This is a genomic window from Winogradskyella sp. (assembly GCF_013213975.1).
Lineage (GTDB): Bacteria > Bacteroidota > Bacteroidia > Flavobacteriales > Flavobacteriaceae > Winogradskyella.
This window is the reverse complement of record NZ_JABSST010000002.1, coordinates 1-57,671: the sequence shown is the minus strand read 5'-3', so window position 1 is coordinate 57,671 and position 57,671 is coordinate 1. Positions and strand designations below refer to the sequence as shown.

42 protein-coding genes (1 of these 42 running past the window's edge) are annotated in these 57,671 nt (G+C 34.9%); 25 read left to right on the top strand and 17 right to left on the bottom strand.

Annotated elements, in window-relative coordinates:
• The 4 genes in view from HRU49_RS00305 to HRU49_RS00290 are tightly spaced (at most 6 nt apart) and all read left to right on the top strand, a layout consistent with a single transcriptional unit that may run on beyond the window.
• A protein-coding gene (locus tag HRU49_RS00305) for a nucleoside permease (protein ID WP_296352954.1) crosses the window boundary here: on the top strand, positions 1-887 show its 3' portion. Its footprint begins 343 nt before the window's first position; only the last 887 of its 1,230 coding nucleotides appear in the window; its start codon lies beyond the left edge, outside the window; its stop codon occupies positions 885-887.
• 5 nt (positions 888-892) lie between these two features.
• Entirely contained in the window at positions 893-2,035 is a 1,143-nt protein-coding gene (locus tag HRU49_RS00300) for a Gfo/Idh/MocA family oxidoreductase (protein ID WP_296352952.1), read from the top strand.
• 6 nt (positions 2,036-2,041) lie between these two features.
• Complete coding sequence (locus tag HRU49_RS00295) at positions 2,042-3,094, top strand: sugar phosphate isomerase/epimerase (protein ID WP_296352950.1); 1,053 nt, start codon at positions 2,042-2,044, stop codon at positions 3,092-3,094.
• A 5-nt stretch (positions 3,095-3,099) separates the two neighbouring features.
• Positions 3,100-3,849 (top strand): DUF1080 domain-containing protein, encoded by a 750-nt coding sequence (locus HRU49_RS00290; protein WP_296352948.1) that lies wholly within the window; start codon positions 3,100-3,102, stop codon positions 3,847-3,849.
• On the opposite strand, the gene HRU49_RS00285 is transcribed toward HRU49_RS00290, so the two are convergent.
• Together HRU49_RS00285 and HRU49_RS00280 are read right to left on the bottom strand one after the other, a co-directional pair.
• Positions 3,841-5,505 carry an alpha-glucosidase gene (locus HRU49_RS00285; RefSeq protein ID WP_296352946.1) on the bottom strand — a complete coding sequence of 555 codons (1,665 nt, stop codon included), beginning with the start codon at positions 5,503-5,505 and terminating at the stop codon, positions 3,841-3,843. The genes HRU49_RS00290 and HRU49_RS00285 overlap by 9 nt on opposite strands.
• Before the next feature lie 23 nt (positions 5,506-5,528).
• A complete protein-coding gene (locus tag HRU49_RS00280) occupies positions 5,529-7,178 on the bottom strand; it encodes a solute:sodium symporter family transporter (protein WP_296352944.1) in 1,650 nt (549 codons plus the stop codon).
• Positions 7,179-7,374: 196 nt separating this feature from the next.
• Between HRU49_RS00280 and gtfA the strand changes: the two genes are divergently transcribed.
• On the top strand, positions 7,375-8,955 hold the full coding sequence (gene gtfA / locus HRU49_RS00275) for a sucrose phosphorylase (RefSeq protein WP_296352941.1): 1,581 nt from the start codon (positions 7,375-7,377) through the stop codon (positions 8,953-8,955).
• A 51-nt stretch (positions 8,956-9,006) separates the two neighbouring features.
• Here the strand turns inward: gtfA and HRU49_RS00270 are convergent, their stop codons facing one another.
• From HRU49_RS00270 to HRU49_RS00255, 4 genes are all read right to left on the bottom strand, one after another.
• Positions 9,007-11,874 carry an alpha-amylase family glycosyl hydrolase gene (locus HRU49_RS00270; RefSeq protein WP_296352936.1) on the bottom strand — a complete coding sequence of 956 codons (2,868 nt, stop codon included), beginning with the start codon at positions 11,872-11,874 and terminating at the stop codon, positions 9,007-9,009.
• A gap of 88 nt (positions 11,875-11,962) precedes the next feature.
• Complete coding sequence (locus tag HRU49_RS00265) at positions 11,963-13,303, bottom strand: SusF/SusE family outer membrane protein (protein ID WP_296352934.1); 1,341 nt, start codon at positions 13,301-13,303, stop codon at positions 11,963-11,965.
• 23 nt (positions 13,304-13,326) lie between these two features.
• Positions 13,327-14,925 carry a RagB/SusD family nutrient uptake outer membrane protein gene (locus tag HRU49_RS00260; protein WP_296352982.1) on the bottom strand — a complete coding sequence of 533 codons (1,599 nt, stop codon included), beginning with the start codon at positions 14,923-14,925 and terminating at the stop codon, positions 13,327-13,329.
• A gap of 38 nt (positions 14,926-14,963) precedes the next feature.
• Positions 14,964-17,879 carry a SusC/RagA family TonB-linked outer membrane protein gene (locus HRU49_RS00255; RefSeq protein WP_296352932.1) on the bottom strand — a complete coding sequence of 972 codons (2,916 nt, stop codon included), beginning with the start codon at positions 17,877-17,879 and terminating at the stop codon, positions 14,964-14,966.
• A gap of 280 nt (positions 17,880-18,159) precedes the next feature.
• Between HRU49_RS00255 and HRU49_RS00250 the strand changes: the two genes are divergently transcribed.
• The 10 genes from HRU49_RS00250 to HRU49_RS00205 all read left to right on the top strand — a co-directional run bounded on the left by HRU49_RS00250 (position 18,160) and on the right by HRU49_RS00205 (position 34,688).
• Positions 18,160-19,209, top strand: a complete 1,050-nt coding sequence (locus HRU49_RS00250) for a LacI family DNA-binding transcriptional regulator (protein WP_296352929.1) — start codon at positions 18,160-18,162, stop codon at positions 19,207-19,209.
• Between the two features lie 286 nt (positions 19,210-19,495).
• A complete protein-coding gene (gene pgmB / locus HRU49_RS00245; RefSeq protein ID WP_296352927.1) occupies positions 19,496-20,152 on the top strand; it encodes a beta-phosphoglucomutase in 657 nt (218 codons plus the stop codon).
• 38 nt (positions 20,153-20,190) lie between these two features.
• Positions 20,191-22,497 (top strand): glycoside hydrolase family 65 protein, encoded by a 2,307-nt coding sequence (locus HRU49_RS00240; protein ID WP_296352926.1) that lies wholly within the window; start codon positions 20,191-20,193, stop codon positions 22,495-22,497.
• A gap of 44 nt (positions 22,498-22,541) precedes the next feature.
• Complete coding sequence (locus tag HRU49_RS00235; RefSeq protein WP_296352924.1) at positions 22,542-24,509, top strand: glycoside hydrolase family 13 protein; 1,968 nt, start codon at positions 22,542-22,544, stop codon at positions 24,507-24,509.
• 2 nt (positions 24,510-24,511) lie between these two features.
• Positions 24,512-25,504, top strand: coding sequence for an alpha/beta hydrolase-fold protein (locus tag HRU49_RS00230; protein WP_296352921.1), 993 nt, complete (start codon positions 24,512-24,514; stop codon positions 25,502-25,504).
• Positions 25,505-25,562: 58 nt separating this feature from the next.
• Positions 25,563-27,995 carry a TIM-barrel domain-containing protein gene (locus HRU49_RS00225; RefSeq protein WP_296352919.1) on the top strand — a complete coding sequence of 811 codons (2,433 nt, stop codon included), beginning with the start codon at positions 25,563-25,565 and terminating at the stop codon, positions 27,993-27,995.
• A gap of 31 nt (positions 27,996-28,026) precedes the next feature.
• Entirely contained in the window at positions 28,027-28,608 is a 582-nt protein-coding gene (locus HRU49_RS00220; protein WP_296352917.1) for a hypothetical protein, read from the top strand.
• Positions 28,609-28,632: 24 nt separating this feature from the next.
• Positions 28,633-30,525: an alpha-amylase family glycosyl hydrolase gene (locus HRU49_RS00215; protein WP_296352915.1), complete on the top strand. Its 1,893-nt coding sequence runs from the start codon at positions 28,633-28,635 to the stop codon at positions 30,523-30,525.
• Positions 30,526-30,529: 4 nt separating this feature from the next.
• Positions 30,530-32,200: an alpha-amylase family glycosyl hydrolase gene (locus HRU49_RS00210; RefSeq protein WP_296352913.1), complete on the top strand. Its 1,671-nt coding sequence runs from the start codon at positions 30,530-30,532 to the stop codon at positions 32,198-32,200.
• 112 nt (positions 32,201-32,312) lie between these two features.
• A complete protein-coding gene (locus HRU49_RS00205; protein ID WP_296352911.1) occupies positions 32,313-34,688 on the top strand; it encodes a GAF domain-containing protein in 2,376 nt (791 codons plus the stop codon).
• Positions 34,689-34,716: 28 nt separating this feature from the next.
• On the opposite strand, the gene HRU49_RS00200 is transcribed toward HRU49_RS00205, so the two are convergent.
• Positions 34,717-35,907 carry a Pycsar system effector family protein gene (locus HRU49_RS00200; protein ID WP_296352909.1) on the bottom strand — a complete coding sequence of 397 codons (1,191 nt, stop codon included), beginning with the start codon at positions 35,905-35,907 and terminating at the stop codon, positions 34,717-34,719.
• Between the two features lie 158 nt (positions 35,908-36,065).
• On the opposite strand from HRU49_RS00200, the gene HRU49_RS00195 reads away from it, so the two are divergent.
• Both HRU49_RS00195 and HRU49_RS00190 read left to right on the top strand, forming a co-directional pair.
• On the top strand, positions 36,066-37,628 hold the full coding sequence (locus HRU49_RS00195) for a protein adenylyltransferase SelO (RefSeq protein WP_296352907.1): 1,563 nt from the start codon (positions 36,066-36,068) through the stop codon (positions 37,626-37,628).
• 226 nt (positions 37,629-37,854) lie between these two features.
• Positions 37,855-41,535, top strand: a complete 3,681-nt coding sequence (locus tag HRU49_RS00190; RefSeq protein ID WP_296352905.1) for a metallophosphoesterase — start codon at positions 37,855-37,857, stop codon at positions 41,533-41,535.
• A 3-nt stretch (positions 41,536-41,538) separates the two neighbouring features.
• Here the strand turns inward: HRU49_RS00190 and HRU49_RS00185 are convergent, their stop codons facing one another.
• Complete coding sequence (locus HRU49_RS00185; protein WP_296352902.1) at positions 41,539-42,291, bottom strand: SdiA-regulated domain-containing protein; 753 nt, start codon at positions 42,289-42,291, stop codon at positions 41,539-41,541.
• Positions 42,292-42,376: 85 nt separating this feature from the next.
• Here HRU49_RS00185 and HRU49_RS00180 point away from each other — a divergent pair, with 85 nt between their 5' ends.
• From HRU49_RS00180 to HRU49_RS00150, 7 genes are all read left to right on the top strand, one after another.
• Complete coding sequence (locus HRU49_RS00180) at positions 42,377-43,585, top strand: NAD(P)/FAD-dependent oxidoreductase (protein ID WP_296352900.1); 1,209 nt, start codon at positions 42,377-42,379, stop codon at positions 43,583-43,585.
• Between the two features lie 4 nt (positions 43,586-43,589).
• Positions 43,590-44,126, top strand: a complete 537-nt coding sequence (locus tag HRU49_RS00175; protein WP_296352897.1) for a DUF1697 domain-containing protein — start codon at positions 43,590-43,592, stop codon at positions 44,124-44,126.
• 46 nt (positions 44,127-44,172) lie between these two features.
• Entirely contained in the window at positions 44,173-45,252 is a 1,080-nt protein-coding gene (locus HRU49_RS00170; protein ID WP_296352895.1) for a diphosphomevalonate decarboxylase, read from the top strand.
• A gap of 76 nt (positions 45,253-45,328) precedes the next feature.
• Complete coding sequence (locus HRU49_RS00165) at positions 45,329-46,258, top strand: mevalonate kinase (RefSeq protein ID WP_296352893.1); 930 nt, start codon at positions 45,329-45,331, stop codon at positions 46,256-46,258.
• Between the two features lie 66 nt (positions 46,259-46,324).
• Entirely contained in the window at positions 46,325-47,227 is a 903-nt protein-coding gene (locus HRU49_RS00160) for a geranylgeranylglycerol-phosphate geranylgeranyltransferase (protein ID WP_296352891.1), read from the top strand.
• On the top strand, positions 47,228-48,175 hold the full coding sequence (locus HRU49_RS00155; RefSeq protein WP_296352889.1) for a carbon-nitrogen hydrolase family protein: 948 nt from the start codon (positions 47,228-47,230) through the stop codon (positions 48,173-48,175). It begins immediately after the preceding gene.
• Between the two features lie 40 nt (positions 48,176-48,215).
• Positions 48,216-49,055, top strand: coding sequence for a pseudouridine synthase (locus HRU49_RS00150; protein ID WP_296352887.1), 840 nt, complete (start codon positions 48,216-48,218; stop codon positions 49,053-49,055).
• Here HRU49_RS00150 and HRU49_RS00145 read toward each other — a convergent pair.
• The 4 genes from HRU49_RS00145 to HRU49_RS00130 form a co-directional block, all read right to left on the bottom strand.
• A complete protein-coding gene (locus tag HRU49_RS00145; RefSeq protein ID WP_296352884.1) occupies positions 49,052-50,041 on the bottom strand; it encodes a transglutaminase domain-containing protein in 990 nt (329 codons plus the stop codon). The genes HRU49_RS00150 and HRU49_RS00145 overlap by 4 nt on opposite strands.
• A gap of 47 nt (positions 50,042-50,088) precedes the next feature.
• Entirely contained in the window at positions 50,089-50,508 is a 420-nt protein-coding gene (locus HRU49_RS00140; RefSeq protein WP_296352882.1) for a carboxypeptidase-like regulatory domain-containing protein, read from the bottom strand.
• A 141-nt stretch (positions 50,509-50,649) separates the two neighbouring features.
• Positions 50,650-51,525 (bottom strand): hypothetical protein, encoded by an 876-nt coding sequence (locus HRU49_RS00135; protein ID WP_296352881.1) that lies wholly within the window; start codon positions 51,523-51,525, stop codon positions 50,650-50,652.
• A gap of 44 nt (positions 51,526-51,569) precedes the next feature.
• Positions 51,570-52,133, bottom strand: coding sequence for an outer membrane beta-barrel protein (locus tag HRU49_RS00130; RefSeq protein WP_296352879.1), 564 nt, complete (start codon positions 52,131-52,133; stop codon positions 51,570-51,572).
• Between the two features lie 432 nt (positions 52,134-52,565).
• Here HRU49_RS00130 and HRU49_RS00125 point away from each other — a divergent pair, with 432 nt between their 5' ends.
• Positions 52,566-52,871 (top strand): hypothetical protein, encoded by a 306-nt coding sequence (locus HRU49_RS00125; protein ID WP_296352876.1) that lies wholly within the window; start codon positions 52,566-52,568, stop codon positions 52,869-52,871.
• Here HRU49_RS00125 and HRU49_RS00120 read toward each other — a convergent pair.
• From HRU49_RS00120 to HRU49_RS00100, 5 genes are all read right to left on the bottom strand, one after another.
• Positions 52,868-54,235 (bottom strand): mannosyltransferase, encoded by a 1,368-nt coding sequence (locus tag HRU49_RS00120; protein WP_296352873.1) that lies wholly within the window; start codon positions 54,233-54,235, stop codon positions 52,868-52,870. The genes HRU49_RS00125 and HRU49_RS00120 overlap by 4 nt on opposite strands.
• A 268-nt stretch (positions 54,236-54,503) precedes the next feature.
• Complete coding sequence (locus tag HRU49_RS00115; RefSeq protein WP_296352980.1) at positions 54,504-55,994, bottom strand: cellulose synthase family protein; 1,491 nt, start codon at positions 55,992-55,994, stop codon at positions 54,504-54,506.
• On the bottom strand, positions 55,994-56,683 hold the full coding sequence (locus HRU49_RS00110; RefSeq protein ID WP_296352872.1) for a glycosyltransferase family 2 protein: 690 nt from the start codon (positions 56,681-56,683) through the stop codon (positions 55,994-55,996). The genes HRU49_RS00115 and HRU49_RS00110 overlap by 1 nt, the downstream gene beginning before the upstream one ends.
• Before the next feature lie 198 nt (positions 56,684-56,881).
• The gene (locus HRU49_RS00105) at positions 56,882-57,013 is read right to left on the bottom strand and encodes a hypothetical protein (protein ID WP_296352978.1); all 132 of its coding nucleotides are present in this window, start codon (positions 57,011-57,013) and stop codon (positions 56,882-56,884) included.
• Positions 57,014-57,149: 136 nt separating this feature from the next.
• On the bottom strand, positions 57,150-57,671 hold a 522-nt coding region (locus HRU49_RS00100; protein ID WP_296352869.1), incomplete at its 5' end, for a 4Fe-4S dicluster domain-containing protein.

Here is a 57,671-nt window from a genome sequence, read left to right as displayed (position 1 = left end):
TAAATTCGGTTGCCTTTAATCAAATGACTGATCCAACTAAGCAATTTTCATTAATTAGAGTTTGGGGTACTATAGGCTGGATAGTTGCAGGATTAGGCATATCCTATGTTTTTGCTTGGGATTCTGAGGCTGGTATTGCTGACGGAATGCTGAGGAATACCTTCTTAATGACAGCTGTAGCCTCGGCTGTTTTAGGGATATTTAGTTTTTCATTGCCGAAAACTCCTCCAAAGGGTAAGGGTGATAAGGTCACGGTAAGTGATATTTTAGGATTAGATGCACTTAAACTTCTAAAAAACAGAAATTTCCTGATGTTCTTTGTGTCCTCTATCTTAATATGTATTCCATTGGCTTTTTATTATCAACATGCTAATCAGTTTTTAACAGAAATAAATGTAGAAAATGCCACAGGAAAAATGACTATTGGACAGGTTTCTGAGGTGCTATTTATGTTGTTATTACCTTGGTTTTTTACAAAATTTGGATTCAAAAAAACGTTAATGGTTGGTATGATTGCCTGGGCACTGCGTTATTCGCTATTTGCTTTTGGTAATGCAGATGAAGGTGCCTTTATGTTAATTGTTGGTATTGCATTACATGGTATCTGCTATGATTTCTTTTTTGTGTCAGGACAAATTTATACAGATTCGAAGGCAGGTGAAAAAGTAAAAAGTGCAGCTCAAGGGCTAATAACATTAGCTACTTATGGATTAGGAATGTTAATAGGGTTTTGGATTGCAGGTCAAATAGTAGATAAAAACTTAATAAGTGAAGGAGTACATAGCTGGAAGGATATTTGGATTTTCCCAGCAATTTTTGCGGTGGTAGTTTTAGCACTATTTGCATTTTTATTTAAAAACGAAAAAGTAGAATATAAAGATTCATAATTTTTATGAGTAGTAAAATAAGACTTGGGATTTTAGGGGGTGGAGGAGACTCCCTAATTGGAGTATTACATCGTGTAGCCTCCTCAATGTTTGATAGATTTCAACTCGTAGGAGGATCTTTTAATCCTTCTATAGAGGAAAGTATAAAATTTGCAAACCAGATCGGAATTCCGACGGATCAAGTTTATAAGGATTTAGACACTCTAATAGAAAGAGAATTAGCGCTTCCTGAGGATAAGCGTATGGAAGTAGTATCTATCTTAACACCTAATTTTCTTCATTTTCCAATGGCCAAAAAGCTATTAGAAAATGGGTTTAATGTCATCTGTGAAAAGCCTATGACAACCACCTACGAAGAGGCGAAAATTCTTCACGAAATTCTTAAAAAAACAAATACGGTATTTGCTGTTACCTATACGTACACCGGTTATCCTATGGTAAGGCAAATGCGCCATATGATTGCCAATGGTGATATAGGCAACGTACAGAAGATTGATGCACAATATTATCAAGGATGGATAAATCCGATCATTCATGATAAAGACAAACGTAAAAATACATGGAGATTAGACCCTGAAAAATCTGGTATCAGTTGTTGCATTGGTGATATTGGCACGCATGCCTTTGACATGGTAGAATATATGTCTGGACTAAGAGTAAACTCAATTTTAGCAGATTTAAATTATCTCTATGAAGATAATCAGATGGATATTGACGGAACAGTTTTAATTCATTGTGATAATGATGTTAAAGGAGTGATAAGAGCAAGTCAAATTGCAACAGGTGAAGAAAATAATTTCACAGTTCAAATTTATGGTGATAAAGCTGGATTAAAGTGGGAACAGGAAAACCCTAATTACCTTTATTTATTAGAAGATGGTCATCCATTGAGAGTACTAAAACCAGGTCATGGTTATAATAGTGACTTATCTCTAGAAGGGACTAAATTACCACCAGGTCATCCTGAAGGAATCTTTGATTCAATGGGTAATATTTATAAAGGTGTTGCAAGAGCCATAAGAAATGAAAACTACGATCATGGAGAATTCCCAACGGTTATTGATGGTCTTAGAGGTATGGATTTTATTGAAAAGGCGGTGGAATCTCATAAAAAAGGAAATGTTTGGGTTGAAATTGATAAACAATAAATGACTATGAAGACGATAAAAGGACCTGCTATATTTTTAGCACAATTTATGGATGATAAGGCACCATTTAATTCTCTAGATGGTCTATGTCAATGGGCGAGTGATTTAGGATATAAAGGCATACAAATACCAACTGATATTAGTCTAATTGATTTAGAAAAGGCAGCTGAGAGTCAAACCTATTGTGATGAGTTTAAAGGAAAGATAAATGATTATGGTTTAGAAATAACTGAGTTATCAACCCACCTTCAAGGGCAATTGGTGGCAGTGCATCCAGCCTATGATGTAATGTTCGACAATTTTGCACCAGACAATTGCAAGGGTAATCCAAAAGCAAGAACAGAATGGGCAATTCAGCAGGTTAAATATGCCGCAACAGCGAGTCGAAGGTTAGGGCTAAAGGCGCATGCAACATTTTCGGGGTCATTACTTTGGCATACGATGCATCCTTGGCCTCAACGTCCAGATGGATTGGTTGAGATGGGTTTCGAAGAACTTGCTAAACGTTGGACACCAATTCTTAATCATTTCGATGAAGAAGGCGTAGATGTCTGTTACGAAGTGCATCCAGGCGAAGACATTCACGATGGTGTAACTTTTGAGCGATTTTTAGAGGCTACAAACAACCACAAGCGTGTAAATATACTTTATGACCCATCACATTTTGTATTACAACAATTAGACTATATAGAATATATAGACCATTACCATGAATTTATTAAAGCCTTTCATGTCAAGGATTCTGAATTCAATCCGACTGGTAAGAAAGGTGCCTTTGGTGGCTATGGTGACTGGAAAGATCGCGCAGGACGTTATCGCTCTCCTGGTGACGGTCAGGTTGACTTTAAAACCATTTTTACAAAGTTGACAGAATATGGTTGCGATGTTTGGGCAGTTATGGAGTGGGAATGTTGTATTAAGAGTCCAGAACAAGGTGCTCGAGAAGGTGCAAAGTTTATTTCAGATCATATCATTGAGGCCACTGAAAAACGTTTTGATGATTTTGCTGGAAGGGAAGTTGATCAGGCCCATTTAAGAAAAATATTAGGATTAAATTAAAGACTATGAAAATTAAAACAAATATGCTCCTGTTATCATTTGCATTAGTACTTATGAATTGTAAAAGTGAAAAAGAGACAGAGATGAAAGAAGAGAATAAAACAGAACAAGAATCTCCTGAAGTGAATGAAACGCAATGGAAAGTACTTTTTGATGGTACCTCGACTGATGCATTTAGAGGGTATAGGCAGGATAGTATTTATCCGCAATGGTCGATTGAGGATGGTAACTTAGCTTTTACACCTGGAGGTGAGGGTAATAAAGATATTATCTCGAAAGATCAGTTTACCAACTTCATTCTATCCTTAGAGTGGAAGGTTTCAGAAGGTGGGAATAGTGGTATTTTTTGGGGAGTTCATGAAGACGATAGCTATCCTGAAGCTTATATGACAGGTCCTGAAATACAAGTTCTCGATAATGAAAAACACCCAGACTCATTTGTAGCTGAAGGTACTCATAAAGCGGGATCATTATATGACATGATAGGATGTCCGCCAGAACATATTAATCCTGCTGGTGAATGGAATCTTTGTGTTATAGAAATTAATCAAGATGCCAATGAAGCTAAAGTATCAATGAATGGTACACAAGTGATGACTTTTCCACTACATGGTGAAGAATGGGATGAAATGATAGCCAATTCAAAGTTTACAGCATGGGAAGGATTTGGTAAATATCGGACGGGTCATATTGCCTTACAAGATCATGGAGACAAAGTTTGGTATAGAAATATTAAAGTAAAAGAACTAGATTAAATAGCGCCTTAGTTGTGCCTCCCATGGCAACAACTTTGAATTACATTTCCCGTCCTCTAAATTTGAAATCAATAATTCACTTTGGTTTAGATTTAGAGGATTGTTTTTTAATAGCTGTGTCTCATTACTGAAATTTAAAAGAATAATGTAACTACTTTGATCATCCCAGCGTTTGTAAATAAATAGACTATTGTCTTCTGGATACAGACATTCATAATCTCCATAGACCATAACTGGGTTTGCTTTTCTAAAGCGAATCATGTTCTTATAAAAACTTAAGATGGAATTAGGATCATGGGATTGCGCTTCAACATTAATCAATGTATGGTTAGGATTTACTTTGAGCCAAGGATTACCCGATGAAAATCCAGCATTTTTGGAATTATCCCATTGCACAGGAGTTCTAGCATTATCTCTACTTTGTCTATGTACTAATTTTAAATAGGCAGTCATATTTTCTCCTCGAGCTTTGGCTTCATTCCAACTGCCAAGTGTTTCAACATCGTTATAATCTTCAATTGAAGGATATGCAACATTAGTCATACCAATTTCATCACCTTGATAAATGTATGTTGTACCTCTCATGGTCAATAAGAGCATGGCAAGCAGTTTTGCAGATTCCTGATGATAATCTTTATCATTTCCAAATCGCGAAACCATTCGCGAAAAATCGTGATTACCTAAAAAAATACTTCCCCAGCCTCTGCCTTTTAGTTTTTCATCCCAATCTGTAAAAACCTGTTTAAACTTTGGCAATGCAACCTCTACAGGATCATACTTCCCACCAGGACCGTTGTCTATAAACATATGATCGAAATGGAAAATCATATTAAGTTCTTCTCTGCTTTCGTCAACATAATCTAAACCATTGCTAAGATCAATTCCAGGGCCTTCACCAACAGTCATAATATTATACTTAGAGAGGACCTTTTTATTTAGCTCATTAAGATATTCATGAATACGAGGACCGTTGGCATAATAATTTTTAATGGTTTTGCCATAATCGTCAGGAAAAGGACTGTCTGGGAAATCTAATTGCTTTGAGATTAAAGAAATGACATCCATTCTAAAGCCATCAACTCCTTTCTTGCACCAAAATTCAACAATGTCATGGATTTCTCGGCGAACCTTAGGGTTTTCCCAATTAAGATCTGGTTGCTTTTTGGTGAACAGGTGTAAGAAGTATTCGTTGGTTAATTCATCCTTTTTCCATGCTGATCCAGAAAAAAAAGACACCCAGTTATTTGGTGGATTATCATCTTCTGATGCTTTCCAGAAGTAATAGTCGCGGTATGGATTATCTTTAGATTTTCTAGATTCTTTAAACCATAAATGTTCGTCCGAACTGTGGTTAAGCACTAGGTCCATAACCAGTTTTAGTCCTCTGTCATGCATGCCTTTTAATAATGTATCAAAGGCTTCCGATCCGCCAAAATCCTCAGAAATAGCTCTATAATCTGAAATGTCATACCCATTATCATCATTGGGAGATTCGTAAACAGGACAAAGCCAAATAATATCTACACCAAGAGATTTAATGTAATCTAATTTTTCGACGATACCGTAAATATCACCAATACCATTTCCTGTGGTATCCTTATAAGATCGTGGATATATTTGATAAACAATACCTTCTTTCCACCAAGAGCGCTTCATAGATTAAAAACTATCAATTCAGATTAAAAAACAAAGTATGTTGCCAGAACTAAAACAGCTATGATTATACTTATTGTAATGGCATGTTTCCAAGGTGTGGTATCTATAATATCTGTTTCCTTAGGAATATATTCATCTACCTTAGGTCTCAGTTTACCAGCAACCAGCATAACGATAATATTAAACACAAAAAGAATACCCATAACGTGCAGATAATGTGGGTAAGCATTAGCTTTGATAACACTCAATTCCTTTATATTAGTTACACCATCAGCAATGGCTTGAGCTTCAGCAACTCCTCTAAAATGCGGTTCTAGCCCAATTAAACTAACTAAGTAAAGCAGTACACCAACAGTTAACACAAATTTTGCGCCAATAGCGGGTACCTTTTTAGTGTATACACCTATAAGAACAACCGCTAGAATTGGAACAGAAAGACTTCCTAAGGATTGTTGTATGTAACTAAACAAACCATCAGGAGCATTAGCAATAAATGGTGCAATAAGCATAGAAATAGCAGCCACAATTAGCCCAAAACGTTTACCTGCCTTTACTGTTTCTTTCTCCGTGGCTTCTTTATTGAAATATTGTTTGTAAAGATCAAACCCAAATAAAGTAGCACTACTGTTTAGAAGACTATTAAATGAGCTTAATACAGCACCAAATAGTACTGCGGCAAAGAATCCAATGAATGCTGTAGGTAGTACTTCTTTAACTAATGCTGGATAGGCTTGGTCTGCATTTTCGAGATTCCCATCAAAAATATGCCAAGCAATAATACCAGGTAACACAACAACAACTGGAATTACAAATTTGACAAACGCAGCCAATAACATTCCCTTTTGGCCTTCCTTTAAACTTTTAGCCGCAAATACACGTTGTAATATAGATTGATTAGTTCCCCAGTAATATATTTGGGCAAGCATCATTCCAGTAAAAAGTGTTCCAAATGGTATAGAAGAGTCAACTTCCCCTCGCATATCAAACTTATCAGGATTAGATTCCCAAAGAACGCTCAAACCCTCACCAATATTTCCGTCTCCAATCAATATTAATCCAAAAATTGGGATTAATAAACCTCCAATAAGTAAACCAATAGCATTAATTAAATCTGAAACTGCAACTGCTTTCAAGCCACCGAAAATAGCATATATGACACCTATAATTCCAATACTCCACACACAAATCCATATTACGGCATTCTGTGAAACCCCTAAAAGTTGAGGCAAATCAAACATGGTGCTAAATGCTAATGACCCTGAGTATAATATTGTTGGTAATAGCACTATAGCATAGGCTATTAAAAAGAGCAGTGATAAAAGGGCTTTGGTATTTTTATCAAAACGGGTTTCAATAAATTCAGGAATAGTTGTTATTCCAGACCCCAAGTATTTAGGTAGCAAAAACAGTGCGCCAAAAATTATAGCTATTGCAGCCAGCGTTTCCCATGCCATTACCATTAGACCTTCTTTAAAAGCAGATCCATTAAGACCAACAATTTGTTCGGCTGAAAGATTTGTAAGTAAAAGCGATCCTGCAATGGTTAAGGCACCAAGACTTCGGCCTGCTAAATAAAAACCATCCGCTGAGGTTTCATCTGTTTTTCTAGTGGCATACCAAGCAATAATTGCTACTAAAGCGGTAAAACCGATAAAGCTAATAATTGATAACATAAATTAGAAGTTAGTTAGTTTTACCAATATATGAAAATCCTATCAAGGGAAGCTTAATTTCTGATGATTGAATTGTATAATAGTGTTCGAAAACGTTTTCGAATAATTTGGCAATATGATTTAAATGTGTATAATCATAAATTAAAACTGGCATTGTACATTTATCTAAAGAAAATAGCTCAAAGTAAAACGTCCTATGCAAAATATAAAAAATGTAAATCACGAATTATTTAACGGTGTAATGCTAAATGCTTACCCAGATAGTATTGGCGATAACTTAGGGGATATAATAAAAATGCTCAGCTTACCAGAGTTTAAAAATGCATTTTCACTCTTTTATATTCTACCAACGTGTTTTAATAGTGATTTGGATAGAGGATTTTCAATCATAGACTATAATCTTAATGAAGATTTAGTATCTGAATCTGATTTAGTGGCCTTGGATGCGCTCAATATTAAATTAAAATTCGACATTGTTCTTAACCATTTGTCAGTTGCTTCACCTCAATTTAAAGATCTATTAGCAAAAGGGCAGAACTCTAAGTATAAAGATTTCTTTATTAATTGGAATACATTCTGGGATGGTCATGGATCAAAGAATGAGGAAGGTATTGTGATTCCAAAGAAATATTTTTTGGAAAAATTATTTATGAGAAAAGCAGGTCTTCCAATTCTCAATGTGAGATTTCCAGATGGTGAAGAACAACCCTATTGGAATACCTTTTATCAAGAAGTAGATTTAGAAAAAGGGAGTTATTTAGGTCAGATGGATGTTAATGCTAATTCTCCATTGGTTTGGGAATTCTATGAAGATACCCTATCCAAATTAAAATCCTATGGTTGTAAGATATTAAGGTTAGATGCGTTTGCATATTTACATAAAGAAATAGGGCAATCTAATTTTTTCAATGAACCTGGAACTTGGGATTATTTAGAAAGAATAAAAGCTATTGCGGACGAGAAAGGGCTTCAGTTGTTACCAGAAATTCATGCAGAATATGGTTCAGCACTTCATGAAAAGGTCGCAGATAGAGGATTTAAAATTTACGATTTCTTTTTACCTGGCTTAGTAATTCATACCCTTGAAAGTAAATCGAGTACTGCTTTGTTACAATGGGCTCAAGAGATTATTGCTAAAGATCATAAGGTGGTTAATATGTTAGGATGCCATGATGGTATACCAGTTTTAGATTTAAAAGGGAAAAATTTTAATGGTAATTATAATCCTGGATTGCTTTCAGACAAGGAGATAGAGCATGTCATGGATGTTGTATTACAACGTGGTGGCCGAGTAAAGAACCTTTATGGTCCAGATGGTAAAAAGATTTCTTACTATCAGGTAAATGCCACGTTTTATAGTGCCTTGGGCGAAAACGATCAGAAGTTTTTATTGGCAAGAGCCATTCAGTTATTTATGCCAGGTATTCCTCAGGTTTGGTATCTAGATATTTTTGCAGGCAAAAATGATTATAAGGCAGCAGATGCAGCAGGAAAGGCTGGCCATAAGGAAATAAACCGAACTAATTTATCATATAAAACTGTTGAGGATCGTCTTAAGAATCCTGTGGTATTAAAACAACTGGACCTTATAAAGGTCAGAAACACATCGTCAGCTTTTTATGGTAATTTAAAGTTTAATAATCATTCAGAATCGGAGATTGACATGGTTTGGATTAACGGAAAAGAATCTCTTCAGTTACAGGCCAACTTAAAAACTTTTGGTTTTACTATTACTCATGATATAGGTGGTGATATAAATACCTTAAGTTTTAACTAAAAAAAGCGCTTCTTATTTAAGAAGCGCTTTTGCTCAAATAACACTCAATGATTAAAGCTTGATTAATTTAGTTGTCATTGTTTGTTTACTATTATTTTCTGCCTTGACAATATACATACCCGTATTTAGGCTAGAAATATCGAAATTATCAGTTTGGCTAAACTCTCCTTTAAAAGACTTGACAAGCTTTCCAGAGAGGTCAAATATTTCTACATTAGAGACTATAGCGTTAATGTTAAAAGTTGTACGTGAAGGATTTGGATAAATAGTAAATCCATTCAAAGCTTCATCGTTAATACTTAAAACGTTCGAAGGTTGATTACCTAAGATTCTAAATTGACCTGCAGGAATTGAAATTGTACTGGTCGCATTTGAAACCGTTGTATTTCCTGTTGGATCCATTAGATCGTACCATGTTGTGGTTACACCAACTGGGAAATTTGTATTTACAGTTCGTGAGACAACGTCAAAATTTGCCAGAATAATAACATTCTTTAATGCTGTATCTGGAATAGAATTATTAAAAACATCAATTCTTGGAGTAAAATCACCTGATGTAATCGCGTAATCTCCTTCAAATACAGGCTCATCAGTTTTTAACTTATGAAGTTTAGACCAATCATTATAAATTTCACTTCTAATCGCATTACTTAACCAGTTATTTACCCATTGCGGTTGCGGTTTTGTGTCTAGCTTACAATCTCCATCTGTACCACCTGGTAAGTTTACAGTACCATTACTACAAGTGAAAATGGAATTTTCCATTCCTAAATCTCCAAAGTGCCAAATCATTTTTGGACCTGGAACCATTACCGATACTGCAGCTAAAGCAGACATTCTAGATAAAGCAACATTTAGATTTCGAACATTGTGAGATGAATTACTTGTATTACCAAATGCTAGATTTTTATACATTAAGCGTTCTTCGTCATGACTCTCAGGATACCCCATTAATCTTGGTGCATTAAATCCACGGCTAATATGACCCATACGATCAATATTTCTGTTTCCGCTTTGTCCCATGGTTAGCTCATTATACTGATCTGTCATTTTACCCCAAAGCATAATACCTTTTCCTTCATCAATTCTATGGTTTGCCCATTGTTGTTCTTCATTATCAGTTCCTAAGTGCTCAAAAATCACGTAGTGATCGTCATCTAATGACCAAGAGTAATCAGCATATTCTTTTAATACATCAACTCTATCTTGCTGATATGAATTTGTACACCCTTCGTCATTAGACGTACAATTTTGAGTAAATCCTTTAGTTAAATCCCAACGGAAACCATCGATTTTATACTCTTCAATCCATTGTCTAATGACGCGCTTAACATAATTTCGTACCCTTGGTGCTTGGTGGTTGTAATCATACCCAACATTATAACTATGTCTTGGAGCCGTATTAAAATATGGGTTTTGGGAGGTTGGGTCACCAAACCCATTTCCGTCTGCATCACTCATCCACATGCGTACCATTGGTGAACGCCCAAAAGCATGATTTAATACTAAATCTAAAATTACAGCAATGTCGTTTTGATGACATAAATCAATAAATTCTTTCAACTTATCCTTAGTTCCATAGAACTTATCTAATGCCATATGGTAGGATGTGTTGTAACCCCAGCTTTCATTACCCTCAAATTCCATAATCGGCATCAAATGAATAGCATTGATATTTAGATTTTTGAAATAGTCAATTTTATCGATTAAATCTTGGTAGTTTCTGTCAGTATCAAAATCTCTTACCAATACTTCATAGACAATTAGATCTTCTTTTTTAGGTTTAGTGAAGTTGTCTACTTGCCAATCATAAGGGGTCTGTCCGGTTTGAAGTACAGACACTTCCATTCCAGCTTTTTCTGGAAAATCAGGGAGATTTGGATAGGTTGCATCAATAATCCAAGGATCATCAAATGATGATAATATTAGCGTAGAGTATGGGTCAGCCACTTTAACTATCTTGGGTGAATTGGCAGGAGGTGTTTTGTCACCTACCCAATATTCATATGTTTCGATTTCCCCAGGTGTTAGACCTGTTAACTCTAACCAAAAGAGATTTCTAGAAAAATCTCTTTTCATTGCATAACTTAGATCAGGTTGGTAATTATTGAAGCTTCCGGCAACATAAACAAAGTCTTTTCCAGTTGCATAAAGTACTAAAATAACTGTATTATCATCGATGTAGTTAATACCTTCATCATAGTCTTGTGTCATAAATTCAACAATACTTCCTGGATCAACGATTACGCTAAACGTTTTCGTTATTATTGTTCCAGCTAATTCGGCAGTCAACTCATAAGTTGTATTATTGGTAATATTGGTATCTGTATAAGAATAGCTGCTTGTACTTGGATCCGTATCTATTATGGTACCATTTGCAGATAAGGAATAACTCGCATTTCCTCCAATATTAGTGGCATTAATATCAAAATTAGATCCAGAAGTTATAATAGTAGTATCCTCTGTTGGTGTTGAAAGACTAATTTGAAATGAGCCAACGTCAAAAAAGAAATCTGAACAACCACTAGCTTTATATTCCTGAGAGCCATCTTCATTTCTGAAAACCATACCCATTCTTACTATATTTGATGCTTGAGTAGGAGTTAGATTGTAGTGAGTTAATGGTGTAAGGGTTATAGACCAAATACCTCCACCTTGATTCGTCATTTCTCCAATACCATCATCTTGTCCCCAATTTCCTGTGACATAAGTCCAAGGGTTAGTAGAAGTGCCAACACCAGAATGGATATAGATTTTTGTTGGATTGCTAAAACCATTACAGTCTGTCGCACCGCTGTTGGTATCTAAAGTTATTGTAATACTCTCATCAACTTCAAATGGGTCTGGGGAAATAGTTACTTGCGCATTAGAGAAAATAAAAAAACCAATGGTTAATAATGTTAAGTAATACTTTTTCATATAAATATTTTTTAAAACAAAGGCATGCCAATACCAAAATTAAACATGCCTTTTTAATTAGTTATCTCATTAGGACTATGAGTCAATTTTAAAACTGTAATACTGAATATTCTCCGGTATTTGTGTTTAGCCAAACTCTTGCAGGTCCAGCAGCAGATGGAATGTTATCTCCATCTTGATCAATTGTGCCATCAGCACCAGTATCTCCATAGTTTAATCCCCAATCGTTATTAGCTCTGAATTTAATTTCACCATCCAATAAGGTCACAAGATCTCCATAGAATACACCTTCTTGAATTTCAGTTAAAGCAAAGTCGTCTCCAGCTCCTCCCCAATCATTAAATCCTGAACCTACAATTCCAAGTATACTGGCAGTGTTATCTACTGTAACGGTACCAGCATTTAAATCTATCGTGATTAAGTAATGTCCTGCAGTAACTGCAATATTATCTCCATCTTGATCTAAAGTACCATCTGCACCAGTATCTCCATAATTTAAGCCCCAGTCATTGTTGAAGCGTACTTTCATTTCACCATCCATTAAACGGATACCTTTTTTGAAAGTATCTGTTGTGTAGTCATAATAAAACTTACCGTCTGGCCCAGCTGATCCCCAATCGTTCCAAGCAGATCCAACAACACCCCAAGAGTAAGGCTCTAGAGTGTAAGTTAAGTTTGCTAAATCGACAGTAATTTTATAATCACCTGCAGTCACAGCAATATTATCTCCATCCTGTACTAAGTTACCTCCTGAGCCTCCCCAGTTTGTTCCCCAATCATTATTTAATCTGAATTTAATTTCACCGTCTACTAATGTTACATAAGATACGTAAACATCAGACATACCAGTTGTATAGAAAAACCCATCAGCATACGCCCCCCAGTTATTGTAACCAGACCCAACGATACCAACTTCTGCAATCATAGGTCCTACAGGTCCTGAATCTGTACTTTCTAATAATTCTACGTTTAGAATTAATACATCTGAAAAAGCTTCAGTGCCATTACCAGTATCCCCTGGGTACGCTCTTAACCTAACTGAGAAAGCCCCTGTATTAGGTGCTGGAGAATCGGGGTCATCATCCAATCCTGCTTCAGATGCAATGGACATCATTTGACCTATAGTCATTGCAATTTCATTAGCAATTGAAGTGTCTAGAACAGTTGCATCCGTAAAATCACCAGTTATTGAGCTTTGTAATTCATATGTAATATTTGTTGGTGAACCGAAATCTGCGTTGCCCCAAGTAAATCGTTCTCCTAAATTACTTGAAGTTGCATTTGACAATACGTAGTTACTCTGAACAGAATTTGTAAACACAAATCCGGCCGGGTCTTGAGTTGTGAACAGAAATTCATCTTCTGTTTCACAACTGTTTATGTTTATTAAGGCAAAGATGAAAAGGCCTAATATTGATATTTTTTTCATAATTATATTAAGTGTTAATTGCATTAGTATCCTGGGTTTTGTTCTAAGTTAGTGTTGATTCCTAAATCGGTAGCAGGAAGTGGCATCAAATCTCTAAACGAATCTGTTGTAGTTCCGGATTGAACTCCACCCTTCCATTGCCAAACACCGTTGTCAGAGAACTGGTCAAATCTAATTAAGTCGGTTCTTCTGTGTGCTTCCCAGTATAATTCTCTTGAACGTTCGTCAATGATAAAGTCTAATGTTAAATCTCCTTCTGAAATATTTCCACTAGTATCGCCGTATGCACGTTCTCTTAATTGGTTAATATATCCAGTTGCTGTATTCGTAGAACCACCACCACCTCTTAGAACGGCTTCGGCATACATGAGGTAAGCATCTGCAAGTCTAAACATTGGAAAATCTATGTCAGTATGATTTCCAGTAGCATCAGATCCAGGATTACCATTAACATCTACGTTTCTGTATTTTGCAACAGCATAACCGTCTGTGAAAGTCGCTACCGACAAAATGTCTTTATTTTGACCGTCAGTATATAATAATTCTCTACCATCAGCTGAATTTTCTTCATCAGGGAATTGCTCTACAAATGTAGGAGTTGTTCTTATTCCAAACCATCCACCATTAATTCCAAAATCTGATGGTTCCATTGATCCACCAACTGGCGCATGAGTTAAAAATGTCATGCCACCAAAGGCTTGTGTTCTTAGTCCATCAAAAGGTATTGTAAAAATAACTTCGTCTTGTGCACCATTAGAATCATTATCTGCTAAGAATGAATGGAAATAAGGGATATTTGGAATAGAATATCCAGCACCAATGATATTATTTGTATAGGTAATCACATCGGTATAGCGAGATGTACCTGTATAAATTTCAGCATTGAGATAGATTTTTGCTAATAGCATCCAAGCAGCCCCTCGGTCTGCACGACCATATTCATTTGCACGAGGTGCAGCCATATCGTCAAGAATTTCTAATAATTCTGACTCAACATATGTAAATAAATCTGCCCTCTGAATCTGAGGTGGTAAAAATGCACCAATTGGATCATTTTCTGTTACAAAAGGTGGATTTGCAAATAAATCCATAGCGTGCCAATAAGTCAAAGCACGCATAAAACGAGCCTCAGCTCTGAAGGTTTGAATCTCCGCTCTTAAGTCTGCACTTACACCACGACTGTCTAATTTACCCTCTGTTGTTTGACGTAAAAATTCATTGCACAGTGCTACTTGGTATAATAAGCGACTATACATGGTTCTTATGAACTCATTACCTGAGGTCCAAACTTGACCATGTAAATCTTGAATCGTTCCGTCATTCCAAGCAATTAGAGCTTCATCTGTTGTAAGTTCTTGCATTTTCCAATACAATCTTAAGTAATTGGAAAATCCTTCATCTAAGCCTTCTAAGTCCGGTGCTCCGGCAGGGCCCTCTTGGCCACTTAAAGAAATCCCAGCATAAATTTTCCCTAGGAACTCTTTATAAGCTTCTGGATCTTCAAACGCAGCATCAGCAGTAAGACGCTCGTCTTCTGGCTGCAAATCTAGACGGTCCTCACAAGATTGCACAATTAGTACAATAGCTAAGACCGTGAATAGATTTTTAAAAGTTCTTAACATCATAGCTTTGTTGTTTATATATTTAGTTTTCATTTTTTTTAAAATGTGAAGTTTAGCCCAAGAACAACATCTCTTGTTCTTGGATAGAAATTATTCTCAATTCCATTACCAATCTCTGGGTCTAAACCATCATATTCTGTAATTACAAATAAATTAGTAGCCGTTAGTGATGCTCTCAAATTCATTTTTGAGAATGGAATTGTATATCCTAGAGAGATATTATCTAATCTTACAAAATCTGCACGTTGGATGTATAAATCGGAGAATAATTCTTGATTGATAAATCCAGTATTTAAAATGCTCGCATGTGCATTAGCTTGATAGCCTGGCTGGTTTACAACGGCATTAGCATTTCCACGATCAGAAGCAACGTTATTGTAAACATAATTTCCAAAACTTCCTCTAAAGGTAAAATTTAAGTCAAAATTTCTGTATCTGAAATTATTTGTAAATCCGAAAAAGGCGTCTGGGGTTGCTTTTTTGTAAGCTTGTCGGTCAGCCTCAGTAATTTGGTTGTCGCCATTAACATCTACATAAGCACCAGCAATTGGATTACCATTATCATCATAAACTTGCCTAAAGACGAAGAATGTAGTTGGATCGTAACCAGGTCTTAAGATTTGAATATTATTTCCAACACCACCAGAAATTCCTCCTGTTGGTAAAGTGAAATCAGGGTCATCACTTAAACTCAACTTGGTAATCTCAACATCTTGAAATGTAAGGTTAAAGTTTGTATCCCAACCAAAATTTTCTTTTTTAGCAATAACACCATTTAAGCTAAACTCTAAACCTCTACTGGTAGCTTCACCAACATTAGTAATTAAGAGGTCGGTTAAGTTTGCTCCAGCAGGAACAGGAACTCTAGATAGCAAATCTTCAGTTTCTCTGTAATAAGCATCTAACGTACCTGTGAGTCTGTTATTGAAGAAACCAAAATCAATTGCAACATTATATTGTGTTGTTTCTTCCCATTTCAATTCTTCATCGAATCCTTCAGGTCTTAATGTTTGGAAAAAAATAGGATCGCCATTTGGTAAGGTTCCAAACTGAACATTAGCAGCGTTATTTCTTGAAGGTGTATAGATACCTAAATAGCCATAATTTCTACCAATTTCTTGTTGACCAGTAACACCCCAACCAGCTCTTAATTTAAGATTAGAAAAGAATGAGTTTTCCATAAAGTTTTCATTCATTAGTTTCCAACCTACTGATACTCCTGGGAAAGATCCCCAGCGATTATCTTCACTAAATCTTGAAGAACCATCCCGTCTAAAACTTGCAGAAATTAAATACTTATCTGCAATATCAAAGCTAGCTCTGGCAAAATAAGATTCTAAAGCATTTCTGTTAATATCTGTGTCAGTCAGTGTTGTAGCAGCTACTCTATCTACAAAGCTCTTAATATAAAACTCCTGGAAGGCATGACCAGCAGTGATATCAACCAAAGTATTTATTGACTCAACATTCTTCTTGTAGTTGAAATAAAAATCTAAAGATGTATTTCTGTTTAAACCACTAGATACCTCATTTAAAGCAACTGCATTTGAATCATTAGGATTGGCTCCTTCAAATTTGTAACCATCATTCTCTGCATAATCAATACCTGCATTTAAGTTAAAACGCAGATCTTTTAAGAACCAAAACTTATAATCAATGTTAAAATTAGAAATAATTCGCTTTATAGATTGTCTATTATTATAGTTGTTGTCATCCAATAACCATAACGGGTTCGCAGGAGCTAGATTTGCACCATTACCGTATTGAGTGTAGTTGCCATTCTCATCGAAGACAGCTTGCGTTGGGTCAAATGCTACAGCAGCACCAATAGAACCTTCATTTGCATAATCAAACTCGTCTTTGATAGCTTTAGCTACTAATGTTAATTTTAAATCGTTATCTAGAAAACGATGAACAAAGGAGGTGTTAATACCTGTTCTTTCGTACAAATCGTTTAATGGCCCTTCTTGGGATGCATGGTTAAAATTAACTCTAAAGTTAAAACGTTCGTAACCTTTAGATACCGTTAGATTATGGATCGCACCAGTACCTGTTGAATAGATTCGGTCTTGCCAATTGGTATTAGCCTCACCAAAACTGGTAATATCACCAGCATTATTTTCTACAATTTGTTGGTATTGTGTCGCATTAAGCACGTCTACTGTATTTGTTACTTTTCGCGTGGAAAATTGTACACCATACTCAATTTTTAAAGGCTGATTTGCACTTCCCTTTTTAGTAGTAATTAATATAACACCATTCGATGCTCTGGAACCATAAATGGCAGTTGCAGAAGCATCTTTTAATACAACAAAGTCTTCAATATCGGCTGGGTTAATGGCATTTAATGCATTTCTACTTCCTTGAGCACCCCCTCGTTGGTCTATTGGTAAGCCGTCAATTACAATAAGAGGATCATTTGTAGCACCAAAATTTGAACCTAATGATGCACCACCACGAATTCTAATTTCACCACCTTCACCAGCTGCACCTCCACCCGAGGTTATTCTCACACCAGCAGCTTTACCTGCAATTAGTTGTTGAGGTGCTACAATCGCTCCACGGTTAAAGTCTTCATCCCCAACTTTCTCAACTGCACCAGTGGCATCTTGTTTTGTTGTAGATCCATAACCAATAAGAACCACTTCATCGAGTTGCGCTGCATCCTCTTCTAAGGCTACATCAACAGATGATTGCCCCGTGTACATTATTTCTTGTGTTTTATAACCAACATAGGAAATAACGATAATTTCCCCTTGGTTAACGTCTATAGAATACTTACCATCAAAATCGGTGGATGTTCCCCTAGAAGTTCCCTTAACCAGAACGTTAACCCCTGGTAAAGGCATTGCGTTTACTTTATCGGTGACATTACCGTTGACGGTTGATTGTGCCATCAAACTTGTGGGTACTAGCATTAAACAGAACACTAAAGCACTTAAGAATGTTTTCATAAAATATTTTTAAGTTAATTACTTAGTTAGATTGGTTTATATTTTTACTTCTCGGGTTAAATCTATGTAAATTTCAGGTGTTTTTTTTGTTAAAACCTTTGCTGGTACTCACGAAAACGTTTTCGTGTTAAAAACTTTTTCTCATTGAGAATCACTTAAAAAAATTAATGAAAAATAATAATGATTGCAAAAAATGCCTGTTAAAATTAGAAATACTAGAATATGCAAATGTTAAATTAATGTATCTTCGTTTCGAAACTTAGTTAATCAATTCTCGTTTATGAAACGAAAAATCACCCTAAAACAAATAGCAAGAGAACTTGATGTTTCAATCTCAACAGTTTCGAAAGCCTTGAGAAATAGCGTAGAAATTAGCGATGATACGAAACAGAAAGTTCAAGCCTTTGCAAAACTATATAACTATAGACCTAATAATATTGCATTAAGTCTTAAGAACAGAAAAACAAATACCATAGGTATAATAATACCTGAAATTGTTCATCACTTCTTTTCTAAGGTTATAAGGGGAGTTGAACTTGTTGCTAATACCAGAGGTTATAATGTTATTGTAGGTCTATCTAATGAATCTTTTTCAAAGGAGGTTATAAATATGGAGATGCTAGCCAATGGCAGTATTGACGGATTTATTCTCTCTATATCAAAAGAAACCTTGCAACAGCAAGACTATCACCATTTCAATGAAACAATGAACCAGGGCATGCCTATTGTAATGTTTGATAGGGTTGTTTCTGATATAAATTGTGATAAGGTTATTGTTGATGATTTAGATGGATCAAAAAAAGCGGTCTCTAAACTTGTAGAAAATGGTTGTAAATCTATTGCGTTAATCACAACAAAAGATTATGTAAGCGTTGGTAAATTGAGAACTCAAGGTTACATGGACGCATTAAATGATCATAAATTAATACCAAAGTCTGAGTTAATTCTAAAAATTGATGATAGCTTGGATTATGAAGTACATCTTGATGCTCTGGAAAATGAAATTGAGCAGCTTTTCAAAGCAAATAAAAATATTGATGGTGTATTTGCAGTTAATGAGCTATACGCGTTATCAGCAATGAAAGTTGCGAGAAAGTTAGGTTTAGACATTCCAAATGATTTACAAGTTATTGGATTTACAGATGGTGTGTTGTCTAAGCATGCAACTCCTAGTTTAACAACCGTGAGTCAGCATGCTCAAAAAATGGGTGAACAAGCAGCAAATTTATTGATTGATAAATTAGAAAAAGGACTAAATGAAGATGAAGAAGAACACTTTAATACCATTGTCATCAATACAGAATTGATTGAACGAGCGTCAACCAAATAGTAATTACATCGTGTTATTTTAAAATCTTTTATATCTTTACCCCATAATTAAACTTATATTTTTACTTCTCACCGTAAGTTTTGAATTATTAAACATATCAGAATAGTAAAGTGACATCACTACGACTATTACGATTGATTTTGTACTGATTTTTTAATCATAATCGAACTTTTTATTGATTTTATTATCAATGATTTAAACCACTTTACTCTTGTGGTTATATGATTTCAAGATTTATACAATCTTATTGTAGCAGGGATGTCATTACAAATATCAATTAAATAGGATGAATAAAAAGGGATTCATATTCGATCTTGATGGTGTTATTGTAGATACTGCTAAATACCATTTTTTGGCATGGAAGAAATTAGCGAATGATTTAGGTATTGATTTTACCGAAGAAGAGAATGAACAATTAAAAGGAGTAAGTCGTGTAAAATCATTAGAGAAAATATTGGATTGGGGTAATAAGTCCATTTCTGATGAAAAATTTACCGCGTTAATGGCTAAAAAAAATGACGATTATTTAAGTCATATTGCTGAGATGGACGAAAGTGAAATTTTAATTGATGTTCCAAGAATACTAAATTTTCTAAGGGAACGTAATCAACCTGTTTCATTAGGTTCCGCAAGTAAAAATGCTCGAACTATTTTAGAAAGAGTAAATTTAATGGATTATTTTAATGCTATTGTTGACGGTAATGACGTTAGCAAGGCAAAACCAGATCCAGAGGTGTTCTTAATAGCTGCAGAATTATTAGGGGTTAAACCTGAAAATTGTTTAGTTTTCGAAGATTCCGTTGCAGGTGTAGAGGCCGCAAATATCGCTAATATGATTTCAATTGGTATTGGTGATAAATCAGTATTAGGACATGCCAATTATATATTTAAGGATTTCACTGAAATCTCAAATGAGTTTATTAACTCACTAATTACTAACTAAAGAATTGGGTTTTATATACACCCACAGATCAAAACATAATGAACTTAGATTATATCATACCGAATACTTGGTCGATCATTGAAAAAGGATTTAATCCAGACCATGTAAAAGCATCAGAGAGCTTATTTAGCATTGGAAATGGTGCGATGGGACAACGTGCTAACTTTGAAGAAAAGTACTCAGGTCCAACCTTTCAAGGAAGTTATATTGCTGGTGTCTATTATCCGGATAAGACAAAAGTCGGCTGGTGGAAAAATGGATATCCAGAATATTTTGCAAAAGTTCTGAATGCACCAAATTGGATTGGAATTAGGGTTATCGTTGATAATGAAGAGTTAGATCTACACAATTGTAACAAAGTTGAAGATTTTAGACGTGAGTTAAATATGAAGGAGGGCTGGCTTTCAAGAAGCTTTAAAGCAACACTTAATAATGGCATTCAAATTGAAGTTTTTACCAAACGATTTTTGAGTTTAGATATGGATGAATTGGGTGTTATAGACTTCTCTATTAAACCTTTAAACTCAGATGCAACTATTTCATTTAGGCCCTATATAGATAGTGGTATTACCAATGAAGATACCAATTGGGATGATAAGTTTTGGGATACAATGAATGTGAGCCATGAAAATAATCAAGCCTTCATACAAGCTAAAACTATGAAGACAGATTTTTATACCTGTACCTTCATGGAGTCACAGGTTTTTATTAATGGTAATTCTGTCATCATTGATCCTAAGATTAGTGCAGATTCTAATAGTGCTACCTTTAGCTACAGTTATGATGTAAAACAGAATGAAACCTATTCCATACATAAATTTGGAGGATATACTGTTGATAGAAATCATGATAAATATGAACTAGTCTCTGCGGCGAAGGCGGTATTAAAGAAGGCGAAGGAATCGGGCTGTGAAGCCTTGTTAAATGCACAGAAAGAAGCCTGGTCCAAAATATGGGATATGGCAGATATCACCATTAAGGGTGACGTAAAGGCACAACAAGGAATTCGTTTTAATATATTTCACCTCAATCAAACCTATCTTGGTACAGATGCACGATTAAACATTGGGCCAAAAGGATTTACTGGTGAGAAGTATGGAGGGAGTACGTATTGGGATACTGAAGCTTATTGTATTCCATTTTACATGGCAACTAAAGATCAAAGTGTTGCAAGAAACCTATTAACCTACAGATATAAACATTTAGATAAAGCAATTGAAAACGCTGAAAAGCTTGGCTTTTCAAATGGTGCTGCTTTATATCCTATGGTTACAATGAATGGTGAAGAATGTCATAACGAATGGGAAATTACCTTTGAAGAAATTCATAGAAATGGCGCTATTGCTTTTGCTATTTATAATTATTATCGTTATACAGGAGATTATAGCTACATCCCAGAAATGGGACTCGAAGTTCTTATAGGTATTGCTCGTTTTTGGCACCAGAGAGCGACATTCTCAAAACAAAAAAACAAGTTTGTTATTCTTGGTGTAACTGGACCTAATGAATATGAGAATAATGTAAATAATAACTGGTATACAAACTACATCGCAAAATGGTGTATCAATTATGCCATTGAAAATATTAATCGAGTAGCAACAGAATATGCTACAGATTACACACGAGTAATGCACAAAGCTAAGCTCTCTAAGTCTGAGGTTAATGAATGGAAATCTGTTGCAGATGATATGTTCTTGCCGTATTCTGAGGAACATAAAGTGTTTCTTCAACAAGATGGTTTCTTGGATAAGGAGTTAATTACAGTAGCAGACCTAGATAAGTCGCAACGCCCAATAAATCAGAAATGGTCTTGGGATAGAATCTTACGCTCTCCATATATCAAGCAAGCAGATACCTTGCAAGGATTTTACTTTTTTGAAGAGCATTTTGACGTTGAAGCTTTAGAAATACATTTCGATTTTTACGAACCATTTACGGTACATGAAAGTTCATTATCGCCATGTGTACATAGTATCCAAGCGGCAAAATTAGGACGTATGGATCAAGCTTATACCTTTTATTTAAGAACCTCTAGATTAGATTTAGATGATTATAATCATGAGGTACACGAAGGATTACACATTACATCCATGGCAGGGACTTGGATGAGTATCGTAGAAGGTTTTGGGGGAATGCGAGTTAGAGATAACCATTTAACATTCGAACCTAGGATTCCGAAGCAATGGGAAGCTTATTCTTTTAAAGTTAATTTCAGAAATCAAATCCTAAAGGTTAACGTTGGACAAGGACACACACATTTTGAACTGGAAGGAGATAATAACCTTGAAATAATAGTTAATGGTAAACCTATTTCAATTTCACCAAATGGTTTAGTGACTGTTTAGGTTTATAAAGGTTCCAAAACAAGAACAATAGAAACATTTAAAATATGAAAAGAATAGTGTTTATTTTCTCCATTCTGGTGTTGGTTTTTATGACATCTTGCAGCGAAAATGAACCAGATATAAATTCTAATAAACAGGCTGATGCTGCTATTGTTGAGGTCAATGCTATTGAGCGTATTGAGCCACCGAATTGGTGGGTTGGTTTTAAAAATGATAGCCTTCAGTTATTAGTTAAGCATCCTAATATTGGGGATTATTCTCCGAGTATTTCTTTTGAAGGAATCAATATTCGAAAGGTATCTAAAGGTGATAATAGTAATAATTATTTGTTTATTGATGTAATCGTCTCGGAGACTGCAACGGCAGGTAAGTTCAATATTAAGTTTACTCACGCATATGAAGAAGAACTTACAGTAACCTATGAATTAAAGGAGCGTTTGAAGCCAGCAGAAGATTACATGGGTTTTAATAGTAGTGATGCCATTTATCTGATAACTCCAGATCGCTTTGTTAACGGGAATGCTCAAAATGATACACCTTTAGGTATTGAAGGGCTACCGGATTTACAAGAAAAAACCATAAATCGAAGTGATGATTATGCAAGACATGGTGGTGATATAGAAGGTATTATAAAACATATCGATTATATCCACGATTTAGGGTTTACAGCTGTTTGGCCACAACCGTTGCTAACTAATGATATGCAACACGGATCTTATCATGGTTATGCGGTTACCGATTTATATCAAATAGATCCTCGTTTTGGAACCTTAGAAGATTATAAAACGTTATCTGCTAAATTAAACGACAAGGGAATGAAGCTTATTATGGACCAAGTGGCCAATCATTGTGGATTATACCATTGGTGGATGAAGGATTTACCATTTAAAAATTGGGTTAATCTCCAGGAAAATTATGAGGATAATTTAGTAAACTGGGGCAATGACTATACTATTAACTCAAATCATAGGCGTACGACTAATCAAGACATTTATGCTTCTGAAGCAGACCGTAAAGGCAACAATGAAGGATGGTTTGTTGCTACCATGCCAGATTTGAATCAGCGCAATCCTTTTATGGCAAAGTACATCATCCAGAATAGCATTTGGTGGATTGAAACTGCTAAGTTAGGTGGTATTAGACAAGACACCTATCCATATCCAGATAAAGCCTTTATGAGTAATTGGGCGGAAGCTATAATGACTGAATATCCAAACTTTAATATTGTCGGGGAAGAATGGAGTTATAATCCATTATTAATTGGTTATTGGCAAAAAGGGGCAAATAATAAGGACGGTTATGATTCGAATCTTAAATCTACAATGGATTTTGCCATGCAACGAAAAGTGGTTGAAGGCATTAAAGATATTGAGTCATGGGACAAAGGGTTGATTAAGATTTATGAAGGTCTAGCAAATGATTTCCATTATGCCAGTCCTAAAGATATTTTAGTCTTTCCAGATAATCATGACATGAGTCGTATTTTTACACAAATGGAAGGTAATATTGAGTATACTAAAATGGCGTTGGCTACCTATGCTATGATGCCAAGAACAGTGCAGATGTATTATGGTACGGAAATATTGATGAATGATTTTGAAAAGCCTGGTGACCATGGTTTAATACGAACTGATTTTCCTGGTGGGTGGAAAGGGGACGAAGTTAATGCATTTACAGGTCAAGGCTTAACTAATATGCAGACCGATATGCAGTCATTTATTAAAAAGTTATTTAACTTTAGAAAACAATGTAAAGCTATTCATGAAGGTAAAACAGTTCATTTTGCGCCAAATATGGGAACTTACTTTTTGTACAGAACTCTTGGTGACGAGACTGTTGTAATGATTCTCAATAAGAACGAAAAGCCTATGAGTATTGATCTTAACTATCATGCGGAAATGGGATTAAAGGGTAAAACCCTTAAAAATGTTATTACCAACGAGATGGTAAAATGGGATGAGGTTATGGATCTAAAGGCTAAAGGGGTGACTATTTTAACGACAAAATTTTAATTATGAAAAAGGCCGCTTTCATTTTGCTTCTATGCACGTTTACATGCGCCTGCAAAACTCATGCGCAGAAAAACTTAGATGAGTTAAAAGATGACATGGCTTTGAATTCGACTTATGAGTTGAAGACAATGACTACCGTGAATTTATCCAGTGGACGATTGATGCGACTTGACAGTATTAGTTCAGAATATATAACATCTAGACCTGTTGATGTTTGGTTGCCAGAAAGTTATTCGGAAAACAAAATCTACAGTGTTCTTTACATGCATGATGGACAAATGTTATTTGACAGTACTACTACTTGGAATAAACAAGAATGGAAAGTAGATGAATGGGCTAGCCAGCTTATGACTGAGAATACAACTGATGATTTTATAGTCGTGGCCATTCATAATATCCCGCAGATGCGATGGCAAGATTTATTTCCTCAAAAGGCCTTTAAGTTATTAGATGAGTCGGTTCAAGAACAATTGTTAAAGGAAGCAATCAATGCCAGTGTTGATTCTAAATTTAATGGTGACAATTATTTAAAGTTTATTGTGGAAGAGCTTAAACCAATAATAGATAAAGAATATGCTGTCTATGCTGATAGATCTCACACTTTCATAATGGGTTCTAGTATGGGCGGTCTAATGTCTATGTATGCTATTTCAGAATACCCAAATATTTTTGGTGGTGCAGCCTGTATTTCAACACATTGGGTCGGTGCAATGCCAAGAGCTAACAATCCATTTCCGGAGGCTATTTTTAGCTATATGGAGTCAAGCTTTCCCAAAGCTGGGAATCACAAGGTTTATTTTGATTATGGTGATAAAACTTTAGATCAACATTACCCGCAATATGCCCCAGAAGTTGATAGAATATTAGATTTGAAAGGCTATTCAAATAAGGACTCAAAAAACTTATTTTTCGAAGGAACAGATCATTCAGAGAATTCATGGAATCGCCGTCTGGATAGGCCACTTACATTCCTTTTAGGCAAGGGAGTAGATTAATAGCAGCTAATTTAGGCCTCGTAGGTAATTGTATTTACGAGGTCTTAAAAATTTTATAATGAATCATAGATTTTTATACATAATACTTGTATTTTTTTCAATTTCAATTTGTGCTCAAAATACAAGACGTATATATAAATCGCATAGTGAAGAAAATGGACTTTTTACGGTTGTAACTAGTGATGGTAAATATATGTTTCAGTTCTATGCGCCAGAAATAATAGAAACTAGCTTTATTCCAAATGGAGACAACTACAATAGTAAATCTCATGCAGTTGTCATGACCTCTGAAACTGTTGAAACTACTTATAAATATACGGGGAATACTATCACTTTTGGAAGTGCGGGAATATCAGTTATGATAACAACTGAGCCATTTCAGATTAGTTACTCTTACAATGGCAAGCCATTAATATCTGAGAGGCTTGGCTATTATAAAAGTAAGCATCAACCTATGGATTTGGTTAAAGATAATATTATTGCTGATGAAACTGAAAAGATAGAATTCAATCTTACTAAGGATGAAGCCTTATATGGTGGTGGAGCTAGAGCTTTAGGTATGAATCGTCGGGGGAATCGTTTACCATTATTCAATAGAGCGCATTATGGTTATGAAACACGCAGTGAGTTGATGAATTATACAATGCCCATTGTATTGTCATCAAATAAATACATGATTCATTTTGATAATGCACCAATTGGTTACTTAGATTTAGATAGTAAAAAAGACAACACGTTAACCTACGAAACAATTTCGGGCCGTAAAACGTATCAGGTTATTGCCGGGAATTCTTGGTATGATATTGTCGAGCATTATACCGATTTAACAGGTAAACAGCCAATGTTACCACGTTGGGCTTTTGGTAATTTTTCTAGTCGATTTGGATATCATTCTCAAAAAGAAACTATTGAGACCATCAATACGTTTAAAGAAGACAAAATTCCTGTTGATGCTATTATTCTAGATTTATACTGGTTTGGGAAAGATATCAAAGGCGCCATGGGCAATTTGGGGTTTTATAAAGATTCTTTTCCTAACCCTAAAGCAATGATTAAAGACCTAAGGTCTAAAAATATAGAGACTATTTTAATTACAGAACCATTTGTTTTAACAACCTCGGAGAGATGGAATGAAGCTGATTTTGCCCAGGTCCTTGCAAAAGATTCAGTAGGTAATTCTGCAACCTATGATTTCTACTTTGGTAATACAGGTCTTATTGACATTTATTCTAAGAAAGGTAATACTTGGTTTAAAAACATTTACAAAGGACTCTCTAGTATTGGAGTTACTGGTTTTTGGGGAGACTTAGGTGAGCCAGAAGTACATCCTGGTTGGGTGCAACACGCAAAAGGGTCAGCGGATGAGGTTCACAATATCTATGGGCATGATTGGGCAAAGTTAGTTTATGAAGCTAGTTTAGAAGCAAATCCAGATAAGCGTCCATTTATTTTAATGCGCGCTGGTTCTTCGGGTTCTCAACATTATGGTATAGTACCATGGTCCGGTGACGTGAGTCGAAGTTGGGGCGGATTACAATCACAACCGGAAATAGCTCTACAAATGGGAATGCAAGGTATTGGGTATATGCATTCTGATTTAGGTGGGTTTGCTGGTTCTAATTTAGACGATGAGCTTTATACGCGTTGGTTACAGTACGGTGTTTTTCAGCCCATTTTTAGACCTCATGCTCAAGAAGATGTGCCTAGTGAACCTGTTTATCGAAGTGAGGAGGCCAAGCGTTTAGCATCTTTTGCTATTCAAATGCGTTATAGAATGTTGCCTTATAACTACAATTTGATGTTTGAAAATTATAAAAAAGGGACTCCGTTAATGCGTCCTTTATTTTTTGAAGAACCTGATAATCCAGACTTGCTGGATTATACAGAAACTTACCTATGGGGCAACGATATTTTGGTGGCTCCCATTTTAGAATCAGAAAAGACCGAACAAGCGGTATATTTTCCAGCTACATCGCATTGGTTTAATATCGAAACTGACAAAATAATGGCAGGTGGTCAAACCAAATTAATAAAAACGCATCCAGCTTACATACCAACTTTTGTAAGAGCGGGCGCCTTTATACCTTTAGCAAAGCCAATGCAAACTACTGCAGACTATGATGACTCCAATTTTCAATTACAGTATTACCATCATAACGAAGTTCGTCAATCTCGTCGTGATTTTTATTTTGATGATGGCATTACAGAAGGTGCATATGCAAGTGGAAACTATCAAATTCTGACTTTTGATTCCGAAATTAAAGGGCAATCGCTAAACATTGAATTCAAAGCAGAAACTGGAAACAATTTTGAGGCCAATTTTAAAGCTATTGAGTTGACCATTCATAATATTTCAAAAGAACCAAAACGAATTAACATTTGTAAGAAAAGAGTTAAGGGTAAATACAATGAAACATATAAAACCTTGACAATACCAATAAATTGGAATACTCAAGAAGATAAGGAAGTTAGAATAGAACTCCATAAATAAAACAGTTTAAACCAATTAAATCTAACATGATATGAAGAATAAAATAATACCATTAGGCTCATTAGACAAAGTATTAGCCTTTACTGATGATCAAATACTAATTAGTCGAAATGAGCATGAGTCTATTGAAAGTTTGCAGGCAGATGCTAAAAGAAAAATTGTTCCTATGAGCAGCGTAAAGGAGTTATTTTATATAAATCCAAATGGGTATTTCTTCATTGAATATGATGTAAATGGTAAAACTAAACGAGAACCAGTGTTATTACAAGATACCACCACCATGGAATCGTTATTAGAATCTATTGCTGAGGTGAAAAATTTTTCAAAAGGTGAGCGCACTCAATCAGCCAAGAATGGAGTGATTATTAATGGAATTATTGCTCTTTTTGTAGCGTTTCTTTTTTGGACATTATATGGTATTGCAGTCGATGCACAAAATGGAGGTCATGCAGAAGCCTATGGAAGACGAAAAGGATTAAAGAAAATCTTGATTGATATTACTGAGGCAATTGGCCCTACAGGTGTATGGGTAATTGGCGCCTTATTAATGCTTTACTTCGTTTATAAAATTGTGAAAAGTGCTAAACCATCTAAAGGTGTTAGTTATAAATAAAATGTTTAGCCATATAGAATTATAATGAAATCACTAAAATATAGTGCTTGGATCACCATTATTTTATTTGTAGTTGCTTGTAGTAATGAAAAGAAAACTACTGAAGCCGAACTGAACACGGAAAATGAAATCGAATCACAGATGAAAAAGAAGCAAGTTGTTTATCAGGTTTTTACTCGTTTATTTGGAAACACAAATAGCACTAACAAATCTTGGGGAACGCTCGAAGATAATGGAGTAGGGAAATTTAATGATTTTACTGAGAGGGCCCTGACTGAAATTAAAGAATTAGGGGTAACACATATTTGGTATACCGGAGTTCCGCATCATGATGTAATTACAGATTATTCAAAATATGGCATTTCAAATGATGATCCTGACATTGTAAAGGGTAGAGCAGGTTCACCTTATGCTGTTAAAGACTATTATAATGTTAATCCTGATTTAGCTGTAAATGTAGATCAGAGACTCCAGGAGTTTGAAGCTTTAATTGAGCGGACTCATAAAGTAGGTTTAAAACTAATCATAGACATAGTTCCTAACCACGTAGCTCGAAATTATGAAGGTTTAACCAATCCTCATGGCGCAACAGATTTTGGTGCAGAAGATGATAGTTCCATTACTTATCACGTAGACAATAATTTCTATTATAATCCAGGCGAATCCTTTCAGGTTCCAGAATGGAAAAATGATTACCAGCCACTTGGTGGAAACCATCATCCTTTAGCTGATGGTAAATTTCGGGAAGTACCAGCAAAATGGACTGGTAATGGGTCAAGAAAATCGCAACCAGACATGTACGACTGGTATGAAACCGTAAAGGTAAATTATGGTATAGACCCTGATGGAAATAAAGATTTTGATGAATTGCCAAAAGGATTTGATAGTGAGGGCTATAAAACTCATTTTGAGTTTTGGAAAGATAAAAAGGTGCCGAGTTCTTGGGTGAAATTTAAAGACATTGCTTTGTATTGGACAGATAAAGGGGTTGATGGATTTAGATTTGATATGGCAGAAATGGTTCCAGTAGAATTTTGGAGTTATATGAATTCGCATATAAAGATGAATAATCCAAACGCTTTTCTACTAGCAGAGGTGTATCAGCCACATTTATATCGGGATTATATTAAAAAAGGTAAAATGGATTACTTGTACGATAAGGTTCAATTGTATGATACCTTAAAGCACGTTATGCAAGGTCATGGAAAGACCGATAATATTCCTCCCATTTTAGATGAGCTCAGTGATATAGAGCATCACATGCTTCATTTTTTAGAGAATCATGATGAACAGCGTATTGCAAGTCCGGACTTTGCAGGCAATGCACTTAAGGGTAAACCAGCGATGGTGGTTTCAGCGACATCAACAACAGCGCCTACTATGATTTATTTTGCTCAAGAATTTGGGGAACCTGGAGCCGAAGATTTAGGGTTTGGTGACCCTTCAAGAACATCAATTTTTGATTATGGTTCTGTTCCAAGTTTGGTACGTTGGGTTAATGACAAAAAGTTTGATGGTGGTCAGTCCACTGAAGATGAAATTAGCCTTAGAGATTTTTATAAGCGTCTACTCAATTTTACACTGGAAAGTGAAGCTTTAATGGGAAACTATCAGGATATCCATTTGTATAATCAGCAGCACACAGAATGGTATAATGATAAGGTGTTGTCATTTGTAAGATGGAGTGACAGTGAGCAACTCATTATTGTTTCAAACTTTAATGCCGATAATGCATATGGGTTTGAACTTCAGCTGCCAGAAGATTTAGTAGAAAAATTGAAGCTCCAAGACGGAGACTATGTGCTTGAGGATCAGCTTTATAATAATTATACTTCTAATTTAAAAGTACTTAAGGGAGAAGCCCAAGTCAGGATTGATATAAAACCATTAGAATCATTTATTTTGAAAATAAAGTAATAGTATGAAAAAAATAATAGCATTATTGATGTTAACCCTTACTCTAAGTTGTAATCAAGGGAATTCTGAAGAAGAATTAGCAGAAGTAATTGAGCCACCAAAACAACATTTTGATTGGGAAGGTGCTAATCTTTATTTCCTTTTAACTGACCGTTTTAATAATGGAGATCCTTCTAATGATATCAATTTTGATAGAACTAGAGAGACAGGAAAGTTAAGAGGTTTTGAAGGTGGAGATATTAAAGGAATTACCCAAAAAATCAAAGAGGGCTACTTTTCAGATTTAGGAATCAACGCCATTTGGATGACGCCAATCGTAGAACAAATACATGGGGGAACAGACGAGGGAACAGGATTTACTTATGGATTTCATGGCTACTGGACCAAAGATTGGACCAAAATTGACCCTAACTTTGGGACAAAAGAAGACCTTCACGAATTGGTAAATGAAGCGCATGCAAGAGGAATTAGAGTGGTCTTGGATGCGGTTATTAATCATACTGGTCCTGTAACAGAAAAGGATCCTGTTTGGCCAGAAAGTTGGGTAAGGACTAGTCCAAAATGTGCTTTTGATACTTATGAGCATACGGTAACTTGTACTTTGGTAGAGAATTTACCAGATATTTTAACAGAAAGTAACGAGGCAGTGGAATTACCGCCACAACTCGTTCAAAAATGGAAAGCAGAAGGGCGCTACGAGCGCGAGGTCAAAGAACTAGACGCCTTTTTTGAACGTACAGGACATCCAAGAGCTCCGCGTTTTTATATCATGAAGTGGCTTACAGATTATATAAAAGAATTTGGTGTAGATGGTTACAGAGTTGACACTGTAAAACACACTGAAGAGTTTGTTTGGCAAGAATTTAAAGAGGAGTGTGATACCGCTTTTAACTTATTCAAAAGCAATAATCCAGATAAAGTTTTAGATGATAACGCGTTTTATCTGGTTGGTGAGGTTTATAATTACAATATTAGTAGTGGTCAGTATTATGAGTTTGGTGATAGAAAAGTCAATTACTTTAATCCACCAAGCTTTCATAGTCTAATCAATTTTGAATTCAAGTGGAATGCGCAACAGGTCACTTTTGAGGAACACTTTAAAAGGTATTCAGATACTTTAAGTACCGCACTGCAAGGGTTTGGTACATTAAATTATTTGAGTTCTCATGACGATGGTAGCCCTTTCGATCCTAATCGTGAAAAAAGTTATGAATCCGCTAACCGACTTTTATTATCTCCTGGAACATCTCAGGTATATTATGGCGACGAATCGGCAAGACCTTTAGTAATTGAAGGTACACAAGGTGATGCAACCTTACGTTCTTTCATGAATTGGGATGCTATTGCTAACGATGACAATACCAAGAACGTTTTAACGCATTGGCAAAGGTTAGGGACATTCAGAGCAAAACATCCTGCTATAGGAGCTGGAGTGCATCAAATGATTACGCAATCACCTTACACATTTTATAGATCCTATCAAAAAGGAGAATATAAAGATTTAGTCGTTGTCGGTTTGGAATTGAACAAAGGCGACAAAGTTCTTGACGTTTCAAAAGTTTTTGAAGATGGTGATGTACTGCGAGATGCGTATTCAAATCAAGAGATTATCGTGTCAGAAGGAAAGGTTAATGTAAATTCTGAATTTGATATTGTTCTTCTTGAAAAGCAATAGTTAATTTTTGATATTCTTTCTAAAGAATTGTAACAAACTAGATGTAAGGTAGTCTTACCCTAAACGACTTTTTTAAATATTTGTAACTTTGCTTTTAACAGATTATCAAACATTGAACATTAACGAAAATTTAGATTCACCATTAGTTATTAAAGTTAGCTTTAATAAAATGCTTAATCAATATGAAAATTTGATTAAAGCAGATAACGGTTTTATTGCTGCAAATGCACGTCGTGTTTTAGAAATAGCAGAAAAGAATCCAATATTGAGAGAGGGATTTACCGATTTAACCTTGCTTAAAACCTATGAAAAAGAAATTGAAGGTATTCTACAAGATTCATTTAGCCCAATTTTAACCAATAATGAGATTAAGACGGCATATGTGCCCTTTTTGGATTTAGTGTTCAATACCTCAGATCGTTTTAAATCTATTTTAAAAAATGCAGGCGATGATTTTGAATTGCAAGTCAAAAATATGCCTACGGATGAAAAGTATATCATTGCTTGTACATTAATCCTAAATTTCTGTTACGGTTATAATCTTAATTTTAAACGTCCATTTTTTTACGAAATACCTGATTCTGATGGTATTATGCGTTATTATAAAATTCTTTATAATGCAGATTTTACGGAAATAATTCCAAGAAAGAATGCGCCTAAAATTACAGAAGCTGATTACGAAGAATTACTAGATAATTTTGAGAATATAGACCTCTGGAAAGAGAAGTTTCCACCTAATTCATATGACTTTAAAGGATTTGTAATATCAAATATTTTTGATGTTACGGACGACCAGTCTATTTCTAATATCAAGTCTTCATTAATTGGTGAAGATCAACGTAAGGATGCAAATTTCATAGAAGGTTTTTATGATATTTTCCGTTCCCTATTTGGGTTTAAAAACTTAGAAGTAGGATTTTCTATTTATAATGAAGAAGAAGGGGCATTTGAGCGCGTCTACGGCGTAGGTATGAATAGTTTTTTACTCAATGATAAGGAGAGTATGACTTGTGGTGATGCCTTATGCGAGTGGTCTTATAATAGGTTATTAGAAGAGAATAAATATTTTTCAGTATCTGATGTAGATCGCATCTTTGAAAAGTATGACGGTAAAGTTCCTCCCCATGTAAAAGTACTTCACGATCAAGGGTTTAAAAGTGCAATATTCGCCCCGATTGCGAAGGATCAAGGATTAATGGGAGTGATTGAAATTGTGTCAACAGAGGCTAAGGTACTCAATAGTATAAATGCTAACAAATTAGTTGATGTAATGCCTTTTATTATTTCTGCTGTAGAACGTTCTAAAAATGAAGAAGAAAACTTAATAGAGGCAATTATCCAAAAAGAGTGTACCTCTATTCATTCCAGCGTGCATTGGAGATTTGAGCAAGAGGCAAGAAATTATATTAAAGCTGAATGGAATGGTCAAGAGCCTAATTTCAATAAAATAGCTTTTGAGAATATTTATCCTTTATATGGTCAAATAGATATTAAAGGATCCTCAGAGGCCAGAAATTGGGCTACACAGCAAGACTTAACCATGCAATTAAGTGCTATCAAAACAATTTTGCAAATGGCATCTGTTGATGAAGCCTTGCCAATTTTTGAGCAATATGTTTTTCAAATCAATGCATTTCTGGCGAATCTTGAATCTAATTTCCAAGTCGATAGTGAGCAACAGATATCAGGATTTATTAAAGAAGAATTAGAACCAGTTCTAAAGCATTTGTATGCTAATGAAAAATTAAAATCCGGTATCGATGATTATTTTAATGGTATTGATGATCTTGTAGATGTGTTGTATTACCATAGAAAACAATACGATAATACTATTGCTTCAATAAATAAGGAAATGGCTTCCTTGCTAGATCAAAAACAAGTAGAAGCTCAATTGATGTATCCGCATTATTTTGAGCGTTTTAAAACTGATGGTGTTGAGCACAATATGTATATTGGCGAATCCTTGACTAAGGAAGACAGTTTTAATCCAATTTACCTTTATAATTTAAGATTGTGGCAGCTGCAAGTTATGGTAGAGATGGAAAATGCTTACTACCAAATGCAATCTGATTTTCCTGTTGCGTTAGATGTTGCTTCGATGATTTTAGTTTTTAATCAACCTTTGACGATTAGCTTTAGAATGGATGAAAAACAGTTTGATGTTGATGGGACGTATAATGCCCGATATGAAATTGTGAAAAAGCGAGTTGATAAGGCTTATATAAAAGGTACTACAGAAAGAGTTACTGAAAAAGGAAAGATTAGCATCGTTTATTCTCAAAAGGAGGACGAATTAGAGTATTTACGATATGTAAGATTCTTACAATCAAAAAAGTATCTGGATGATGATGTCGAAATTGTGGAATTACAGGACTTACAAGCAGTTACTGGCTTAAAGGCTATTAGAGTAAGCGTGCTCTATCATAAAGATAAAAACGACAAAGCTTTTTATACCTATGATGATTTAATGAAAGAAATTAAGTCATAAGGTGTTATTAGCGTCTTGGTACTTTTAATTATGCAGAGAAGTAAAAAGAAATACCAAAAGCTAATACACTTATTACTATACCTACCATAAATACTGTATAAGTTAGCCTAAGTAGACCATACTTTCTGTTTAATACTAAGCCTAAGAAATAAAGATCCTTAGTGAGTGAGCCGTATAAATAGTCTTTGTCTTTCATCATTTCATTCATGGCCCATTCGAATTCATCAAGTTTCATTTGATGAAAATTACCAAAAAAGAGCAGGTTTACTTTTTTGTTTGCAACATCTTCTTTAGTGAATTTTCCCATAGTTACGTTTGGTCTTGTCGCTAATACTGATAATACAATTGAAGCTACTGTAAATACTAGGAATATTAAAGTTGGATAAATTAAATAAGTATTCGATGGGTTGTCTAATTTGGGTAGTAAGTTGGATAAAGCAACAGAAATAATTATAGCATTTACCGATAATAAAATATTGGCTTTAGTGTCTGCAATATCACTAAGAGTCATGTGATTTCTTAGAGCTACTCGGAACATGGTCTCTATACCGCGATCAGGTAGGTCTAATTTTTCTTTTTTAAATTTTAATTCGGCTTTCTTCTGTTTTAATTTCTCAGTATTTGCTTTAATTTTATTTTGACTTTGTATAAGGTTGGCTAAGTTTTTCCTTTTCCGTTTTTGCCATTTTCTATTAGCTATATCGGAATGGAAGCTGTGATTGGTTAAAAACTCAATATTCTCTTCTAACCACTCCGTCTTTGAAACTTTTTTACCCTTGGTAAGCTCCCATTCTTTTCTTAGTAAGGCAGCATAGTCTTCGTAATTTTTGCTTGAGATATGAGCGCAGTCAGCATCACGTATTAGACATTCTAAGGTGTTCTTGGGTTCATAGCTCATTTCAGTCGCCAATATAATCTTAGAGATATTGGAAATCTTTTCATCAGAAACTTTACGGGATTTTAAAAACTCAGATGCAATTATTTCGCTTTGTTTTTCATGACCTTCTATTGTCTCAGTAAAACCAATGTCATGAAACCATGCACCTATCAATAGTAGCTCTGCATCTGCTTCGGTTAAATCACTTTCTTCAATGAGTTCTTTGGCTTTAGATACAACTCGTTGTGTATGGGCTAAGTTATGATACACAAAAGAGGTGTCTAGGTGGTCGTTTAAATACGACGTGACATATTGTTCTATGTCTTCTAAGAGGTTTTCCATATTCTATTAATCTTGACTAAATTAAGAATTATTTACAAGCTATTTATGTTAGTAATGTGCTAACTTAGCTAAATAACTTGATTTTTATGCAAGTCTAAACTTTTGTTTGGACGTAAATTGGTCTTATTAATTACTTAAATTAACCAAATTAAAATTAAATGCGACTAAACATCAGCGATACATTTAGCTGTGAATTGCCTGCTGATTCAAGTACAGAAAATACGAGACGTAAAGTTTTTGAGGCAACCCATTCTTTTGTAGAACCTAAGGTGCCATCGAATCCAAAAATAATCCACGTTTCTACCGATATGGCAAAGGCAATTGGATTAGATGAAGATGATTTAAGCTCAAATGCTTTTTTAGATGTATTTTCTGGTTCAAAACTTCAACCCAAAACCAGACCTTTTGCAATGGCATACGCAGGTCATCAATTTGGAAATTGGGCTGGTCAATTAGGTGATGGTAGGGCTATTAATCTATTTGAAGTAGAGCATAATCATAAGCGTTGGGCTGTGCAATTGAAAGGAGCTGGTGAAACACCTTATTCAAGGCAAGGAGATGGTTTAGCCGTTTTACGGTCTTCAATTAGAGAATATCTTTGCAGCGAGGCCATGTATTATTTAGGTGTTCCAACTACAAGAGCATTGAGCTTAATGTTATCTGGGGATGAGGTTTTAAGAGATATGCTTTACAATGGTAATGCTAACTATGAGAAAGGTGCTATTGTTTGTCGTGTCGCACCAACATTTGTTCGTTTTGGTAATTTTGAGTTGTTTGCAGCAAGGAAGGATTATAAAAACCTAAAAAGACTTGTTGACTATTCTATAAAGTATTTTTATCCTCAATTAGGTGAACCTTCTAAGCAATCCTATATCCAATTCTTTAGGTCAGTAAGTGAGAATACACTAAGAATGATTATCCATTGGCAACGCGTTGGTTTTGTTCATGGTGTTATGAATACCGATAATATGTCTATTCTAGGTTTGACTATAGATTATGGTCCTTACGGTTGGCTAGAAGGGTATGACTTCGGGTGGACACCAAATACAACCGACCAACACAATAAACGCTATCGTTATGGTAACCAACCAAATATTGGGTTATGGAATTTATTGCAACTCGCTAATGCCCTTTATCCATTGGTAGAAGAGGCTGAGCCATTCGAGTCTATTCTCAATGACTACCAGCTTAATTTTGAGCAACAGCATTTGGAGATGATGCGCTCTAAACTAGGATTAGTCAATCAAAATCAAAATGATCAAGCCTTGATTGAATCATTAGAGCATTGCTTAACAAGGGCTGAAACAGACATGACTATTTTCTTTAGGGTGTTGTCAAATTTCAAAAAGGGAAATGCATTATCAGGAATTGAAATTTTAAGAGAAGCACTTTATAACCCCGATGACTTAAACGAAGAGATTCTTGACCTATGGGAAGAATGGTATAAGAGTTACGACGAAAGACTACAATTAGAGCCATTAGACGACGTTCAGCGCAAGGTAAAGATGGACTCAGTTAATCCAAAGTATGTTTTGCGAAACTTTATGGCACAATTAGTCATTGATGATGCTAATAAAGGGGACTACAATCTGTTAGGTGAATTATTCTCCTTACTCAAAGCACCTTATGATGAGCAACCCAACATGGAAAAATGGTTTGTAAAACGACCAGAATGGGCGAGACATAAAGTTGGATGCTCCATGTTGTCCTGTAGTTCGTAAACTAATTAAAGCTCATGAATCTATTAAAAATTATGAGAATACTTGACTCAAAATAGAGAATTGTAAAGGATTAATTCTAAATACGTATTTATAACTACCTGTAAATCAAATGATTTTTAAAACATTATTAATTTAACTTCGAAAGCATAAATGTTATTTGTAACTTCGCAATAGCTTCAAATCTCTTACTGTAACCTTGAGTTAAAAGTAAATTTAAAATCACACAATGCCTAAGCCAATCAAAGTCATTAGTTCCTTATCATTAGTCTTGTTATTAAGCGCTTGTGCAACTTATAAGCCACAATACGGAAAGTCCGAAAATCAAATCGAGCCGACAACTAAGGCTGTAGAGCACACATTTTATTTAATTGGTGATGCAGGAAATTCTCAATTAAATAAAAAAGATAAAGCCCTTCAGGCCTTCGAAGAGGAGTTAGAAAAAGCCTCAGCGAATAGTACAGCGATATTCTTAGGAGACAATATTTATGAAAAAGGACTGCCTGAAAAAGGAGATGAGAACTATGATTTGGCTTCTTATCGCTTGAGAGTTCAAACGGAAGCAACAAAAAATTTTAAAGGACAAGCTCTTTTTATTCCAGGGAATCACGATTGGTATCACGGCTTAGATGGGCTTAAACGACAAGAAAAGTTTGTTGAAAAAAAATTAGGTAAGAATACATTTTTACCCGAGAATGGTTGCCCAATTGAAAAAGTGCATGTTTCAGATGATATCGAACTCATCATTATAGATTCCCAATGGTATATTACAAATTGGAATAATCACCCAAAAATTAATGATGATTGTGAATTTAAGACTCGAAATGATTTTCTCGATGAGTTTAGTAGCTTAATTAAAAAAGCAAGAGGAAAAACAACTATAGTAGCATTACATCATCCGTTATATACAAATGGTTCTCATGGAGGACAGTATTCTTTTGGTAGCCATATGAAGCCTCTTCCTGTGTTAGGAACATTAAAGAATGTTATTCGTAAAACTAGTGGAGTGGCTAATGTAGATCTACAAAACGCTCGATATAATGAGATGAAACGTCAATTGGTGGCCTTAGCTCAGGTTAATAGAAAGGTGGTTTTTGTATCAGGTCATGATCATAATTTGCAGTATATAGTAAAAGATAATTTACATCAAATTGTTAGTGGCTCTGGATCTAAGGTTTCAGCGGTTAGAAATATGAATGCCAATTTTGGTTATGGTACTCGTGGCTATGCTATTTTAAAACTTTATAAAGACGGTTCGTCTCACGTTCAGTTTTATTCAACAGATGACGAAAAACTAGTTTATGAAGGTCAAGTTTTACCTCCGAATGTAAAACCGGAGCCAGCTAATTATCCGTCTGAATTTCCTGAAACTGTAGCTGCTTCAATTTACACTGATGATGAGGTTAAAGCGACAGGGACAAGGAGGTTTTTTTGGGGTAAACGTTACCGAAAGTACTATGGTACTAAAGTTAATGCTCCAACTGTGAATTTAGATACATTATTTGGTGGTTTGAAACCTGTGCGTAAAGGAGGTGGAAACCAGTCTAAGTCTTTACGTTTAGAAGATAAAAACGGAGCTCAATATGTAATGCGAGCACTTCGCAAACAGGCATTGCAGTATTTACAAGCTGTTTTATTTAAAGATCAATATATAGAAGGGCAGTTCGATGATACAGCTACAGAAGATTTACTCTTAGATGTGTTTACAGGTTCTCATCCTTATGCACCTTTTGTTGTTGGTGATTTATCAGATGCAGTTGATGTTTACCATACGAATCCTACACTGTACTATGTGCCCAAGCAAAATGCATTAGGTGCCTATAATGCAGACTTTGGTAATGAGCTTTATATGATTGAAGAGCATACTTCAGAAGGACATAGTGACCTAGCCAGTTTTGGATTTCAAGATAAGTTGTTAAGTACCATTGATATGATGGAGAAATTGCATAAAGACGAGGATGTCGTAATTGATGAAGGATCCTATATTAGAGCAAGGTTATTTGATATGCTTATAGGTGATTGGGATAGACATCAGGATCAGTGGAGATGGATTCAATTCAAAGAAGATGGAAAAAAAGTATTTCGACCAATGCCACGTGATCGTGACCAAGCCTTTTCAATAATGAGCGACGGATTATTACTTGATTTAGCAGTAAAATTGCTACCTGCCGCGAAATTATTGAGAAATTATTCTGATGACTTAAAAGATGTGAAAGGGGTTAATTTTGAACCTTATCCATTGGATAAAGAGCTTATTGTGCAATCCGATAAAAAGGTTTGGAATGCTCAGGTGAAAATGATTCAAGACGGGTTAACGGATGAGGTAATCGAGACTGCATTTTTAAATATGCCAATAGAAGTAAGAGATGAAACAGTAGAGGAAATTAAAAGGAAGTTAAAGGCACGTAGAGCTAATCTTCAAAAGATTGCTGATCGCTATTACGATTTACTGAATAATGTTGCGGTCATCAAAGGAACCAATAAAGACGATTGGTTCGATATTGAACGTCTACCAAAAGGGAAAACAAAAATTACAGTATATCGCATTAAAAAAGGTGAGAAAAAAGATAAGTTTATTGAGCGAATATATAATCATAATGAAACTAAGGAAATTTGGATCTATGGTTTAGGTGATGATGATGTTTTTTATGTTTATGGTAGTAATAGTGATAAGGAAATTAAAGTACGCTTAGTTGGTGGGCAGAATAAGGATACTTACAATATTGAAAACGGAAAGCGTATTACTTATTATGATTACAAATCAAAATCTAGTATTGTCAAGACAAATAAAGGGCACAAAAAGTTTACGGATAATTATGATACTAATGCTTATGATTATCGTAAATTAAAAAATAATACTACTCAGGTTTTACCTTCTTTTGGTGCAAATCCCGATGATGGTTTCAGAGTTGGGGCAAATGCCACATATACTGCTTATGGGTTTGAGCGTAATCCATTTACCTCACAACACAGACTTTCTGCGGTCTACTATTTTGCTACAAATGGTTTTGATTTTAATTATAAAGGAGAATTTGCAAATATATTTCCAAATGTAAATTTTGGCTTGGAAGCCCAGTTTAATAGTCCAAACTTCGCAGTTAATTTTTTCGGTTTTGGAAATGAAACCCCAAACCCTGAAGCGGATGAAAATGACGGATTGGATGTGAATATGGATTTTAATCGTGTAAAAATTAGAACCTTAAGTTTTATGCCATCATTGATTTGGCGAGGGGAAACGGGAGGAAGTTTGAAGTTTGGGATAAGCTATGAGAGTAATGAAGTAGAGCGTACCTCAGGAAGGTTTATAGAGAGTATTTCTGCTGATGATGCTGTTTTTGATAATCAAAATTTCTATGGTATTGACGCTGTATACAGCTATGTGAATAAAGATGATAATGCTTTTCCTACATTGGGGTTTCAAACGCTATTAAATACGGGTTATAAAAATAATACTACTACTACTAAAGGATTTGGGTATATCATATCAGAATTAGGGGTTGATTACAAGTTGGTGTCAAGCGGAAAGCTCGTATTAGCAACAAATTTGAGAGGGCATATAAATTTTGGTGATGGTTTTGAGTTTTATCAAGGAGCTACTTTAGGTTCAAAAACCGGTTTAAGAGGATATAGATTTCAAAGGTTTACAGGAAAGACTGCTTTTTCGCAATCCACTGATGTTCGTTGGCATTTTGGGCGTTTAAAAACAGGGCTTTTGCCAATTCATATTGGAATATATGGAGGGGTAGATTACGGTCGTGTATGGCTAGACAACGATAATTCAGATAAATGGCATAATTCTCTTGGTGGTGGGCTATTTGTTAATATGGCAGAAATGATGACCGCACAGTTGTCTGCATTTAATAGTAGTGATGGACTTCGATTTGCATTTCAATTAGGATTTGATTTTTAATAGTTAGTCAATGTTAAAACTATAAAGATTTCCGCCAGTTGTTCCATTACGCTCGTCTGTTATAAGAACTTTGGAGTTTGTTTTAAAGGTAACACCTTCTTTTTGTGAGTCGTGGTCAAAAGGAAGTTTTTTAATCTTGCCAGAGAAGAAGTCGTCATCTAGAAAATCACTTAATTTCCAGAGCTTATTGTGATTGAGAAGCACTACGATTTTTCCATCATCACTAATATCCGCAGCCGTTATTTTATTGTCTTTACCATCTAAGTTAAAATCTGAATGTATAATAGCTTCATGTCTTCCCGCTTTATTAGGGACTTTAATCACAATAAATTTTTTAGTTTCTTTACTAAAGATGTAAAAGGTATTATTCCATAAAAAGAAACCTTCAAAATCTTTAGAGCTTTGTTTTTTTGGCAATGTAAACTCAATAATGTCGGCTGTAGCGTTAGAGCTGTTGAGATCTTCAATATTAATTTTTAATATTCTGAAGATCTTTCTTTTTTTATGATTATTACCAAAGTCTCCAATGTATAAATTACCATCCTGATCTGAAGTTAAATCTTCCCAATCAATATTACTTACGTTGTCTATACTAATAGTTTTAATGATTTTACCTTTGTCATTTAGACCTACAAGTTCACTATCATTTCCTGAATCTTGAATAGTCCATATAAGATTAGATTGTGGTATAGACTCAGCTGCAGAAACTTCTTTTAAACTATTATTAATATCTCCTAAAAACTGAAGTTGCCCCATGGATTGACAACTATAAATTATAAGGAAAACAAATATTAGTCTTTTGCAGTTTATCATTGTAATTTTATCTTTTCTATTTAAGACATTGAGTAAATACAAAGATATTATAATTATTGGTGGTGGAGCGGCCGGCTTTTTTGCGGCAATTAATATTGCAGAGCGATATCCAGGGCGTTCGGTTGCAATTTTAGAGCGCGGAAAACTAGGTTTACAAAAGGTAAAAATCTCTGGCGGTGGTCGATGTAATGTTACGCATGCAGAATTTATTCCTTCAGAATTGGTATTAAACTATCCTAGAGGTGAGAAAGAGCTTTTAGGTCCATTTCATAGGTTTATGACAGGTGACACCATAGCATGGTTCGAAGAGCGAGGTATAGAACTTAAAATCGAAGAAGATGGTAGAATGTTTCCAGTTACGGATTCTTCGCAGACAATTATAGATTGTTTTTTACAAGAAGCAAAAAAGCATAAGGTTGAGGTGTTTTATAATGAAGTGGTAAAATCCATTAATGCTGAGGAAATCAGTTTTGAGATAATGACTTCTAAAGACAAGTTTGAGTGTGAGCAACTTGTAATAGCGACAGGGAGTAATCCTAAAATGTGGCAAATGTTAGAGCAATTAGGTCATACAATTATTCCTCCAGTACCTTCATTATTTACGTTTGATATTAAAGATAAGCGCATCAAAGATATTCCAGGAGTAGTAGCTAAAAATGTAGAAGTAAAGATTATAGATTCAGATTTGGTGTCTAATGGTCCTTTGCTTATTACACATGTTGGAATGAGCGCACCTGCAATACTAAAGTTATCCGCTTTTGGTGCAATTGAGCTATCAAAACGGAATTATCAGTTTGAAATACAAATTAATTTTATTCAACAATCTTTAGAGGCATGCTTAGAGCATTTAAAAGACATAAAAAAAGGCTTGGCTAGAAAGCAAGTCACAGGTGCTACTCAATTTGAACTTCCTAAACGACTTTGGAAAAAATTAGTTCTGTCATCAGATATTTCTGAAACAGAACGATGGGCAGATATTAATAAACACCAAGTTGAAAAGTTGGCAAATCAACTCACAAGAGCCATATTTAAAGTAACCGGAAAGAGTACCTTTAAGGAAGAGTTTGTAACTGCAGGAGGTGTTGATTTAAAGGAGGTGAATTTTAAAACATTTGAAAGTAAACGCATCCCAAATCTATATTTTGCAGGCGAGGTGCTAAATATAGATGCCGTTACAGGTGGATTTAATTTTCAAAATGCGTGGACCGGAGCTTACATAGTTTCACAATCATTATAATCATATGAAGACGTATATTGCTTTGCTACGTGGTATTAATGTTGGGGGCCATAATAAAGTACCAATGGCAGAATTAAGAGCCTTATTGACTAAGTCGGGTTTTGAGAATGTAAAAACTTACATCCAAACCGGCAATATAATATGTCAAGATGAAGAGGGAGATGTAATAGATATTGAATCAAAACTCCGAAATACAATACTTGATTATTTTGGATTTGAAGTTGCTGTTTTAGTCAGAACTAGAGATCAAATTCAGGCCATTTTTGATCGTTGTCCATTTCCAGAAGATCAAAAAACCAATAGCTATTTTGCTATGTTATCTCATAAACCAGATCATGCTTTGGTAATTGAGGCCAAAGAGAAAACTTATGATAATGAAGTGTATGATATTATAGAAGATGCTTTGTATTTCTATTGTGCTAATGGTTATGGTAAGGCAAAATTCAGTTTAAATTATTTTGAAAGAAAATTAAAAGTAGATGCAACGGCAAGAAATTATAAAACAATGGTAAAACTGCTGGCATTGTCCTCAGAAAACTGAGACTTGCTCGCTATTTTCATTATTTTTGCATCAGAAATCAAAGTATATGACCGAACAAGATTTTATTCTCAAATCTTATGATTCTGACCTTAATGAAGGTGCTGTGAAATGGACCTCTCCAAGTAATATTGCCTTAGTCAAGTATTGGGGAAAACGAGCGCATCAAATTCCTGAAAACCCTTCAATAAGTTTTACATTATCTAATTGTAAGACCATAACGGAAGTCAGCTTCACAAAAAAAGAAGGATCGGATTTTAGTTTTGATGTTTATTTTGAAGGTGAAAAAAATGAAGCCTTCAAGCCTAAGATTCAAACCTTTTTTGAGCGTATTGAAGCTTACGTTCCTTTTTTAAGAGATTTTCATTTTAAAATAGATACGTCAAATACGTTTCCGCATAGTTCTGGTATTGCTTCTTCAGCTTCAGGTATGAGTGCTTTGGCTTTATGTTTAATGAGTATTGAAAAGCAATTAGGCGTTACGCATAATACTGATTTTTTCAATAAAAAAGCGTCTTTTTTAGCAAGACTAGGATCAGGAAGTGCATGTCGCAGTATTGAAGGTGAACTCGTGGTTTGGGGTCAAAATAAAAGTACAGCCAGTTCGGATTTATTTGGTGTACGATATGCAGAAGACGTTCATGCTAATTTTAAGAATTATCAAGATACCATTCTGCTTGTAGATAAGGGCGAGAAACAAGTGAGTAGTACGGTTGGTCATAAATTAATGTTCGGACATCCTTTTGCGGCGCAACGTTTTAATCAAGCGCATGAGAATTTAGAGAAATTAACAGCAATCTTAAAGTCTGGGGATTTAGATGAATTCATAAACATTGTTGAAAGTGAGGCTTTAACCTTACACGCCATGATGATGACCAGTATGCCGTATTTTATTTTAATGAAACCCAATACGCTAGAGATTATTAATAAGATTTGGTCGTATCGCAAAGAAAGCGATTCAAAGCTGTGCTTTACTCTAGATGCAGGTGCTAATGTACACCTTTTATATCCTGAAAATGAAAAGGATACCGTCCTTAGGTTTATTGAAAATCAATTGTCAAGGTATTGCCAAAATGGTCATTTTATTGAAGATCAGGTTGGTAAAGGATCAGAATGTGTTAAAAATTAACTTAGGCTTAGGTCTTGATTGTGAACGATACAGGAATTTAATACGTATATTTGTTAAAGAAATTTGCCCAACATAAATGAAAGGACCACTTTTTTACTCAAAAATTCTACTATTTGGAGAGTATGGCATTATTAAAGATTCCAAAGGATTATCTATTCCATATAACTTTTACAATGGTGCGCTAAAGGTTGATGAAAATCCTTCAGACGAGGCTATTGCTTCGAATAGGAGTTTAAAACGATTTGCTGACTATTTAGAGCAATTGGATGAGGATATGGTGCAGTTTGATAATGAAAAGTTACAGAACGATGTTGCTGCTGGTATGTACTTCGATTCATCCATTCCTCAAGGATATGGAGTGGGAAGTAGTGGTGCTTTAGTTGCAGCCATTTATGATAAGTATGCTTCTAATAAAATTACGGTTCTGGAAAACCTAACAAGAGAAAAATTACTGACCTTAAAGGCAATTTTCTCTCAGATGGAATCGTTTTTTCATGGCAAGTCTTCAGGTTTGGATCCGTTAAATAGTTACTTAAGTTTACCAATCTTAATCAACTCAAAGGATAATATTGAAGCCACTGGTATTCCTTCACAAAAAACCGAAGGAAAAGGAGCAGTCTTTTTATTAGACAGTGGTATTGTTGGTGAAACGGCACCAATGGTGAGTATCTTCATGGAGAATATGAAGAACGAAGGCTTCAGAAGTATGCTTAAGGATCAATTTATTAAGCATACCGATGCTTGTGTAGATGATTTTCTTAAAGGGGACATGAAATCACTATTCAGAAACACAAAGCAATTGTCTAAGGTGGTTCTGAATAATTTTAAACCTATGATACCAACACAATTCCACGAGTTATGGAAAAAAGGTATCGAAACTAACGATTACTACTTAAAACTGTGCGGTTCTGGTGGTGGAGGCTATATCTTAGGCTTTACTGAAAATATTGAAAAGGCTAAGGAAGCGCTAAAAGGACAGAAGTTAGAAGTCGTTTATAACTTTTAAAACTAAGACTAGAATATCTAGACCTCATAAGTGTTGAACTTGTGAGGTTTTTTTAACTCTCATTTTATGCTTTCAAGACGGCAGAAACTCATTCTTCTTAAATTTTTCAGTCTGTTTTCTGTTGTTCGTGGCTACAACATTTTGGTAGTTGTTATTGCGCAATATTTAGCCTCTATTTACATTTTTGCTCCTGACAGACCAATCAAAGAGGTGCTTTTTGATGTGAACTTATTGATGTTGGTTTTAGCTTCTTCAGCAACCATTGCAGCAGGTTATATCATTAATAATTTTTATGATTCTGAAAAGGACTTAATAAACAGACCAAGAAAGACCATGTTAGATCGTTTGGTAAGTCAAAACACCAAGTTGTCCTTCTATTTTGTCCTTAATTTTTTGGCTCTAGTTTTTGCGAGTTATGTATCGTTTAGAACTGTGATATTCTTTGCGATTTACATTTTTGCCATTTGGTTGTATTCGCATCGTTTTAAGAAGCAACCTATGACTGGAAACTTAGTCTCAGCGATATTGACCGTAATTCCTTTTTTTGCCATATTTATTTATTACCGAAATTTTGAGCTGGTCATATTTGCTCACGCTATATTTTTGTTTTTGCTCGTATCCATGCGAGAACTCACCAAAGATCTTGAAAATTTAAAGGGAGACTTAGCTTTAGATTATAAGACCGTGCCTGTTGTTTATGGAGAGAAAACCTCAAAAACCATATTGACCATTTTAGTCATTTTCACCATAGTATCTGCTGTAGCTTTGATACTATTTTTTAATATTGGGCACATGTTTTATTTCTTTTACCTGAGTGTAATGTTGCTCATACTTTTCTTACTTATCCTGTGGAAATCAAATAAGAAAACACACTATTTAATTCTACATAACATTCTAAAGTTTATCATTGTAGCAGGTGTATTTTCAATATTATTAATTGACAGCTCTATTGTATTAAACCGTATTTAAATGAACACGACTTTAAAAATTGCTATGGCGCAAATTGCACCTGTTTGGTTAGATAAAAGTGCCACCTTATTAAAAATAGAAGAACAAATTAAAGCAGCAGCAAAAGATCATTGCGAGCTTATTGTTTTCGGTGAAGCTTTATTGCCAGGATATCCATTCTGGTTGGCTTTAACAGGTGGTGCAGAATGGAATACTAACTTGAATAAAGAACTTCATGCCCATTATGTAAGAAATGCTGTGTGCATTGAGAAAGGGGAGTTAGATTCGGTTTGTCAATTGGCAAAAGACAATGAGATGGCCATTTATCTGGGGATTATGGAACGTCCTTTAGATCGTGGAGGTCATAGTATTTATGCATCCTTAGTATATATTGATGCATCTGGAGATATAAAATCAGTGCACAGAAAATTACAACCAACTTACGATGAACGTTTAACCTGGGCTCCAGGAGATGGAAATGGCTTACAAGTACATCCGTTAAAGGCCTTTACGGTTGGTGGTCTTAACTGCTGGGAAAACTGGATGCCATTACCAAGAACAGCATTATATGGACAAGGTGAAAACTTACACATTGCCGTATGGCCAGGAAGCGATCATAACACTAAAGATATTACACGATTTATTGCAAAAGAATCACGTTCTTTTGTAGTATCAGTATCGAGTTTAATGTCCAAAACGGATTTTCCTAAGGGCACACCATATTTAGAAGCTATATTGAAGAATGCTCCAGAGACGTTGGCCAATGGAGGAAGTTGTATTGCAGGACCAGATGGTGAGTGGATTGTAGCACCGGTACTTCACAAAGAAGGGCTAATTATACAAACTATAGATTTTAATCGTGTTTTGGAAGAACGTCAAAATTTTGATCCTGTTGGTCACTACTCAAGACCAGATGTGACTAAATTAACGGTGAACAGAGATCGCCAAACAACTGTTGAAATTAAGTAGGTTATGTTAACTATTGTAGTACATTTGCAAAAAAATCAACATGAGCAGACAACAAGATAGCAAGGGTAGAGGAAAAGCTTCGGGCAGAGGAAATGCTAATCGCAAATCTAAAAGTTTTGCAAGAGGTAATGCTCCAGTCAAAAAGAAAACACAACAAAAAAAATCAGCGGATTCTAACGATATGCGTTTAAACAAATACATCGCCAATTCTGGGATGTGTTCGCGTCGTGAAGCCGATGAAAATATCGCCATTGGCTTAGTGACGGTTAATGGTAAGGTCATTACAGAAATGGGCTATAAGGTAAAGCCAACCGATGAGGTTAGGTTTGACGGACAGCGCATAACGCCAGAGTCAAAAGTTTATGTACTCTTAAATAAACCAAAGGGTTTTGCTACAACAACAGCAGAAGGTAAGGGAAGAACGGTTATGGATTTAGTGGCCAATGCAACAAATGCTAATATTAAACCTATTGGACGTCTGGGGCGTAACTCTTTAGGACTATTACTCTTTACAAACGATGATAAAGTGGTCCAAAAGTTCACCAATTCTAAAACTGGGGTGGCGCGTTTATTCCAGGTGGAATTGGATAAGAATTTAAAGTTTGAAGATCTTAAAAAGATTCAGGAAGGATTTAAAGTAGACGGAAAATTAATCACTGTAGAAGAGATTAGTTATATCGAAGGTGAGTCTAAAAACAAGATTGGTATAAAAATTAAGAATACAGGTAATACCATCCTTCGTACTATTTTTGACACACTTAAATACGATTTGGTAAAGATAGATTGTGTGGCTATTGCACATCTTACCAAAAAAGACATTCCTCGTGGTCACTGGAAACATTTGACGCAGCAAGAGGTAAATACCCTTAAAATGCTTTAATTCTGAGCAACGTCTACGGTATAAGTAGCAATAAGGTCATTCTTTATATAAAGGTGAACATCATAAAACCCAAACTTATCAAAAGTATGAGATAACTTTAGCTGTTTGCCCTCAATATTTATGCTGCTTAAGTTTACCTTTTTAGGTTCTATCCCATTATCAATAAGTAGATGAAGGTCTTCTTTGTTGAGGTTAGCTTTTACGGTCATAACTAAATTCAGACTTTGATGCTTTTTAATGTCATGATGCATTTGTTTTGGCTGGTCTACAAACTCTAAATGCTTGTAAGCATTGCCATAAATAACAGGTGCACCTAAAAACTGATCAAAAGTTGGAATCGTATCATTGAGTAACCACCATGTTGAGTCTACAGGGAAATGGTTAACGGCAAACAGTTTTGGGTTGGTTAAAAAGAAACCATTGTTATAAGCAAACTTAAATCGGTTGGTTTCTGGATTAGGAATACCACTAGCCCAAGTTGGGTCGCAGAGGTACCATTTATCATTCAGTTTTACGGCATTCCAAGAATGGTTAGGAAGGTTTAATTTGTCAATATTCGTTGTACTTACGCGTCCGTAACCTTGTACAATTTCGCAGTCTATATTAGCTAAGTCGGATAAAGTTTTCACCAAATAGGCATAACCTGTACAAATGGTACGCTCACGTTTTAAAAGGTTTTTAAAAATGATTTGTCTAAACTTTGTATTCCACGCTTTAAACTTTAAGCTATCATCCTTGTAACGTTGACGTTTACGACTGTTTTTTAGGTAGAGACTATAATCATTAGCAATATTATCACAAACCCATCTGTAAATGGCTCTAAAACGTTCTACATCTGTATCGAGGTGCTCGGTAAGCTTTAACGAAAGCTCAGGAAGATTAGTTAATCGTTCTGAGCTCAGCGATAATGCAATACTATCTGCCTTTTTAAAATCGATATGACTAAAATCAGAAACTTGTCCATAGAAATGGGATTGGCCAATCATCAGGACAAAAACAATGTAAAAAAGAGATTTCAATGTAAACTGGGCTATCAGTTTTTACGTTTAGATCGGTACGGTGTATTAGCGTCTAAGGCACCAATCATTTCTATCATAGCTTCGGTTAAAACTAAGCTAACAAACGTGGTTTCTGCACCAATGATATACTCTTGCGTTTCAAAACCAATAAATGAAATGAGCAAGACATCACCAGTTTTAAGTTTCTCAGGAAAGGTAAATTCTCCTTTCTCATTAGTCACCACACCATTTCTACTGCCTTTTTTTCTAACATTAACGTCCTTTAATGGACCATTCTCATCACTAATAAGCCCTTTAATAACACGCTCGTTTGTGGTAGGAGTGTCGGTGTTTGTTTGCCCGATAGCAGTGTTTAGTGTAAACAAGAGTATCAATAAAGTCAATAGACTTAAAGTGCTGATAGATGATTTTTGAGTTAAGACTTGTGTTTTCATAATACCTGTGTTTTTGTTTACAGCTAAGCTAACAGTCATTATCAAAGATATAAAATGGGTTTGAGTTCCTAATGGATTTGGTTGAGTAAAGTCTTGTTTTTATTGAGTTTAGGGTTTTGCTTAATCAGTATACAGTATTTCTTAATTATAAAAATAGAAGGCATTAGTATTTATTTCTCTTCCCCTTATTCCAGAATTCTTTTCCATTTCTTTATTGTCATAAATTCTAAAAACTTTTATTGGTAATGAATCTGGTGTTTTCGATTGAATTCTTTTATAAAATGAATTATCGCCACTAATGCTTATAGATAGACTTTTAGTAATCATTTCATCAGAGATTGATTTGTCTGCAAAAACCCTGAAATGAAATCTATTTTCTAAAAGACTTATATGTTCATCATTTAAGATTTCCCTGTGATAATTTAGTGGGTGTTGGGAGGGTTTTATTCTAGATTTAAACGTTTTGATATCAGATTCAAGAGTGCTTAGATTATTCGAAAGTTCTGTTTTGGCAAAAAGGCTTTTACCAGATTGTCCAATAAATACTTTTAAGCCATACATCGGATCCAGACTATTTTTAAGGTAATAATTTAGATTTTTTACTGAATCATTTACTGGTAAGGACAAATTAACTCCATATCGTTTATTGAGATATTCGATATAATTATCAACTCTCATTAAACTGGCATCAAATTGACCGTTTGTATTACTAAAAGAGCCAAATAAGGTGTCTCGAGTCTTAGATAATCTATATGTTATAGTCACATCTTGAATGGAATCTAACCATAAATTACTTGGTAAGCTAAATTCTATTTTATCTTTAGATGCTTTCCATTCAACACTTTCAGTAAATTCTTCAGAAAAAACTAAACTATCTGGATAAAAATGCATTCTTGTATAGCCGTCGTTATCAATTCCGTACCATTTTCCATTTAGTTCTTTTTCATAAGAATTCTGGCCACAGGTAAAAAGTAAAGTAATCGCTAAAAATATAATTATGTGTTGTGCTTGTTTCAAATTACGTCTAACAGTTACATTGGATAATTAGTCAAAGTTAGATTTTAATTGAGCGGAAATGTAATCCCAACTGCAAGAGCACCAACATATTGTTTAACCGAAGGCTGATAATAATAGGTAAATCCTAAATCAACATTATTATTCTTTCCAAGTTCAAGTCCGAAAGAAAATGGGATGTGATATGTGATTCCGCTTTTTTTTATATCGTCAAATGCTGTTAAGGTTTCAAATTTTCCAATTGAAGTTCCTATTCCAAATTCTACATATGGTGCTACCCAAGGAATTGGTGCTCTTACTCGTGCTTTTCCACCAAGTAAAAAGGCTTTTGATTCTGCTTTTTCATTAGTGGGATTGCCATTTAAGTCTTCACCATTTGAGCTTGTTATAATAAAACCAACATATGGTCTAAGTTCGAGCCAAGATTTTACCTCAAGAACTAAGTCTCCCTGGGCAAAAAAACCATCATCTGCAATTTCATCAACACTGTCATAAGGCGCACTCAACCCATATCCAACTTGAGCATTTATTGATCGTTCTTTAATGAATTGAGCTTCAACTAAATTTGAAAACAAACAAATTATCAATAATAATAGACTCTTTTTCATCATGTAATATCTCTAAAAATATGCTAACGAATATATGCATTTATCTGGGTTATTTATGGGACAAGCCAAGTTTTAAAATATTAAATTTGTGTGTATTATTCGGTGAATAAATACTTGAAAAACAAAAGGTTAAATTGACAATTTAAATCCTTTTTAAAAAAAATCTAAAAATGTTTGGTGCATTAAAAAATAGCCTAACTTTACTCTAAGTTAGGAACTACTAATTAAGTACGTTCTTGATTGAGCTGAACACATTGAAAACTGTTTTTGCGTTCGGGTTTTTGAACATTAGGAAGTTGTATTCAAAAACTGCTTATCAGATAAGTGACCGAATTTTAAAGCTAACTTCCGATTTTATTTCCCATACCAGCCAATGTCTTAAAGCAATAGGACAACTATGTTATTCTCACTTTTTAACTTGTAAATCAACCTAACATGAAGAATAAAAAAGACCTACACTTAAAGCGCGTTATTGTTGACTTTAATAAATTGACTCCAGAAATTCTGGCTTTGCTTGTTGAGAAATATCCAGATGGCTATGATGATGATCACATTATTACCTTCAAAAATTTAAAAAACGAGGTGGTTGAGGCCGTTGAAGTAACAACAGAGGATACCAAGTACTTAGTAAAAGTGAGTACGAAGTTGGCATTAACTATGGAGAACTACGATGACGATGATTATGAGAAGTTTGATGATGATCCTGAAGCAGCGCAGCCTCCTGAGGATTTAGAAGATTAAACCGTAATCTTTTTTTTAAATACCACTTCCCAGAGGAAAGCAGCATAGACCAAGAGGTATTCTAAACTAATAATCCATAGGTTTTCCGATTTTTCGGAGGTTCCAATGCCAAGATAAGCGAGGTAGCTTAAAATTATGACCAAACTCCAAACCAAAGGAAACCTATAACTGGTAAACATGCAGAGTAGTACTAAGGTAGATATATACCATGGATGCACAGTTGTACTTAAAAAGAGATATATCGTAAAGGCTAGAAGCATTGAACTTGCCAGTGTTTTAAAATCATTGTTTTGTTGTAGGAATGCTAAACCTAAAATAGAGAGTAATGTAATTACAGGTAATATTTTACTAATGGTTTGTATCTCATTGTATCCTGTAATACTAAATCCTATTTCTCTTAGTATGTAATAAATACTTGCATTGAATTCAAAATTTCCAAACCAAAGGCCAACTGTCTCAGCATAGTTGGTTATAAATGCCATGGAAAAGAAGGGTGAAAACAGAAGCACAATACTTAGGCAAACAATTGTATAAAAAAGCGTAAGCTGTTTAAGACCTGCCATGATCTTGTCTTTTTTAACGAACCACCAGAAAAAAAGCGGTAGAAACATTAATGGGATGAGCTTAACCGACACTGAACAGGCAAAAACTAATGCGGCCCATTTCCATTTTCCTGAATGTAATAAATACAGACTCCAGATAAGGAAGAAAAGCATCACACCTTCAAAATGGAGATTGCCTGTGAATTCTATGATTATAAATGGATTAAGGATGTACCAAAAAATACGATTTGATGGTAGCTTTAATACTTCTAGTAGCTTTTTGCCAAAATATAGAGTTCCGATATCAGCCGATATGATCAATAGACGCATGCCAATGACCGAGCTTAAAATGCCTTTACCTGGAAACAGATTGCCAATTACGAAGCATAATTGATTTATTGGTGGGTAATTGGTGAAATGTTGAGCGCTAAGTTCTCCCATACCACCATGTAATTCTGTGGCTAAGGGAATTGAAGGATTCCATGTGATTACTGTATTGGGTGCATATAAATAAGGATTAAAGCCTTCTAAAATCATAGTGCCATCCCAAATAAAACGATAAAAATCTTGTGATAAATTAGGAAGAGCTAACAGAAATAGGAATCTAAAAAGTATGGCTGCTCCTACCAGAATTCTAAAGTAAAATCCTGTAGATTTTATAATCTGAAAAGCAAAAATAAATAGCACAACATAAAGCAATACTAACTTAACGGCTTCGGTGCGTTCAAGATCATAAGCAAACCAAAAGTACAGCACACTACTCAAGAGAATATATAGTAAAGTGAGCGGTTTGTATTTAATGATATTAGCTAGTCCTAGCATAGGTTAAATGTACAGGAAATTATTAGATTGAATACCATAGTCCTTTCTTGAAATGTTTCATAATTTTAGTTGAATAATAATTAGACTCCTAGATCCTTTGGTTTTGACTTAGGATTAAAAGATGGTATTACTTATGTGTATTTTTTCATAAGGATAAGTCAGCACAAAATGACCACTATAAATTTTCTACCTAGGGTTGAGTAATGTTATTGAAGGTTAAAAAACTATTTAGAGCGCGGTATAATACCTTTTGAAGAAAGAGAAAGTTCTATACCTTAGAACTTAAAGACTTAAAGAAGACATAACCAAAGCCAATACAAAGCATAAGGTGGAATGGGAATAATCCGAAGTCTCCACCTTGATCTCCAACGATAAAAGCACTATATAACCCAAAACCAAAGTAAAGCATAAGCAAGCCTTCAATAAGGACATTAGAAGATAGCTTTTTTCTCAAATATTTATTGTTCTTCCAGTTGTCTTTGAACTTTCTAATATTGAATTTTGGGGTTCTCACAAACTCACTTTTCTTTCCAATATGACCCTCTAATACAGCTATTGAGTTATGAAGTGAAAAGCCCATAGCAATAGAGAAAAAAGTAAAGAACATGCCTATGTAGCTAAAGAACTTTTTAAAACCACTACCGTAAATGTTTTTGTACATAAACCAATAGCACACAAAGAAAATTATAGTGCTAATTATAAAGAAGCTCATGACATAAAAGTAGTCTCTTAAATGCGCATATTCATTTTTAATATAGAGCATTGGAATACTTAAAATAGCAACAACAAAAATGCTTAAAAACATGGAACTATTTAATAAGTGTAGTAATCCATGAATCTTAGTTTTAGGGGAAATGTTATTGGATTTGATAACGCGCCAAAGCATTTTTCTAAAATTCTCAGCACCTCCTTTATTCCAACGGAATTGTTGAGAGCGTGCCGCACTAATTACTATTGGTAATTCGGCTGGTGTTTCAACATCTTCAAGATATTTGAATTTCCAGTTTTTTAACTGTGCTCTGTAACTTAAGTCTAAATCTTCAGTAAGCGTGTCACCTTCCCAGTTTCCAGCATCGATAATACATTCTTTACGCCAAACTCCAGCAGTACCATTGAAATTGATAAAATGACCTTTGCTATTACGTCCGACTTGTTCTAAAGTAAAATGCGCATCTAAAGCAAATGCTTGAATTTTTGTAAGTAACGAATAATTTCTATTGATATGGCCCCATCGTGTTTGAACAACTCCAATTTCTTTATCCTTAAAATAAGGGACTGTACGTTTTAGCCAATTAGGTTGTGGTAAAAAATCAGCATCAAAAATGGCTATGAATTCCCCTTTGGCAATTTCTAAGCCTTCCTTTAAGGCTCCTGCTTTAAATCCAACCCGATTTTCTCTGGTGATATGTTTAATATCTAGACCAGTTGCTGCAAGCTTTTCTATATGTGCCTTGGTTGTATGAATGGTTTCATCTGTTGAATCGTCTAAAACCTGAATCTCTAATTTCTCCTTTGGGTAATCTAATAATGCAATGTTATCTAATAGACGTTCCATAACGTACATCTCGTTGAAAACAGGCAATTGTACTGTTACAAATGGTACTTCAGAAGGATTATTTAAATCAAAAGTCTCGCAATTGTCGCGCTTCTTTTTTGAGCTAAGGTAGTTGTAAAGTAAATTTAGCTGTGCTAAAGCATACATAAATATCAGTACGATAGCTATGGTGTAAATAATAATAATTAAATACTGTAGATAAATCACTTAAAACTGTATTTAAAAATCCATGTAAGGATTTTAACGCCTGCAAAGATAGCACCTTTTATTGTTCCTGAAACTTTTGAGACACCTATTCTATTTCTATAATTCACGGGAATCTCTTTATAACTTAAATTTTGTTTCAAAGCTTTAAGTTGCATTTCTACCGTCCAGCCATAGGTTTTGTCTTCCATGTATAGTCCAAGGAGCTTCTCATATTTGATTGCTCTAAAAGGCCCTAAATCCGTAAAGGTAGACCTAAAGAAGAGTTTCATCAAGGATGTGGCCAGCCAATTTCCAAAAATTTGTGGTCCAGTCATTGACCCTTCTTCTCGTAATTCTGGTACTCGAGCTCCTATTACAAAATCAATATCATCTACTATTATTGGTGCCACAATTTTATCCAGTTCTTCAGGGTAATCACTATAATCTCCGTCTAAGAAAACTATAATATCAGGCTTCTTGGTTTGCTTGGCAATATAGTCCATACCATTTAGACAGGCATAACCATAACCTTTATTAGGTTCCGTTAAAACGGTAGCTCCAGCTGCTTTGGCATTTGCTTCGGTTTGGTCAGTGGAATTATTGTTTACAACTATGATTTCATCGACACTATTTGGGATGGCTTTTATAACGAGCGGAATTGATTCTTCTTCGTTAAAAGCTGGAATGATGACTTTAATTTTGGTCATTTAGTATAATCAGATAGTTTATTTTCTTTTTTAAATGACTTTAAATCGGTCCACTCTTTAATTTTTTTACCTTGAGTGTATTTCACAGCTGAGGTTAGCTTTTCATTTTTATACATCAGGCAATACCCATTTTTTGGTTATTTTTAACTTGACATTGATAATTTACTGCTCCGTTTTCATTACAAAAGATCTACCAATCTATTTTTTGCCATTTTTAAGATGCCCTTCACTTTCAATCGTTCCGTTTGAGCTGTAATGTTTCCAATATTTAGTTGGAAGGTTGTTTATAAAATGGCCTTCAGTTTTTGGAGTTCCGTTTTCATAATAGATTCTCCAATAGTTTACTTTTTTGCCATTTTCAATCCAACCTGCGGATTCTAGAGTACCGTTTTCAAAATAGTTCTTTTGATAGTGCTTTTGGCAAAGGCAAAACTACAAATTAGCCAGGAAATAATTACGAAGCGCATTACTTTTGATTTACAAGTTCAATGAGGTCAACATCATTTCCTAATAAAACCTCTGTCGGATTAATTCGTCCTTTCATACTATCATTCTCTAATTTTAACACTCCTCTCGGACAAACTGCTGCACAAATACCGCAGCCAACACAGCTTGAACGGACTATATTTTCTCCTTTCTGAGCGTAATGTCTAACATCAATTCCCATTTCGCAACTGTTAGAACAATTACCACAAGAAATACATTGGCCACCATTAGTCGTAATTCTAAATTTTGAAAATAAGCGTTGTTGAAATCCTAAAATAGCTGCCATAGGACAACCAAAACGACACCACGCTCTACTTCCAAGGATTGGATAAAACCCTGTGCCAATTACACCAGAAAAGATGGAGCCAATGTAAATGCCATATGTTGATCGTAATGCTCCAGATTTAATATAAAACAGCTGATCTGTCGTTCCTGTGTAATGCATTACTAATAACAATCCGATGGTAACAAAAAATCCAATAGCACCGTATTTGGCATCCTT

Coding starts and splice junctions, on each gene's coding strand:
- HRU49_RS00190 (WP_296352905.1), top strand. CDS start 37,855: ATGCCTAAGCCAATCAAAGTCATTAGTTCCTTATCATTAGTCTTGTTA.
- HRU49_RS00200 (WP_296352909.1), bottom strand. CDS start 35,907: ATGGAAAACCTCTTAGAAGACATAGAACAATATGTCACGTCGTATTTA.
- HRU49_RS00130 (WP_296352879.1), bottom strand. CDS start 52,133: ATGATGAAAAAGAGTCTATTATTATTGATAATTTGTTTGTTTTCAAAT.
- HRU49_RS00255 (WP_296352932.1), bottom strand. CDS start 17,879: ATGAAAACATTCTTAAGTGCTTTAGTGTTCTGTTTAATGCTAGTACCC.
- HRU49_RS00120 (WP_296352873.1), bottom strand. CDS start 54,235: ATGCTAGGACTAGCTAATATCATTAAATACAAACCGCTCACTTTACTA.
- HRU49_RS00110 (WP_296352872.1), bottom strand. CDS start 56,683: ATGACCAAAATTAAAGTCATCATTCCAGCTTTTAACGAAGAAGAATCA.
- HRU49_RS00290 (WP_296352948.1), top strand. CDS start 3,100: ATGAAAATTAAAACAAATATGCTCCTGTTATCATTTGCATTAGTACTT.
- HRU49_RS00210 (WP_296352913.1), top strand. CDS start 30,530: ATGAAAAAAATAATAGCATTATTGATGTTAACCCTTACTCTAAGTTGT.
- HRU49_RS00160 (WP_296352891.1), top strand. CDS start 46,325: ATGCTTTCAAGACGGCAGAAACTCATTCTTCTTAAATTTTTCAGTCTG.
- HRU49_RS00185 (WP_296352902.1), bottom strand. CDS start 42,291: ATGGGGCAACTTCAGTTTTTAGGAGATATTAATAATAGTTTAAAAGAA.
- HRU49_RS00265 (WP_296352934.1), bottom strand. CDS start 13,303: ATGAAAAAAATATCAATATTAGGCCTTTTCATCTTTGCCTTAATAAAC.
- HRU49_RS00195 (WP_296352907.1), top strand. CDS start 36,066: ATGCGACTAAACATCAGCGATACATTTAGCTGTGAATTGCCTGCTGAT.
- HRU49_RS00155 (WP_296352889.1), top strand. CDS start 47,228: ATGAACACGACTTTAAAAATTGCTATGGCGCAAATTGCACCTGTTTGG.
- HRU49_RS00175 (WP_296352897.1), top strand. CDS start 43,590: ATGAAGACGTATATTGCTTTGCTACGTGGTATTAATGTTGGGGGCCAT.
- HRU49_RS00170 (WP_296352895.1), top strand. CDS start 44,173: ATGACCGAACAAGATTTTATTCTCAAATCTTATGATTCTGACCTTAAT.
- HRU49_RS00125 (WP_296352876.1), top strand. CDS start 52,566: ATGAAGAATAAAAAAGACCTACACTTAAAGCGCGTTATTGTTGACTTT.
- HRU49_RS00215 (WP_296352915.1), top strand. CDS start 28,633: ATGAAATCACTAAAATATAGTGCTTGGATCACCATTATTTTATTTGTA.
- HRU49_RS00240 (WP_296352926.1), top strand. CDS start 20,191: ATGAACTTAGATTATATCATACCGAATACTTGGTCGATCATTGAAAAA.
- HRU49_RS00300 (WP_296352952.1), top strand. CDS start 893: ATGAGTAGTAAAATAAGACTTGGGATTTTAGGGGGTGGAGGAGACTCC.
- HRU49_RS00145 (WP_296352884.1), bottom strand. CDS start 50,041: ATGATTGGCCAATCCCATTTCTATGGACAAGTTTCTGATTTTAGTCAT.
- HRU49_RS00285 (WP_296352946.1), bottom strand. CDS start 5,505: ATGAAGCGCTCTTGGTGGAAAGAAGGTATTGTTTATCAAATATATCCA.
- HRU49_RS00250 (WP_296352929.1), top strand. CDS start 18,160: ATGAAACGAAAAATCACCCTAAAACAAATAGCAAGAGAACTTGATGTT.
- HRU49_RS00220 (WP_296352917.1), top strand. CDS start 28,027: ATGAAGAATAAAATAATACCATTAGGCTCATTAGACAAAGTATTAGCC.
- HRU49_RS00165 (WP_296352893.1), top strand. CDS start 45,329: ATGAAAGGACCACTTTTTTACTCAAAAATTCTACTATTTGGAGAGTAT.
- HRU49_RS00260 (WP_296352982.1), bottom strand. CDS start 14,925: ATGTTAAGAACTTTTAAAAATCTATTCACGGTCTTAGCTATTGTACTA.
- HRU49_RS00295 (WP_296352950.1), top strand. CDS start 2,042: ATGAAGACGATAAAAGGACCTGCTATATTTTTAGCACAATTTATGGAT.
- gtfA (WP_296352941.1), top strand. CDS start 7,375: ATGCAAAATATAAAAAATGTAAATCACGAATTATTTAACGGTGTAATG.
- HRU49_RS00225 (WP_296352919.1), top strand. CDS start 25,563: ATGAATCATAGATTTTTATACATAATACTTGTATTTTTTTCAATTTCA.
- HRU49_RS00235 (WP_296352924.1), top strand. CDS start 22,542: ATGAAAAGAATAGTGTTTATTTTCTCCATTCTGGTGTTGGTTTTTATG.
- pgmB (WP_296352927.1), top strand. CDS start 19,496: ATGAATAAAAAGGGATTCATATTCGATCTTGATGGTGTTATTGTAGAT.
- HRU49_RS00140 (WP_296352882.1), bottom strand. CDS start 50,508: ATGAAAACACAAGTCTTAACTCAAAAATCATCTATCAGCACTTTAAGT.
- HRU49_RS00280 (WP_296352944.1), bottom strand. CDS start 7,178: ATGTTATCAATTATTAGCTTTATCGGTTTTACCGCTTTAGTAGCAATT.
- HRU49_RS00270 (WP_296352936.1), bottom strand. CDS start 11,874: ATGAAAAAGTATTACTTAACATTATTAACCATTGGTTTTTTTATTTTC.
- HRU49_RS00150 (WP_296352887.1), top strand. CDS start 48,216: ATGAGCAGACAACAAGATAGCAAGGGTAGAGGAAAAGCTTCGGGCAGA.
- HRU49_RS00230 (WP_296352921.1), top strand. CDS start 24,512: ATGAAAAAGGCCGCTTTCATTTTGCTTCTATGCACGTTTACATGCGCC.